42 protein-coding genes and 1 tRNA gene (2 of these 43 cut by a window edge) are annotated in these 57,671 nt (G+C 58.5%); 19 read left to right on the top strand and 24 right to left on the bottom strand.

Annotation, left to right across the window (positions count from 1 at the left end; all coding sequences use genetic code 11):
* Positions 1 to 551: the 3' end of a 6-bladed beta-propeller gene (locus tag H9S92_RS10210; protein WP_187466611.1), read on the top strand. It extends 649 nt beyond the left edge of the window; the window shows 551 of its 1,200 coding nt (coding positions 650-1,200); its start codon lies off the left edge, out of view; its stop codon occupies positions 549 to 551.
* Positions 552 to 1,260: 709 nt separating this feature from the next.
* Here the strand turns inward: H9S92_RS10210 and H9S92_RS10205 are convergent.
* Positions 1,261 to 1,333 (bottom strand) — tRNA-Gly (locus H9S92_RS10205).
* 177 nt (positions 1,334 to 1,510) lie between these two features.
* Between H9S92_RS10205 and H9S92_RS10200 the strand changes: the two genes are divergently transcribed.
* Entirely contained in the window at positions 1,511 to 2,905 is a 1,395-nt protein-coding gene (locus tag H9S92_RS10200) for a hypothetical protein (RefSeq protein ID WP_187466610.1), read from the top strand.
* A 49-nt stretch (positions 2,906 to 2,954) separates the two neighbouring features.
* Positions 2,955 to 4,370: an FAD-dependent oxidoreductase gene (locus H9S92_RS10195; protein ID WP_187466609.1), complete on the top strand. Its 1,416-nt coding sequence runs from the start codon at positions 2,955 to 2,957 to the stop codon at positions 4,368 to 4,370.
* A 22-nt stretch (positions 4,371 to 4,392) separates the two neighbouring features.
* Here the strand turns inward: H9S92_RS10195 and H9S92_RS10190 are convergent, their stop codons facing one another.
* The 5 genes from H9S92_RS10190 to H9S92_RS10170 all read right to left on the bottom strand — a co-directional run bounded on the left by H9S92_RS10190 (position 4,393) and on the right by H9S92_RS10170 (position 9,209).
* Positions 4,393 to 5,400, bottom strand: a complete 1,008-nt coding sequence (locus H9S92_RS10190; RefSeq protein ID WP_187466608.1) for a cytochrome-c peroxidase — start codon at positions 5,398 to 5,400, stop codon at positions 4,393 to 4,395.
* Positions 5,401 to 5,559: 159 nt separating this feature from the next.
* Positions 5,560 to 6,423 (bottom strand): MbnP family protein, encoded by an 864-nt coding sequence (locus tag H9S92_RS10185; protein ID WP_187466607.1) that lies wholly within the window; start codon positions 6,421 to 6,423, stop codon positions 5,560 to 5,562.
* A 78-nt stretch (positions 6,424 to 6,501) separates the two neighbouring features.
* Entirely contained in the window at positions 6,502 to 7,413 is a 912-nt protein-coding gene (locus H9S92_RS10180) for a transporter (protein WP_187466606.1), read from the bottom strand.
* Between the two features lie 331 nt (positions 7,414 to 7,744).
* A complete protein-coding gene (locus H9S92_RS10175; protein WP_187466605.1) occupies positions 7,745 to 8,134 on the bottom strand; it encodes a hypothetical protein in 390 nt (129 codons plus the stop codon).
* A 157-nt stretch (positions 8,135 to 8,291) separates the two neighbouring features.
* The gene (locus H9S92_RS10170) at positions 8,292 to 9,209 is read right to left on the bottom strand and encodes a carbohydrate kinase family protein (RefSeq protein WP_187466604.1); all 918 of its coding nucleotides are present in this window, start codon (positions 9,207 to 9,209) and stop codon (positions 8,292 to 8,294) included.
* 271 nt (positions 9,210 to 9,480) lie between these two features.
* Between H9S92_RS10170 and H9S92_RS10165 the strand changes: the two genes are divergently transcribed.
* From H9S92_RS10165 to H9S92_RS10155, 3 genes are all read left to right on the top strand, one after another.
* A complete protein-coding gene (locus H9S92_RS10165) occupies positions 9,481 to 11,130 on the top strand; it encodes a glycerol-3-phosphate dehydrogenase/oxidase (RefSeq protein ID WP_187466603.1) in 1,650 nt (549 codons plus the stop codon).
* Positions 11,131 to 11,769: 639 nt separating this feature from the next.
* Positions 11,770 to 12,282, top strand: coding sequence for a VOC family protein (locus H9S92_RS10160; RefSeq protein WP_187466602.1), 513 nt, complete (start codon positions 11,770 to 11,772; stop codon positions 12,280 to 12,282).
* A gap of 131 nt (positions 12,283 to 12,413) precedes the next feature.
* Positions 12,414 to 13,337: an MBL fold metallo-hydrolase gene (locus H9S92_RS10155; protein ID WP_187466601.1), complete on the top strand. Its 924-nt coding sequence runs from the start codon at positions 12,414 to 12,416 to the stop codon at positions 13,335 to 13,337.
* Positions 13,338 to 13,740: 403 nt separating this feature from the next.
* Here H9S92_RS10155 and H9S92_RS10150 read toward each other — a convergent pair whose 3' ends face one another.
* From H9S92_RS10150 to H9S92_RS10135, 4 genes are all read right to left on the bottom strand, one after another.
* Positions 13,741 to 14,445 carry an SDR family oxidoreductase gene (locus H9S92_RS10150; protein WP_187466600.1) on the bottom strand — a complete coding sequence of 235 codons (705 nt, stop codon included), beginning with the start codon at positions 14,443 to 14,445 and terminating at the stop codon, positions 13,741 to 13,743.
* A gap of 142 nt (positions 14,446 to 14,587) precedes the next feature.
* Entirely contained in the window at positions 14,588 to 15,670 is a 1,083-nt protein-coding gene (locus tag H9S92_RS10145) for an aromatic ring-hydroxylating oxygenase subunit alpha (RefSeq protein ID WP_187466599.1), read from the bottom strand.
* Between the two features lie 97 nt (positions 15,671 to 15,767).
* Complete coding sequence (locus tag H9S92_RS10140) at positions 15,768 to 16,487, bottom strand: hypothetical protein (RefSeq protein WP_187466598.1); 720 nt, start codon at positions 16,485 to 16,487, stop codon at positions 15,768 to 15,770.
* Between the two features lie 190 nt (positions 16,488 to 16,677).
* Positions 16,678 to 17,022: a hypothetical protein gene (locus H9S92_RS10135; protein ID WP_187466597.1), complete on the bottom strand. Its 345-nt coding sequence runs from the start codon at positions 17,020 to 17,022 to the stop codon at positions 16,678 to 16,680.
* A 651-nt stretch (positions 17,023 to 17,673) separates the two neighbouring features.
* On the opposite strand from H9S92_RS10135, the gene H9S92_RS10130 reads away from it, so the two are divergent.
* Both H9S92_RS10130 and H9S92_RS10125 read left to right on the top strand, forming a co-directional pair.
* Positions 17,674 to 21,672 carry a two-component regulator propeller domain-containing protein gene (locus H9S92_RS10130; protein ID WP_187466596.1) on the top strand — a complete coding sequence of 1,333 codons (3,999 nt, stop codon included), beginning with the start codon at positions 17,674 to 17,676 and terminating at the stop codon, positions 21,670 to 21,672.
* Positions 21,673 to 21,838: 166 nt separating this feature from the next.
* Positions 21,839 to 24,274, top strand: a complete 2,436-nt coding sequence (locus tag H9S92_RS10125; protein WP_187466595.1) for a glycoside hydrolase family 2 TIM barrel-domain containing protein — start codon at positions 21,839 to 21,841, stop codon at positions 24,272 to 24,274.
* Positions 24,275 to 24,307: 33 nt separating this feature from the next.
* Here H9S92_RS10125 and H9S92_RS10120 read toward each other — a convergent pair whose 3' ends face one another.
* The 14 genes from H9S92_RS10120 to H9S92_RS10055 form a co-directional block, all read right to left on the bottom strand.
* Positions 24,308 to 25,720, bottom strand: coding sequence for a T9SS type A sorting domain-containing protein (locus H9S92_RS10120; RefSeq protein ID WP_187466594.1), 1,413 nt, complete (start codon positions 25,718 to 25,720; stop codon positions 24,308 to 24,310).
* Between the two features lie 750 nt (positions 25,721 to 26,470).
* Positions 26,471 to 27,979: a cell division protein FtsZ gene (gene ftsZ, locus H9S92_RS10115; RefSeq protein WP_187466593.1), complete on the bottom strand. Its 1,509-nt coding sequence runs from the start codon at positions 27,977 to 27,979 to the stop codon at positions 26,471 to 26,473.
* 253 nt (positions 27,980 to 28,232) lie between these two features.
* Positions 28,233 to 29,603 carry a cell division protein FtsA gene (gene ftsA / locus H9S92_RS10110; protein WP_187466592.1) on the bottom strand — a complete coding sequence of 457 codons (1,371 nt, stop codon included), beginning with the start codon at positions 29,601 to 29,603 and terminating at the stop codon, positions 28,233 to 28,235.
* Between the two features lie 81 nt (positions 29,604 to 29,684).
* Positions 29,685 to 30,500 (bottom strand): cell division protein FtsQ/DivIB, encoded by an 816-nt coding sequence (locus H9S92_RS10105; protein WP_187466591.1) that lies wholly within the window; start codon positions 30,498 to 30,500, stop codon positions 29,685 to 29,687.
* Positions 30,493 to 31,875: a UDP-N-acetylmuramate--L-alanine ligase gene (gene murC, locus H9S92_RS10100; protein ID WP_187466590.1), complete on the bottom strand. Its 1,383-nt coding sequence runs from the start codon at positions 31,873 to 31,875 to the stop codon at positions 30,493 to 30,495. The genes H9S92_RS10105 and murC overlap by 8 nt, the downstream gene beginning before the upstream one ends.
* The gene (murG, locus tag H9S92_RS10095; RefSeq protein WP_187466589.1) at positions 31,875 to 33,005 is read right to left on the bottom strand and encodes an undecaprenyldiphospho-muramoylpentapeptide beta-N-acetylglucosaminyltransferase; all 1,131 of its coding nucleotides are present in this window, start codon (positions 33,003 to 33,005) and stop codon (positions 31,875 to 31,877) included. Before murG ends, murC begins: the two co-directional genes overlap by 1 nt.
* A complete protein-coding gene (locus H9S92_RS10090) occupies positions 32,995 to 34,155 on the bottom strand; it encodes an FtsW/RodA/SpoVE family cell cycle protein (RefSeq protein ID WP_187466588.1) in 1,161 nt (386 codons plus the stop codon). Before H9S92_RS10090 ends, murG begins: the two co-directional genes overlap by 11 nt.
* The gene (gene murD / locus H9S92_RS10085; protein WP_187466587.1) at positions 34,152 to 35,477 is read right to left on the bottom strand and encodes a UDP-N-acetylmuramoyl-L-alanine--D-glutamate ligase; all 1,326 of its coding nucleotides are present in this window, start codon (positions 35,475 to 35,477) and stop codon (positions 34,152 to 34,154) included. The genes H9S92_RS10090 and murD overlap by 4 nt, the downstream gene beginning before the upstream one ends.
* A gap of 64 nt (positions 35,478 to 35,541) precedes the next feature.
* Positions 35,542 to 36,798 (bottom strand): phospho-N-acetylmuramoyl-pentapeptide-transferase, encoded by a 1,257-nt coding sequence (gene mraY / locus H9S92_RS10080; protein ID WP_187466586.1) that lies wholly within the window; start codon positions 36,796 to 36,798, stop codon positions 35,542 to 35,544.
* Positions 36,788 to 38,308 carry a UDP-N-acetylmuramoyl-L-alanyl-D-glutamate--2,6-diaminopimelate ligase gene (locus H9S92_RS10075; RefSeq protein ID WP_187466585.1) on the bottom strand — a complete coding sequence of 507 codons (1,521 nt, stop codon included), beginning with the start codon at positions 38,306 to 38,308 and terminating at the stop codon, positions 36,788 to 36,790. The genes mraY and H9S92_RS10075 overlap by 11 nt, the downstream gene beginning before the upstream one ends.
* Before the next feature lie 41 nt (positions 38,309 to 38,349).
* On the bottom strand, positions 38,350 to 40,476 hold the full coding sequence (locus H9S92_RS10070; RefSeq protein WP_222936050.1) for a penicillin-binding transpeptidase domain-containing protein: 2,127 nt from the start codon (positions 40,474 to 40,476) through the stop codon (positions 38,350 to 38,352).
* 60 nt (positions 40,477 to 40,536) lie between these two features.
* The gene (locus H9S92_RS10065) at positions 40,537 to 40,848 is read right to left on the bottom strand and encodes an FtsL-like putative cell division protein (RefSeq protein WP_187466584.1); all 312 of its coding nucleotides are present in this window, start codon (positions 40,846 to 40,848) and stop codon (positions 40,537 to 40,539) included.
* 184 nt (positions 40,849 to 41,032) lie between these two features.
* A complete protein-coding gene (gene rsmH / locus H9S92_RS10060; protein WP_187466583.1) occupies positions 41,033 to 41,944 on the bottom strand; it encodes a 16S rRNA (cytosine(1402)-N(4))-methyltransferase RsmH in 912 nt (303 codons plus the stop codon).
* Positions 41,944 to 42,420 (bottom strand): division/cell wall cluster transcriptional repressor MraZ, encoded by a 477-nt coding sequence (locus H9S92_RS10055; RefSeq protein WP_187466582.1) that lies wholly within the window; start codon positions 42,418 to 42,420, stop codon positions 41,944 to 41,946. Before H9S92_RS10055 ends, rsmH begins: the two co-directional genes overlap by 1 nt.
* 665 nt (positions 42,421 to 43,085) lie before the next feature.
* Between H9S92_RS10055 and H9S92_RS10050 the strand changes: the two genes are divergently transcribed.
* The 11 genes from H9S92_RS10050 to H9S92_RS10000 all read left to right on the top strand — a co-directional run.
* Entirely contained in the window at positions 43,086 to 43,481 is a 396-nt protein-coding gene (locus H9S92_RS10050; RefSeq protein ID WP_187466581.1) for a cytochrome c maturation protein CcmE domain-containing protein, read from the top strand.
* A gap of 49 nt (positions 43,482 to 43,530) precedes the next feature.
* Positions 43,531 to 46,389: a cytochrome c biogenesis protein CcsA gene (gene ccsA, locus H9S92_RS10045; RefSeq protein WP_187466580.1), complete on the top strand. Its 2,859-nt coding sequence runs from the start codon at positions 43,531 to 43,533 to the stop codon at positions 46,387 to 46,389.
* Between the two features lie 465 nt (positions 46,390 to 46,854).
* Complete coding sequence (locus H9S92_RS10040) at positions 46,855 to 49,836, top strand: SusC/RagA family TonB-linked outer membrane protein (RefSeq protein WP_187466579.1); 2,982 nt, start codon at positions 46,855 to 46,857, stop codon at positions 49,834 to 49,836.
* Between the two features lie 53 nt (positions 49,837 to 49,889).
* Positions 49,890 to 51,317, top strand: coding sequence for a RagB/SusD family nutrient uptake outer membrane protein (locus H9S92_RS10035; protein WP_187466578.1), 1,428 nt, complete (start codon positions 49,890 to 49,892; stop codon positions 51,315 to 51,317).
* A 290-nt stretch (positions 51,318 to 51,607) separates the two neighbouring features.
* Complete coding sequence (locus H9S92_RS10030; protein ID WP_187466577.1) at positions 51,608 to 53,071, top strand: glycosyltransferase family protein; 1,464 nt, start codon at positions 51,608 to 51,610, stop codon at positions 53,069 to 53,071.
* Between the two features lie 310 nt (positions 53,072 to 53,381).
* Positions 53,382 to 53,648 (top strand): co-chaperone GroES, encoded by a 267-nt coding sequence (locus H9S92_RS10025; protein WP_187466576.1) that lies wholly within the window; start codon positions 53,382 to 53,384, stop codon positions 53,646 to 53,648.
* Between the two features lie 83 nt (positions 53,649 to 53,731).
* A complete protein-coding gene (groL, locus tag H9S92_RS10020) occupies positions 53,732 to 55,375 on the top strand; it encodes a chaperonin GroEL (RefSeq protein WP_187466575.1) in 1,644 nt (547 codons plus the stop codon).
* Positions 55,376 to 55,615: 240 nt separating this feature from the next.
* Positions 55,616 to 56,116: a GbsR/MarR family transcriptional regulator gene (locus tag H9S92_RS10015; protein ID WP_187466574.1), complete on the top strand. Its 501-nt coding sequence runs from the start codon at positions 55,616 to 55,618 to the stop codon at positions 56,114 to 56,116.
* A gap of 173 nt (positions 56,117 to 56,289) precedes the next feature.
* A complete protein-coding gene (locus tag H9S92_RS10010) occupies positions 56,290 to 56,844 on the top strand; it encodes a YceD family protein (protein WP_187466573.1) in 555 nt (184 codons plus the stop codon).
* Positions 56,845 to 56,865: 21 nt separating this feature from the next.
* On the top strand, positions 56,866 to 57,090 hold the full coding sequence (rpmF, locus tag H9S92_RS22520; protein WP_187466572.1) for a 50S ribosomal protein L32: 225 nt from the start codon (positions 56,866 to 56,868) through the stop codon (positions 57,088 to 57,090).
* A gap of 234 nt (positions 57,091 to 57,324) precedes the next feature.
* On the top strand, positions 57,325 to 57,671 hold the 5' portion of the coding sequence (locus H9S92_RS10000) for a Rid family detoxifying hydrolase (RefSeq protein ID WP_187466571.1). 40 nt of this gene lie beyond the right edge of the window; 347 of the gene's 387 nt are visible here — the first part of the coding sequence; the start codon lies at positions 57,325 to 57,327; its stop codon lies off the right edge, out of view.

Genomic DNA, 57,671 nt, shown 5'->3' with positions numbered 1-57,671 from the left:
GTACCAGTACGGGAAAAATCAGGTTTCAACAGAAATACTACCCCAATATCTACGAAATTGACGGTGATGCACTTTCTATTCCTTATGTCTTAGATTTTGGCAGCAAGGAAATTCCCGGCGAGTACTTTGATCGTCCCCATCAAGACGTGAGAGAATTCATAATGCCAATTCTCCAATCGGATTATTCGCACGGTGCCGGCAACTTTATGGAGTCTCCGGATAGAATCATCTTTGTGTATCTCCAAGGATCAGAGAAAGTATTGGCAATAGTAGACAAACGCGACGAGTACGCTAGCAAGCAACTGGTAAAACGCCTGCATTATAATAAAATGCTGGGCGGCACTGAAATCACGGATCACTTTGAAGCCGGACCACTTGGTGTCACCGAAGACGGTTTCTTTTACTGGAGAATCCTTACGCCCATCGTTGAAGAGGAACAAGTTCGCAATATTGTGCAGCAGCCAGCGCTCCAACTGGGGGAAGAAGAACAGGAAAAGATGTTGGCGCAATGGGATACGGAGTTTCGGTTTATGCTCATTTTTGGGAAATAGGTGCGTACCTTTTCTTTCGTTGGGTCACTGCTTTGCGAGTTGGTCGCTGTGGGCTTTGGTAGTTCAGTAGTTCAGTAGTTCAGTAGTTCAGTAGTTTATAGTGCTGGGTATTCTCCATTGCTCCTTCACTTTTCCCCGCACCTGCGGCCGCGCCCCAGGTATTGTCGCGGCTTCAGCCCGACCACCTACTGCCCAAAGGCCGCCCCAGGTATTGTCGCGGCTTCAGCCCGACCACCTACTGCCCAAAGGCCGCCCCAGGTATTGTCGCGGCTTCAGCCCGACCACTTACTGCCCAAAGGCCGCCCCAGGTATTGTCGCGGCTTCAGCCCGACCAGCTACCGACCAGAGGTCGCCTCAGGTATTGTCGCGGCTTCAGCCAGACCACCTACCGACCAGAGGTCAGCTCCACGAGCTAAAGTCCCTAGGTCGGGCTAAAGCCGCGACAATACCCTGCCAAAACTCCAAGCAACTCCATGCCTTACTCCATGCAACTCCATGGGCCCAAAAAAACCAACGGAGCACAACGCAGAAGGGCCGTCCCCTTTCGGAGACGGCCCTTTTCGCGATTAGAGCGGATTACAAGATGACTCCCGCTGGTCGTGATCGCTGCGCTCTGGGTTCGAACCAACGCGACCGGGGGGAAATCCTTCCTTTTGCACACAACGCAGAAGGGCCGTCCCCTTTCGGAGACGGCCCTTTTCGCGATTAGAGCGGATTACAAGATTCGAACCTGCGACCTCAACCTTGGCAAGGTTGCGCTCTACCAACTGAGCTAAATCCGCGTCTGCTGGCTGCTCAGCCAATTGCCTTATTGCTAAAGCGATGCAAATATAGGGTCATCCATCGCATCCTTGCAAGAAAAGTGCCCGGAAAAAGTAGAAAAATTTCTCCGCCGCCACCCAAAATCCTGGTTTTCAAATCGATGTGGTGCGAAAAAAATTTCACGCTACATTTGAGCGATGGACCAAACCTACCGCAATCTCGCCTACGCGCTGTTGCTCCTAGCGGGGCTGGCCCTTTGGCTGATCAACTGGTGGGCGGGCCGGCCGCTGTTCATCGATGAGGCCAATCTGGTGCGCAACCTCTACGATCGCTCCTTCGGCGAGCTCTTCACGCCCCTGGACCACGCCCAGTACGCGCCGCCGCTGTACCTCGTGCTGGCCAAAGCCTGCGGCGAGCTCTTCGGTTACGGCGAGCGGTCCCTCCGCCTGCCTGCTTTGCTGGGCGGGGTGCTGGGCATTGTGGGCTTGGTGCTGGGCAGCCGGACGCTGCGGCTGGGGGATTGGACGCTGCTCGTGTTGGCCCTGCTCTTCGTCAATCCCACCGTTTTGCGCTACGTGGGGGAGGTAAAACCCTACGCTCTGGACCTGGGCATTGCGGCGCTGTTGCTGGCCGGCGGATTGCGCTACCCACGGCCCCACTGGCTTTGGGTGGTGGCCGGGGCGGTGGCCGTGTGGTGGTCCTTGCCCGCCGCCTTCGTTTTGGCGGCCGTGGGGGGCACCCGCCTGTTCGCCAAGGAAGGCCGACTGGGCTGGCTGCTGGTTTCGGGCCTTTGGCTGCTGAGTTTTGTGGTCTTGTACCTGGTGCTGCTGCGCCCTTCCGTCAACGACGTCCAACTGGCCAACTACCACGAGCAATACTTTTTCCCACTGCCCGGCACGGCGGGTTTCGACTGGCTGCGAGCGCTCTGGCTGCTGGTGGAACTGCCCAAACTGGCCTTTGGCTTCACGGCCTGGAGCATTGGTGTGGGGACCGCGCTGGCGCTGGCGGGCCTGGCGTTACGCCCCACCGCAGCGGCGCTGTTGTTCTGGCCCGTGCTGCTGGTGCTGGCCGCCTCCACCCAGGGGCAGTACAGCCTTATTACCCGGCTGCTGCTCTTCACCCTGCCCGGCTGGTGGTGGCTGGCCGCCATCAGTAGCCAGCGGGTTTTTGCGGAGCAAAAGATCCCGAGTTTGGCGCGCTACGGACTGCTGTTGGGCTGGCTGATCGTCCTCGGAGGCTCCAATGTGTCGCGCCACTACACTTCGCCCCTTTCCTTCTCCGACGCCCGCTGGTTGGTCACGACCTTCGACCCCGGCTACCGCCCGCTGTTGCATTACAGTTCGGAACCCGCCTTTGATTATTACCGCCGCATCCACCCCGTTTCGGGGGCCCCGCAAAGCACAACGCCGACGGTACAGGACCTCCAGGACCAACCCCCGACCGGGAAATACGTGTTACTTTACGACGTGCTCACCAACGGGAACATCCGGGCCCGGATGGAACATGATCAGGTTTTGGGCGCTCAACGCAGGTGCAAAGTGAGGACAGAGGCAATGGCCAACGCCGCCCGCATCTACCTCGATTGCCCCTGAGCACCGCTTTTACCGACTAACCAAAATTAAGTCCACCTACAACATCATCATGCCAGACCAACTGAAACTCTACGGTGCCGACTGGTGCCCCGACTGCCGCCGCGCCAAAGCTTACCTGGACCAGCACGGCATCGACTACCAGTTCATCGACGTCGATCTCGATAAAAAAGCCACCGCCTTGGTCGAAAAGATCAACAGCGGCAAACGCATCATCCCCACCCTGACCCTCCACGGGAAATCCTACACCAACCCCGATAATGCGGCGTTGGACGAAATTCTGGGCATCAACCCCACCGGAGTTGTCGTCATGTACGGCGCCGACTGGTGCCCCGATTGCCGCCGCGCCAAACGCTACCTGCGGGATGCCCAGGTCCGCTTCCAGTACATCGAGGTGGACCAACACGAATGGGCCGCCGAGCTGGTCGAGAAAATCAACAAGGGCAAACGCATCATCCCCACCATCCTCATTGATGGCCAGCCCCACACCAATCCCGATAACGACACCCTCCGCCAGCTGCTCAAACTCGACGAGGAAAAACCCCAGAAAAGCTACGACGTCATCATCATCGGCGGTGGCGCAGCCGGACTCACCACGGCCATCTACGCCCAGCGCGACCGTTTCGATAGCCTGATCCTCGAAAAGAAAAACATCGGCGGTAACGCCTGGCTGACGGAAAAAATCGAGAACTACCCAGGCTTCACCAACATCTCCGGCCCCGACCTGATGGACAAAATGGAAGAACAAGCCAGAACCTACGGGGCGGAGATCATCACGGGCGTGGAAGTGACGGGCATCGAGCCCGGGGAACACTGCTTCACGGTGCGGACCAAAGGCGATGCCTACCAGGGCCGCAGCATCGTCATTGCCACAGGCTCCACTTACCGGATGCTCGGCATTCCCGGGGAACAGGAGCTGATCGGCTCCGGCGTCCACTTCTGCGCTACCTGCGACGGAGCTTTTTACCGCGACCGGGAAATCATCGTCATCGGCGGCGGCAACTCCGCCCTCGAGGAAGGTATTTTCCTGGCGGGCTTTACCAAAAAAGTCCACTTGGTCCACCGCTCCGAAGCCTTTTCGGCGGATTCGATCTACACCGAGAAGCTAGCGGGGATGCAGGACAAAATCGCGACTTACCTGGATACTACGCCCGTCCGTTTTGTTTCCGACAAGGCGGGCAAATTCAAGGGCCTGGAAGTGAAAGACAATGCTACGGGCAAAGAAAAACTGATCGAGGCCGACGGCGCCTTCGTTTTCATCGGGCTGCTCCCCAACACCCAGCCATTTAAAGACTTGCTGGATCTCAACGAGCGGGGCTTTATTGCTACACAGGGCCTGGCCCAGACTTCCATCCCCGGCATCTTCGCCGCTGGCGACGTCCGCGAGGGGGCCATCGCCCAGGTGGCTGCCGCTACGGGCGAAGGGGTATTGGCAAGCTACGGGGTTAAAGCTTATTTGAAGGGGTAGGCGTGGGGCGCTTTAAACGAAGCTAAAAGCGCGGGTCCTGCAAAAATGGCCAGTCCGTCAGGGTTTCCAGGAAGGCCAGCACATCGGCTACCTCCTGCGCACTAAGCGTAATACCGTTTTCCAGTGCGGGGTCAAGGGTTGGGGAGGTAATCACCCCCGTACGGTAATGCTCTAATACCTCGACCAAGGTGGAAAAGCGGCCGTCGTGCATGTAAGGAGCGGTGCGCCCGACGTTGCGCAGCGTGGGTACCCGGAATTTCCCCCGGTCTTCTTCCGTTTCGGTAATCAGGCTGCGGCCCAGGTCTTGTTCGCCTGCTCCGTCCAGCCCATTATTGCGGTAGGTGCCGTCCGTAAACAAGGGGCCGGCGTGACAACTGGCGCAGCGGAGTTTAAAAATCGCTTCTCCGCGCAGCTCCTCGGCCGTAAACGCCGCCCCGTTGCGGCCCAATACTACGTCGTCGTACTTACTGCGGTCCGAAACCAACAAGGCCTGGTATTGACTCAGTGCCTGCAACATCAGACCAGAAGTGATGGTGTCCTCTCCAAAAGCCCGCGCGAAGGCCGTACGATAGCTGGCGTCGGCCCGGAGTTTATGCACCACATTCTCCAGGCTTTCGTCCATCTCGAACGGAGCGGTGATGGCGTTAATCGTCACAAAATCCAGGTGCGCAATCCCGCCGTCCCACATAAACTCCGTTGTGAAGGCCAGGTTAAACAAACCCGGGGCGTTCCGCAGGCCCACCCGCTCCTCCACCCCGACGCTGAGCCGGTGCTGGGGGTCGGCAAAGGCTACGGCCTGTTGGTGACAGCTGGCGCAGCTTACCGAACCGTCCCGCGAAAGGCGCAAGTCTTCAAACAGGCGCTTGCCCAGACGGAACCCTTCTTCCGTTATCGGGTTGCGCGCAAAATCGTAGGTTGGGGGCGGGAAATGCGGGGGAGCGACGAAAGTGTACGACGCTGTACTTTCCACTGGCTCGGGCTGGCAGCCCTGGGCGAAGAGCAGGAGGAGGGGAAGAAAAAGATGGCGCATTTTGCTGGGTTTTCAATAGGTAGAAATAATCCCCGAAAACGGTTTCGTTTTCAGGGACCATTGATTGAAACCGCTTATTTCGTTCAGTAAAAAAGGAAATAAAATGGCATATTAAACACCCGCCAACGCATTGCCGCGCTGGCGGGTGTTTACACTTATTTACTGGTGAATATGATCGTAGCGGAAAGTCGCTGCGGCGTTTTTCGCCATCGGGGTGGCGTCTACCGGGCGGTGCATATTGACGTTACCATTGGCAAAATCAACGCTGGTTTCCGGTCCGTCAAACAAGGTCGCAACGTCCATTTCCAGGTGTACGCTGGGGCTCAGCCCTTCACCCACCCGGGCGTTGGTGTCAAAATCAAGCACGATCCGCTGGTTGTTGTAGCGGAAGGGCGTGTTGGGGATGTTTTTCCAGCCTCCGAGGTGAAAAACGATCCCATCTTCATTGGCCGGCACGATGGTATTACCGCTCGCTCCGCCGGGACTGACGGGGCTTTGGCCTTCTACCTTCAGGGCAACGTAGCCCGAGTTCCAGCTCCAGAACATCCCGCTCGTTGCCGGATCAAGCACACCGCCCGCAGCACCTTCGAGCACGCCCGTGCTGTCAACGCCGAGCAGGAAACTGATTTTGTTGTACTGCCCGGAAGGAACATCCTCAAGGTCAAACGTAAGGCTGCCGGGGTTGGCCGCGTCGATGAGGTAATAGCCTTGGGCATCCGTAGCGCTCACGCTCATGGGGTCTTCAAAACGTTCGCCGTTGGGGCCTTCCAGCACCACTTCGCTTACGTAGTAGCGCAAAAGGGTGATGTTGTAAGGTTGGTTTGCGGCGTTGGTGTAGGGGAAATCCGTGGAGCCCACTGCGCTTAGGTTGAATGCCCGTTGGTTGTCCTGCGGGCCCATTACGTGCTCGAATTCCACTTCAAAAGTACCCACGGTGGCGGGTTGCAGGTTATCGTCGTCTTCGCAGGCGGCGAAGGTAAACAGGGCCATGGCCAGCATGGCGTAAATGGGGAAAGTCTTCATGGTTAAAAAATATTAATGGTGAAAAAATGCAATAGCGTGCGCCGTTTTTTGGGCGCTGACGCAGGTGCAGAGATGGTTTTAAAAATTATAAAGGATTTGTATCTGCCGGCTGAAACCTAGTTCCGTCATCCCCTCCGCGTAGTCTTGTGCTAAGGGAAGGCTGGCCACCACTCCGATGGTAAAATCATCGTAGCGGACGTTCACGCCCGCCGCCGCCAGCAAGGCCTTGCCTCCGGTGGCGTGGACGGGCAGGGCATCAACGGTTTCGTTGGCCGCCGTCCGCTCGTAGTTCAATCCCACAAAAGGGATCAATTTCCAATGGGGGTCGTAACTGAATTGGCTGAAAACCTGCGCCGAAAGGCTGGTCTCCGCCCCGAAGCGGTAGTGGGCATCGCTCTTCGCGTAGCGGAGGTGCCGGCCGCTCAGGCTCAGGCCCACCCGCTGGTGGTTAAGCACCAAAGCCGATCGTAACCCGTAGCCAAGCGCTCCGCGGCCCAGATTAAAATTGTCGGGCAAATAGCGCTGGTCCAGCAAGTCCGCCTGGTATGCTCCCGTGGGCGCGCTCAGCACCAGCCCCGCCTCCCAGTACCAGGAGCCCCCTTGCTGGCCCAGCGGCCGGTTGTCCGCCAGGACGTAATTGACTCCAAAGCGCAGATCGCCCAAGCCTTCCAGGGTATCATCGCCGTCCGGACTAATCCGTACGTTATGGCGGTAGGGCATCACTGCATCCACCCGCCAGCCCGGCATTATTTCGTAGCGGAGTTGCAACTCCAGAAGATGAAAGACGTCTTCCGTACCCGTATACTCCCCACTCGTTAGCTTGCTCCGGAAGGGCAAGCCACCGTAACTGAGGCCCACAAAATTATTGCGGTACAGAGAAAGCAAGCCAAAGCCACCACCGCCAATTCCGCAGCCACAAGCATCGCAGGCTTTGGTCATTACCGGGCATAGCAAAACCAGCATTGCCAGTAGCAATTTACGCACATACATAATCCAGAAATTTAATGATGATCAAACGACGGAGCAATTCCGCCTAAGGCTACTGCCTCGCCGGCAGCGCGGATGCGGAAGACGCAAAACCCGGACCCAGTAATTTACAGTCTACGCATATTCCCACCTCTTACCCCACGCTACAAGGAAGCACGGCAGTAAGGCCAGCAGAAAAAATAGCAGTAAACCTAAACAAAGGATATGGCCTTCCGGGAACGGACGATAAAAACCTGCCAATTCCCCACCCAAAGGGCAGCGCAATGCCCACATACCAAGGAGGATGCAGCAGGAGTACGCGAATTATTTACGGGGAAGCAGGGCCGTTTTCGTATTAACCCATTATAGGCGGTTCGAAAACGGTGCCAACGTAGTGGCGGGCAATCAATGAAGGGACGAAAACCGGGTTATCCTGAGGAACCAGAACGGGATTCGGCACCGGATTTTCTCGTTGGGAGGAGGGCAACATGCAATAAAGCACCGTGGCCAGCGGAAGCACCGCTTGCAACTCGTCATCCCCCTGATCGCTCTCCATCCCCTGAAAAAGGGCGGGCAGCTGACAGGAGCCGAAACACATCGGAATATCCTCCAAGCCCTTATTGATGCAGAAGAGCTCGGTGAAACTTTCGTTGGCCCATTGCTGCCATTGGAGCAACAGCGGGTTCTTCGCCGCCTGAGCCAGGAGCAAGAACGAAAGCAAGCAACCAATGACCAATTGTTTCATTTCCCCGCAAAGATAATCCTTCCGGGTTGCGCCGCATAAACCCCTGCCGCAACTGCTACTGATTATGACGGCCAATTGACAGATTTATTTTTTGCCTTATTTCGCCGCCGCTATTGATCTAAATAATCGGGCCCTTTTTCTGCACCATCGATATTTTTCATTCCAACAACTCCTCCAACACGACATCCTCCAGCACGGCCCCGACGCGGGTGAGTTTTTTCTCGGCCATCCCCCGGCCTGCCAGGGCGCATTCGTACCAGGGGTATCCGGCGACGTGGGCGGCGAGAAATCCCGACCAAAAAGCGTCGCCCGCGCCCGTCGTATCCTTTACCTCCACCGGGCGGGCGGGAAGGTGAAACGCGGCATCCGGGGCCAGTACGTAGCAGCCGTCGGGTCCCAGCGTAAGGCAAACGACGGATGCTCCCAGGGCCTGGATGCGCGCAGCGGCGGCGTGGTACTCCCGTACCGGCTCTCCGAAGAGGCGTTCGTAATCTACTTCGCTGACTTTGACGAGGGCACCGTGGGCGGCCAGTGCGGTCAGGGTTTGCAGGCCAGCGGCGCGGTCGTCGCCCCAGATCTTATCGGCGTAGTTGAAGTCGACGCTAGGCTTGGCTCCGGCAGCGGCGGCAATGGCCATGGAGGCCAGGATGTTGCTGCGGGCGGGTTCCTTGCTCAGGGCAAAGGCGGTGGTGTGGATGACCTGGCAGCCTTGCACCAGTGCATCCGGCAGTTGTTCGGTGCCGATTTGGCGGTCGGCCAGGCGGTAGGGCTCGAAGTTGCTGACGGCCCGGCTTTTGGTGACCAGGATCAGGGTGGTCGGGTCGGCGTGGCGGGCGATGTGATCGACATCCACCCCCGCTTCCCGGACCGCCGTGAGGAGCAAGGTGCCCGCGTCGTCCTGGCCGACGGTAGCGACCAAAGCTACGCTGCGCCCCAGGCGGGCCAGGTTCATGGCCAGGTTGGCGGGGCTGCCGCCGGGGAGCCGCTGGTAGTGATCGGCCGACTGAAAATCATCGGCGTAGTTCGTGCTGATGAGGTCGATGAGGAGTTCGCCGATGGCAACGATTTCGGGCATGGAGAAAAGACTTTGCTGGGAGAAAAGATGGGCGGTAAAAATAAGGCCAGAGCGCATGGTTTTTTCGCTCGTCCGCCCCCAGCTTCAGACTTCCCTTGCTCCTCCCCCTTTGGGGGTTGGGGGGCGTCTGAACTCCCCCCTTCGGGGGGGCGGGGGGGAGCACCTGCGGCCGCGCCCCAAAGAAGATAAAGCCCCGCAAACGGGCAAACTCCCTGAAAAAGACAACCATTTGCGCTCGCCGCCAATTTACGTCTTGAGAACCATCCGCACTATGCAAGCTACGCCACAACGCACCGCCAAAATCGACCACCTGCGCCAACATACCTTTGACCTCGTCGTCATCGGCGGCGGCATCACTGGCGCGGGCGTGGCCCTGGACGCCGCCAGCCGGGGCCTGGACGTGGCCCTGATCGAACGCGACGATTTCGCCTCCGGGACCAGTTCCAAATCCACCAAACTCATCCACGGCGGCCTGCGCTACCTCAAAAATCTGGAGATCGGCCTGGTGCGGGAAGTCGGACAGGAACGGGCCGTGGTGCACGACTTGGCCCCCCACCTCGTCCGCCCCGAAAAGATGCTGCTGCCCCTCGTGGAAGGTGGCTCGCTGGGAAAATTTTCCACCAGCATGGCCCTGTGGGTTTACGATTTTTTGGCCGACGTGGAAGGCGACGATAAACGCGTGATGCTCTCGAAAGAGGAAACCAGCGCCCACGAACCGCTGCTGCGTACGGACATCCTCACCGGCGGCGGCTTCTACGCCGAGTACCGCACCGACGACGCCCGCCTGACGATCGAAAACATCAAGACGGCCGAAAAAGAAGGGGCGACGGCCCTGAATTACGTCGAAGCCAAAGATTTTACCTACGACGCCCAGGGCAAAATTTCCGGCGTGATTTGTCATGACCACTTCAGCGGCGGGGAACTGACGATTAAAACCAGGCACGTCATCAGCAGTACCGGCCCCTGGGTGGATGACCTCCGGAAGAAAGATAAAAGCATGACCAACCGCGGGGTGTTTCTCTCCAAGGGCGTTCACATCGTCGTATCCCGCGAGCGCCTGCCGCTGCAACACGCCGTGTATTTTGACGTGCCCGACGGGCGGATGCTGTTCGCCATTCCCCGCCTGCGCTGTACCTACATCGGCACGACGGATACGCCCTACAGCGGGGATCCGAAAGCCATCCCGATTAACCGGGAGGACGTCGATTATCTGCTCAAAGCCACCAATGAGATGTTCCCGACGGTGCAACTGACGGTGGACGACGTAGAATCGAGCTGGGCGGGCGTGCGGCCCCTGATTTTTGAAGAGGGTAAGTCGGCCGGTGAGATGTCGCGCAAAGACGAAATATTCGAATCGGCCTCGGGCTTGCTGTCCATCGCCGGGGGTAAATTAACGGGCTACCGTAAAATGGCCGAGCGGGTGGTGGACCGGCTGGGCAAGCAACTGCGTACGGCGGGCGAGGAGCTGCGCAAAACGCATACCAAAGACCTCGTGCTGACGGGCGGCCCCTTCGAGGATTTTGCCGCCGTGAAGGCCTACGAAAAGCACATCGAAAACTACCTGCTGGCCGCCAGCCTCACGCCCGATCGCGCAGCCTACCTGGTGAGCAACTACGGCAAACAATCCCCGGCCATCATCGACGCCGCCACCCAGCGCCAGGAAGGCACCGACGTGGCCCGCCTGGCCGCCGCCGAAGCCGCCTGGTGCATCGAACACGAACTGGCCCTTTACCCCATCGACTGGATCGAGCGCCGCAGCGGACGCCTCTATTTCGATATGCCCAGCATCGAACCCGTCCTGGAGGAAGTCCTGGACGTCTTCGCCGCCGCCTACCAGTACAGTGCCGCCGAGCGGGAACGGGAGAAGAAACGGGTGCTGGAGGCGATGGCTTGGGTGAGTGTATTTGAGGTCAATGAGTGACCGCCGTAGGCAGCAGCGCTAGCTAATGCGGTCAATGAGTGAATGCGTGAATGAGTGAATGAGTGAATGGGCTACCGCGAGCGACATGCTACCGCAAGCGACATGCTGCCGCACGGGATATGCTGCCGCGCGGGATATGCTACCGCACGAGATACGCTACCGCAAGCGACATGCTGCCGCACGGGATATGCTGCCGCGCGGGATATGCTACCGCACGAGATACGCTGCCGCACGAGACATGCTGCCGCACGAGACATGCTGCCGCACGGGATACGCTGCTGCACGGGATACTCTGCCGCACGGGATATGCTACCGCACGGGATACGCTACCGCACGGGATACGCTACCGCACGGGATACGCTACCGCACGGGATACGCTACCGCACGGGATATGCTATCGCATCTCCTGCGACCAGAGACTATTCACTAATTACCTCAACACCGCTGCCTTGGCGTTCGATAAATGAAAATTATTGCCGATTAATGCCGAGATAGCCAATGGTAGCCTATCTCGCTTATCCCGTGCGGCAGCTTATTCACTCATTCACGCATTCGCTCATTAACCCATTCATTGTCTCGCCTATCCCGTGCGGCAGCCCATTCACGCATTCGCTCATTCACGCATTCACTCATTACCCCATGCTCCCCCACCCCACCCCCTTCCTCACCGAACTACTCGCCAGCCTGGAGCCGACTCCGGGGGCGCTGGATCATTTGTTACTGGACCACATCTGCTACCGGGTGGAAAGCGTGGCGGACTACGAGCGCCTGCGGGATGCACTGTTAGTGGACAATATCCTGCTGGCCGAATCCATCATCCAGGGGCGGCGGATCAGTACTTTTCGGATGAGCGCCCCTTGGGTACACGGGCAGCGGCGGATTGAGTTGCTGGAACTCCCCGAGCCGAAACCCGGCAGTTTTTATCCCGAGGGCTATGACCACGTGGAGTTTGTCACCGACCGCCCGTTGGCTGCCTTTGCGGATTGGCTGGAGGAGCACCTGGGGATCGATGAAGCGCGGATCGACCGGAGTGGACTCAGCAAGGCCAGCAACGCCGACCTCCGCATCCACCTAGGTGGGGGGTGGAGCGTCAAGTTCCACGAACGGGCGCTGGATGCGGTCATTGCGGAAGAGCTGGGGCAGGAACCGTGAGACCCGGCGTCGGACTTGGCCCGGGGAATTGGTCCGACTGGTGTTTTTTTTATTTTGAGAAAATTCTGGCTGAGTAATATTAATCCAAACAAAAACCTGGCCTTGGGCCTTCTTGCATAAACGCTCCCTTGATGAACCGTCGTTACTTTTTGCTGGGCACGGGTGCTGTGCTGGCTGCGGCCCCTTTGGTTTCGCTTTTTAGCCGTGGATTTCGTCCGGATGCAGCCGCCGGGGACTTTCAGATGATCCGGGGCAACGTCGGCTACTACACCAACAGTGGGGGTACGATTGGCGTCTACCTCCCCGCTGGACGGCCCGAGGGCGGGGTGATCATTGATACCCAGTTTCCGGAATCGGCCCGGCATTTACTCGATTTGCTGCGGGAAAAGGGCGAGCTGGCGCAGTTCAGCCTCCTGGCCAATACCCACCACCACGGCGACCATACGGGCGGCAACGGCGTTTTTGCCCCCCTGGCCAAGCAGCACATCAGCCACGCCCGCGCCAAGCAGAACCTGGAAGACAACCTGGCGGCCAACGACAAAGCCGGCACCCTACCCCTGCCCGGTACAACCTTCACCACCAGCTGGTCTACCAACCTCCCCGACGGTAAGGAGAGCATCAGCCTGCGTCACTTCGGGGCCGGCCACACCGGAGGCGATGCCGTCGTACACTTCGAAAACGCCAACGTGGCACACCTCGGCGATTTGCTCTTCAACCGCCGCTTTCCCTACATCGACCCCAAAGCCGGCGGCAACCTCACCAACTGGGCCGAGGTGATGAAAAGCATCCGCCAATTCTACGATAAAAATACCATCTACATCTTCGGTCACGCCGCCGATGGCTACCCCGTCTTCGGCACCGCCTCCGACCTCAAAGCCTTCGAAAATTACCTGCGCTCCCTCCGCAAATACGTCACCAGGGAAAAGAAAAAAGGTACCACGCTGGAAGCCCTCAAAGCCAAAACCGTCACCATCCCCGGTGCCGAAACCTGGAATTTCGGAGAGCGCCTGCGGGATGTGAATCTGGAGGTGATGTGGGAGGAGGTCAATGAGTGAATGCGTGAATGCGTGAATGAGTGAATGGGCTGCCGCCAGCGACACGCTGCCGCACGGGATAGGCGAGATAAGGGGCCACATGACCAGAGCGCTATTTTTATTCTCTGGCACAAGTTCGCTGACCGCTGCCCCGGCAATAAATCAGGAGAAAATTATTGACGATAAGCTCCATATCGCTAAACAGCCTTTGGCGAGCCTATTGCGTGCGGTAGCGTGTCACCCGCGGTAGCATATCACTTGCGGTAGCGTGTCGCTCGCGGCAGCCATTCAATCCTTCACTCATTCACTCATTATTAGGTCGCTCGCGGTAGCGTGCCGCGCGCGGCAGCGTGTCGTGTGCGGCAGCGTGTCGCGTGCGGTAGCCCATTCACGCATTCACTCATTCACGCATTCGCTCATTAACCTACCAACTAACCCGCTCCCCATCCCGGAAAAAACCACCCGTAGGCCCTCCCTCCGGCAGCAGCGCTGCCCAGATAATGCTCGCTGCCCCTTCGGCCACGGAGCGCGGCGCGGCCTCGCCACCCATTTCGGTACGGACCCAGCCAGGGCAGACGCTATTGACCAGAATAGGGGTATCGGCGAGGTCAGCAGCGAGCTTCAGGGTGAGCATATTCAGGGCCGCCTTGGAAATGGAATACGCTGGCGTACCGGGCCAGGAATCGGCAAAGGAGCCGGAGCTGCTGGAGACGTTGACAATGCGCCCGCCGGCACTTTTTTGCAGCAGGGGGATTAGGGCTTTACTCAGTCGCCAGGGGCCAATGGTGTTGACGTGGATGGCCTCTTCGACGATGGCAAAATCGGCGTTCAGGGTATTTTGAAAAGTATCGTAGTGAATACCGGCGTTGTTGATCAGTACGTCCAGGTGGGGGTAATTGGCCGTCAGGTAGTCGGTCAGTTCGCCGATGCTTTGCCCGTCGGCAACGTCCAGCGGATGAAAATCCACGGAAAGCCCGGCGGCGCGGTATTCGTCGGCCACGGCCTGCCCGGCGGCGGAGCGGCTGGTGAGCACTACGTGGTAGCCCGCCTGGGCCAGTTGCCGGGCGGTTTCTTTGCCGAGGCCGCGGTTGGCTCCGGTTACCAAGGCAATTTTTTCGGGAGAAGACATCACGGGTAAGTTTGGTCAGGGGCATAACACCGCCGATGGAAAAATGGCTCATTCTTTTTACCACGGCTCTTCTAGGCCGAAACGGTGGGTGGTAGAGGGCGCGGCCGCAGGTGCAAGGGCCAGGTGAAGGAGCGAGGGAAGTCTACCCGCCCAACGCCCGCGCCAGCATCCGGTGCAGCGCATGCACCCCACTCTCCCGCTGCGGCGAAAAACGCCCACCGGGGTAAAAGCGCGACCCCAACCCGCGCTGCACCGCCTCCACCACAAACTCATCCTCCCGCTCCGTCTTTTCGGCGAGGTTGGCCCCGTTCATCAGCTCGAAGGTGGCGTGGTCCTGGATGTAGTAGATGAACTCCACTTTGGTAAAGGTCGGCGTTACGGGCCGGACGATGTTGAGCTGCACGCCCCAGGGATACACGTTGAGCATCAGGTTGGGGTAAACCCAGTAATAGTAGGCCGTCACCTGCCGGCCGAAGTCAGGGTGGCCCTGAGGCAAAGCAAAAGTGAAGTCTCCCCCACTGGCGTAGCCGATCTGCAACACTACCTCTTCGTAGCATTCCGTGGTGTAGCTGCCGTAGTCAAGCAAGGCCCCGAGGTCGTTGTGCACGAAGGGGACGTGAAAGCCCTCCAGGTAATTGTCCAGGTAAAGCGCCCAGTGCGCCTGCACGTTGTACACCTTGTTGTATTCCGGCCGGGGCGTGAAGGCGGCGAAGTCCAGAAAATACAACCGTTCCTCCAGGGTGGCGACGATCGACTTAAAATCGCTGCCCGGCGCAAGGGAAGTGAACAGAAACTGCCGCCAGCGGTCAAGGGGCAAACGGTGGAGGTCGTCGCAGGGACGGGGGAAATCTTCGGCTTCCCGAAATTCTGGCATGAACTCAAATTTACCGCCCAGATCGAAGCGCCGGCCGTGGTAGGGGCAAGTCAGCTTCCGCACCTGGGCCGGGTGCTGCGCCAGGATCATCCCCCGGTGGGTACAGACGTTGGTGAGGCACTCCACATCCTCCCCGCGCTTGGTGAGCAGCAGCGGCTCATCGAGGTATTTTTCCAGCAGCCACAGGGGGTGGATGTTCTCCGGCCCACTGAACAGGCGGCGCTCGTCTCCCAGGTACTGCCAGCTCCGAGCGAATACCTTTTCCCGACACGCTTCCCACACGGCGGGGTTGTGGTAGAAGTCGGCCGGAAGGGTACCGGCGTGGCGGAGGTCGGGGTGGATATGGTACATGGCGAGAAGGGAGGATTTGCAGCTGCCAAGATACCTACTCGCAAAAGAAAAATCTCCAGGACCCTACGCGCTTCACGTTGGCGAAGTCAGGTCCCGCCTAGCGCCTCTTTTTCCCCAACGGAAAGGCATAGCCCAGCGAAACTTGGTAAGCATCCCGCTTATTCAGGAATGAGCGCTGTTGCCCCCCTACATTTATCGGAGCCGTATTGGAATTGGACAAGGTTTTCACATAGCCCGAGCGGAGGCTGATCCGACCGTACTCCACCAGCCCGCCAACCGAGCCCATAAACGTGGGTGGGTGATCGGAGTCGTACATTGCATTGATGACCTCGGCAGTAGCGAGTAATCTACCATTAAAATGGATCGGCTCCGTCTTATCTTTGGTATTAATAGAAATACCAGGTCCTCCGTAAGCACTAATGGAAAGTTTTCCTAGTGAAAATAGTGAATAAGACACCAACATTGAGGCAGTAAATTCATCTCCGCCCACTACAATTACTTTCAGAACTGGCCCGAATATGGAAACATCTTCTACGTCTTGGACAAAATAACTATATCGGTAATCAGGCCTAAAATTCATATCGGCGATAACTGACATTCGGTTGTTAACCGGAAGCTCCAAGGTAGCGCCGTACTGCCAGTCTACAAAACTTTCGGGATCCCCTACTGACCAGACCGAGCCAATTTGAATAAAGTTAGTCTGGGTGAAAATATTGTATGATGGCCCGGCATAAAACCCCAGTTTCAGTGGCTGGCCCTGACTGAAGAGATATGCAGACACCATAAAAATTACCGCTGTTAAGCCGTAAACTTTCATAGACGTATTTCTTAAAGGGCTTATTTACAACTTAGAACTAAATTTAAACAACTTGGCCGAAGTATACATTATTTTAAAGATTACTAGCGCACTAAATCCTTACGCATTAATAAATTTGCCCCTCTACTGGAAATTTTTTAATTCCTAGGATGAGTACTTTAATTCGGCATTGTTGCATAAACAAATTCTGTTAAGTTATTTCAAATTTGAGGAAATTTTCTACCTTAGGAGGATCTGTCTCGAAATCCCATTCATCTACATCCCAGATGTCGGGAACCTTCACCTCCAATAAAGGATGGCTACTTGTCAAAGAATCAAGTTTTGAATTTGATTTGCTAAGTTTACCAGTTTCTGTTTCAAAAAAATTTCTGTACTGACGAATACTGGGATTTTCTTTTAATGTAAGTGGCTTTTGCAAAAGCACAGCAAGTAAAATAGAACTGGAATCATTTTGAAGTTTCAAGGATGATTTGATCAGTTCGGCGATTTCAGGTACGCTGAGAGAAGACGTAAAATCCTCTACGAATTCTTCCACAAGAGTACTTTTTGTTCACTTACTACATTGTTAACATTAGAATCTGCGTAGTTGTGGGATTCAGCCTCTTCAAAATTTTCTTTCTCACATGCGATTGTGAGAATGGAGAAAAAAATGAGAGAAATAAAGAAGAGGGGGGTAGGATTTTTAAGCATCAGGAATTATCTTTTGTGCAAGATAGGGGTTATACATCAAACATCCAAAAAGTTTCGTTTTTTTACATTTATTCTCGAAAGATTTACACTTTATCACCATGGTAGAGCATATTCATCGCTGCTCTCACAATTGTCATACCACATCCAACACGCGGCAAATAAACTGATGTTCTTAATGTTTTGTCAATCGTGAGGGGAAGCTTCTGGCCTAGCTTCTTAACTATCTTGCAAGTAAAACCAAGACCCACACTCTGCTACATCTGCTCCGCTCACTCTAGGGGTGAGGCAGATCTTAACTCCTTCTATCGGCAATCTAAGCGCTAAACATCCCTGAGCCGAAGCCCTTCCCTTGCACCTGCGGCCGCGCCCCAAAACACGGTGTCTGGAAAAACACTACCTTAGATCGGTAAGGGGCGCTGCCCGCACAAGCGTCCTTATCGGTAGGGCACCGGAATGGCCGAGCCACAATCCGGGAAGTTTGTCAGGTTTTTTGATCATGCCACAACGAATACGGTATTTTTTACTGGGCCTTTTGGCCCCATTTGCCCTGCTTACGGCGCAGCCGGAGGCCTCGTTCCGGCATCTGAGCAAGCAGCAGGGCCTCTCCCAAAACTCCGTCTTCGCCATTGCCCAGGACGGGATGGGCCTGATGTGGTTTGGCACCCGCAACGGACTGAACAAGTACGACGGCAACCGCATCACCACCTACCTGAACGAGCAAAACGCGGCCAACAGCCTGGTGTACAACGACATCCGGACCCTTTACCACGACGCCTCCGCCAACCAACTCTGGATCGGCACCGCCAGCGGGCTGAGCCGCTACCGGCCGGAAAGCGACGATTTCACCTCCTACGGTGCCGGGCGGGGCTTTCCTTCGGCGGGCTTCGTCCACGCCATTTACCAGGATGCGCAGGGCCGACTCTGGGTGGGCACCGAAGAAGGCCTTTTCGGCTACCGGGCGGATGCCGACTACTTCCAACTGGTAGGCCAGCCCGGCACGGCCGTCGGGCAAATCCAGGCCATCGTCGCTTCCCCCGCCGGGCAGCTTTACGTGGGGACCTCCCGCGGCCTGTACCAACTTTCTGCCGATGAAAAGCGGCTGGAACCCAGTGGTCCATCCGGCATCCTTAGCTCCCTCTTCATCCAGGCCCTCCACTGCACCGCCGAGGGGGAGGTATGGATCGGCACCCGCAACAACGGCATCTACCGCTGGCGCTACACCGATGGACAAGTGAAACAGTTGGTTCACGACCCCGCCGACCCCCACAGCCTGAGCAGCGATAACGTACGCGACATCGTCGTTGGCCACGACGGTCACCTCTGGGTGGGCACCTTCGCTGGGCTCAACCGCTACGCGCCGGGCAGGGAAAAATTCACCCGCTACGTCGAAGACCCCACCAGCGGTACCAGCCTGAGCAGCAACTCCATCCACGCGCTCTACATCGACCGGCGGGGCAGCCTGTGGGTGGGCACTTACTACGGCGGGGTAGACTTTCACGACGACCAGCGCCACCGCTTCCTAAACTTCCAACAACGGCACAACGGGTTGAGTAACGACGTCGTCAGCGCCTTCCTCGAAGACCCCGACGGCGGCATCTGGATCGGTACCGAAGGCGGCGGACTCAACTACTTCAATCGCCAGGACGGCCGCATCCAGAAGATCATCCCCAAAAACGGTGCCTTGGGCGATAACCTGAAAACCCTGTTGTTAGACGGCAACGCCATCTGGGTCGGGGCCTACCAGCACGGCCTGAGTCGCTTAGACCTTAATACCCTGGAGATTACGGCCAGCTACCGGCAAGGGAGCCGAGGCCTGACGAACGATAATGTCTACGACGTCGTCCGCCACCACGATACCATGTGGGTAGCCACCCACGGCGGCGGCATCGACCGGATCGGGCCGGGAGGCAAGGCCCTCCCCGCGATCCGCCACCGCGCCGACCGGGAAAGCTCGCTGGCGTCCGACAACTGCCGCGCGATGCTGCTCGACCGCCGGGGGCAGCTCTGGGTAGCCACCGACCGCGGGCTTGACCTCCTGAGCGATACGGGGACGGAAGCCTTCCGCCACTTCTTCCCCCAGCAGCGCATCTACTGCATCGCCGAGTCTTACGACGGACTCATCTGGGTAGGCACCTACTCCGAAGGGCTCTACGCCCTCAACAACGACGGCGAATTGCAGGCCCACTACAGCCGCGCCGAGGGCATCCCCGGCAACACCATCCTGGCCATCGTGGAAGACGACAGCGGCCAGCTCTGGTGCAGCACCAACCTCGGCCTGGCCCGCCTCAACCGCCAGGACAATACCTTCCAGACCTACGACCACCTGGACGGCCTGGAGAACCAGGAATTCAACTTCAACGCCGCAGGAAAAACGCGGCGGGGCGAGCTCCTCTTCGGGGGGCTGGAGGGCTTTACCCTCTTCCACCCCGATGCCATCCGGAGCAACCCCGAGCCGCCGGAGGTGGTCTTTACCGGCCTCAAGCAATTTGGCCAGCCCGTAATTCCCGGGGCAGACGACGGATTGCTGAGCGGCCCGCTCGACGGGGTAAGCACTCTGGTCTTCCCCTACAACGAGGCCAATTTCAGCATCGCTTTTGCCGCCCTGGATTACCTCAACCCCAGCAAGAACCTCTACGCCTACCGCCTGGAAGGGCTCGACCGGGAATGGGTACAGCAACGCGGCAATACCGAGGCGAGCTACACCATCCAAAGTCCGGGCGAGTACCGCTTTTACGTCAAGGCCGCCAACGGCGACGGCGTCTGGAACCACCAGGCGCGGGAGTTGCTCATCCGGGTGCTTCCCCCACCCTGGCGGACGGGCTGGGCCTACCTGGTATACGCCCTGTTGGCCGCGCTGCTGCTCTTCTCCGTCACGCGCTACTACCACCTGCGCAACCGCCTGAAACTGGAAAGGATGGCCAAGGCCCAGCAGGAAGAACTCCACCAAACCAAACTGCGCTTTTTTACCAACATTGCCCACGAGATCCGCACACCGCTGACCCTCATCGTCGGGCCCCTCGAAGACCTCACCAGTTCGGGCGAAGGCTCGGCCGAGACCCAGCGCCGCCTCCAATCCGTGGCCCGCAACACCCGGCACCTGCTCAAGCTCGTCAACCAGCTGCTGACCTTCCGCAAGCTCGATAGCGGCCACGATACCCTGGAGCTGCGCCGCCTGGACCTCATCGCCTCCGCCCGCGAGGTCTACGCCGCCTTTGCTGAGCAGGCCATCGCGGGCAACATCACCTACCGCTTCCTGGTGGCGGAGCCTACGCTGTTCGTGCCTTTTGACGCTGATAAACTGGAAAAAATCCTCTTCAATCTCCTGGCCAATGCCTTCAAAGCCGTCGGCGAAAATGGGCGCGTCGACCTGGAAATCCGCCGCAACGGCAGCGAAGCGGAGATTAAGGTGAGCGACGACGGCCCCGGCATTCCCCGGGAAATTCAGGAACAAATCTTCCTCCGCTTCTTTGAGCGGGAGACCAACGCCCGCCATACGGGTACGGGCATCGGGCTGGCCATTTGCCGGCAACTCGTGGAGCTCCACCAGGGCAACATCTGGGTGGATAGTGCGCCGGGCGCGGGCAGCACCTTTGCCTTCACCCTGCCTTTGCGCGGGGCCGCAGTGGGCACGGGAACTTCCTCCCCTCCAACACCAGCGCCGCTTCCCCCGTCCCCCGCAGCGCTTGCTCCGGCGGTCAATGGCCAGGAAAAATTGCGCATTCTGGTGGTGGAAGACAACCGTGAAGTCTTGGCTTACCTCGTCTCCGAACTCCGCGAAGAATACCGGGTGCTCACCGCACCCAATGGCCGGGCGGCGCTGGAGCTGGCCGTCAAAAACCCTCCCGACCTGGTGGTATCCGACGTAATGATGCCCGAAATGGACGGCCTGGAGCTTTGTACCGCACTGAAGAGCGACCCCCGGACGAGCCATCTGCCGGTCCTGCTGCTTACGGCCCGCTCGGCGGACGACTTCAAGCTCGAAGGATTGGCCAAGGGGGCCGACGATTATCTGACTAAGCCCTTCAGTCCGCGCGAGCTCAAACTGCGCATCCGCAATACCCTGGCCAGCGCGCGCACCTCCCGGGAGAAAATTACCCGGGCCCTCCGCCTGGAGCCGACGGTACTCAACATCGCCTCGGCCGACGAGGTGTTTTTGGAAAAGGCCCTCGCCGTGGCGGAGGCCAACATTGCCCGGCCGGGCTACAAAGTCGACCGCTTTGCGCGCGACCTGGCCGTCTCCCGCGCCCTGCTTTTTGCGCGGCTCAAGGAAATCAGCGGCCATACGCCAAATAATTTCATCAAACTGATTCGCATGAAGCGCGCCGCCCAGCTGCTGCGCGACGGCGATCTGAACGTCAATGAAGTGGCCACCCGCGTCGGGTTTAAAGACACGCGCTATTTCACCAAATGCTTTCGCAGCACCTTCGGCACCGCCCCCACGGACTACCGCGAGCAGGTAAAAGCGGGCGCGGACGCAGGTGCAGGGGACCGCTAAACGGGCGATGAGCGTCTTGGCAAGGTCGTTGCAATCCCCTGAAAAACAGGACCTTGAACAATAATCCTCCGAAAGAGCGACGATTTTCCGTAGCGGAGCGGATAGCTTGACCAGTGCCTGGCCTTTTTGGGGTGAGGCATCTTCGGTCAAGAGCATAAATCTCCTCATGCGCGTTGCAATCTTCCCCGTTCTTTCTCTGCTCCTTAGTGCCTTCCTTTGCACCTGCGTCAGCGCCCGATCTGCCCCCGAAACTGCCCCTCCGCAGGTTCGGGAGCAACGCAAAATCAACGACGGCTGGACTTACTTCGAGCACAGTACGCCCAACCTGGCGGCGCTGCCTGCGGTGGGAACGCCCGTCACGCTGCCCCACACCTGGAACCAGTGGGATGCGGTGGACAACACCCCCGGCTACCGCCGCGATGCCAGCTGGTACCTCCGCCCCCTGGCCATCAAGGCGGTGCCCGGCCAACGCTACGCCCTTTACTTTGAAGGGGCCAACACCAAGGCCGAGGTGTACCTGAACGGCCAGCGCATCGGCGGTCACGTGGGCGGCTACGTGGGTTTCACCATTGACCTGACGCCCCACCTGGCGGCCAGCGGAGCGAACCAACTGGCAGTGCGCGTAGACAATGGCTACGATCCCGACCTGATTCCTTCCCAGAAGTCCGACTTTTTCATCTATGGGGGATTAACGCGCGACGTCTGGCTGCAAACCACCCCGGCCGTACACCTGGAACGGCTGGAAATCTCGACCCCTGCCGTAAGCAACAGCAGTGCCACCACCCGCATCGTGGCCTACCTGGGCCAGGCCGCTGCGCCCGGTCAGCACCTCGCCGCAGAACTCTACGATCCCACCAGCAACGAACGCGTTGCCGGGGCGGAAATTCCCCTGCCTGCGGGAGCCAACCGTGCTGAAATCCAACTACCGCCCCTGGCCAACCCCCGGCTGTGGTCTCCCGCCACTCCCAACCGCTACGCCGTCCGCGTCCGGCTACTCAACGGCGAAGCTACCATGGACGAGCTCCGGGACTGGGTTGGTTACCGCTGGTTTTCTTTCGAACCCAACGGCCCCTTTTACCTGAATGGCGAGCGCCTGCTGCTGCGCGGCACCCACCGCCACGAGGAACACGCGGGCTACGGGGCGGCCATGCCCGATAGTTTGCACCTGGCCGACGTGCAGCAAATGAAAGACCTGGGCGTAAATTTCGTGCGGCTGGGCCATTACCCCCAGGATCCGGCCGTTTACCGCGCCTGCGATTCGCTGGGCCTCATCGTCTGGGACGAGCTCCCCTGGTGCCGCGGCGGCAAAGGAGGAAGTACCTGGGAGGCCAATACGAAGCAGCTGCTGGCCGAACAAATCCGCCAAAACTTCAATCACCCCAGCATCTTTTTCTGGTCCCTGGGCAATGAACTGTACTGGCTGCCCGACTTCCCCGGCGGCGACGACCCCGCCCAGCTCAATGCCTTCCTGGGCGAACTCAACGACCTGGCTCACGCCCTCGATCCCGGTCGGCTCACTGCCCTGCGTAAATACTACGAAGGCGCGGATATCCCGGACGTGTTCAGTCCCTCCATCTGGTCGGGTTGGTACGCCGGCGTTTACAAAAATTACGGCCCTACCCTGGAAAAGCAGCGCGATCTCTACCCCCGGTTCCTGCACATGGAGTATGGCGGCTCCAGCCACATTGGCCGCCACACCGAGACCCCCATTACGGGCGACGGAACGGTGAAGGCCGATGAATGGGCCGAAGACATCAACCAGGCCAACGTCGTCAACGTCGCCAAATCCGGCGATTGGTCGGAAAATTACGTGGTGGATCTCTTCGACTGGCACCTGAGCGTTTCGGAGACGACGGACTGGTTTGCGGGCAACGCCCAGTGGGCCTTCAAGGACTTCGGCACCCCGCTACGGCCCGAAAACGCCATCCCCTACCTCAACCAGAAGGGGCTGGTGGACCGGGCCGGCAAGCCCAAAGATGCCTACTACGTTTTTAAAAGCTACTGGTCGGGAGAACCCTTCACCTACCTCGAATCGCATACCTGGACGGAACGGAGCGGGCCGGTGGGCAAAACGCGGGAGCAGGCCGTATTCAGCAACTGCGCGGAGGTGGAGCTGTGGCTCAACGGAGTGTCCATGGGCCGCAAACAACGCCGGCGGGGAGTGTATCCTGCCCAGGGACTTACCTGGGAACTGAACTTCGCCGCAGGGGCTAATCAACTCATCAGCCTGGGCTACGAGGGGGGCCAACTGGTTGCGGCAGACACCCTGGCCCTGACCTATGCCTACGAGAAAGCGGGCAGCCCGGAGGAAATCGTCCTGACCCAGCGTACGCTGCCGAATGGCCACCTCCTCATTGAAGCGACGATGCAGGACGCCGCCGGACGCCGCGTGCTGGACTACGAAGACCACGTTTACTTCAGCCTCGACGGCAGCGGGAAATTGCTGGTAGACTACGGTACCCCCACCCGCAGTCAGGTCATTGAAATGGCCAACGGGCGGGCCGCCATTGAATTGGTACCGGGAACGGGCCGGGCGGTGATTGAGGTCCGCAACCAGGATTTTAAGGGGAGTTATCTGGTGGTGGAGATGGGGGTGCGGTAGGGGGCCCGCGCCAGGCGCTTCCCTATTGGCGTATCAAATACGCAGCAATTTCTGCCGTCCCACTACCCGGCCGTTGCGGGTAAGCAGCAGCAGGTATACCCCCGGCGGCACCGCAGCGAGGCGCACCTCCGTACCCTCCGTGGCCGTGCCCATGCCCATCGTTTGACCCATTGGAGAAATGATGCGGTACTCCGCTGGCGCCTCTAAACCAAGCAAACGAAAATGCGCGCCAGCCGGATTCGGGGCAATGGTAAAGGAAGCATCAGTCATGTAGTCGTTTACCGGGACGAGATCCCCCGGATTTTCCGCTAAATCAGAACAGTCTGCCGCAAAACAACCGTTGGCCCGCAGCCGGAAAAACCATTGCTGGTTGTCATTGTCGATATCGGAACCGTCACCCAATTTGACTCCTCCGATACCCACCAAATCACCGTTTTCCGCCACACTCATGCCGAAGATGCTGTTATTGCTGGCCGGACCGTACTCCGCAGTGTCAGGAAATTCCAGCAGGTGAACCTCCGTTCCGTCGGGCCAGCCGCCGGGCTTAAAAAGCACGCCCTTGCCACCATCCGAATAGTACGAAGTGGTGCCGTAAACGAAAGGCTCCCCGCCCGGTAAAAGCTCCATACCAAAGGGAGAAAAATTTAAATCGTACACTTCTGCCGGCCCATCGCGATCGGGATAAATCCGCAAGCGCCCGAACTCAGACTCGCAGAAATTACCAATACAACCCGTTGCAGAAAATTCGAGACCTTCCAGTACTGTTACTCCGCTTTCTCCAACGGGTAAAATGGCCAGATACCCTTGGTGAATGCCTCCCGACCGTACGGGATCTGCGATTTGCCGCTCCCAAACCACTTCGCCTAAGTCATCAATTTTCAGGGCCCTATACCCAATTCCAGCTTGGGCTTCCGGGTCGTATTCCCAGTAAACCAGGTAATACGCCCCGGAAGCATCAGTACTGGCGGCGTTGAAATAAACGTCGTTTTCAGTAGCAACTTCCATCGTGTAAACATCCGTAAAATCTGGCCGCAGTGCGCGTACCGTGATGATTCTTTTGCCTCCAGCGGTGGTTCCCTCTTCCGTCAGGTACAAAAGCGAGTCGCCCGCAGCACGAACGCTGGGGTAGGTACTTCCCGGAGCCAGGCTTCGGGTATTTAGCTGGTTTCCGGTTTGATCAAAGCGGACCAACGTTGGCATTTCCTCCGTGGCCACTGCTACGGCGAAACTATCAGAAAGAACGGTAAAATAAGCTCGGCTGATGCTGTTTACCTGGTTGTTCGGATTAAAAGAAAACTGGTTAAAATCCTCACCTTGGTCATTCACCAAAAGTAGTTCGTCGACGAATTCCAAAGGACTGACCAACAGCCCAGTGAAGCGGATTAAGTAATGTTCCCCCCAGATGGCCACGTCTTGCCGCTGATCTACCCCGTTTTTTCCCAACAAATGCGAGAAAACAGTTTGGGCTTGGGAGGTAAAGGTTAAGGATAGGAAAAGAAGTAATAGTAAGGGTCGCATAATTGTTGATTGGCGCTTAAAATAGGCAGTTTAGAGCGTGTCTAAAATTTTTAAGAACTGATAATCAATAACTTATGGTTCTGGCTAGACAAAAAATTGCGCCCATAGTGGACTACGTAAGCCATTTTTTGTGACGTCAGGTTTATAAGTGCTTGGTTATCAGGAAGTAAAAATTTAGACACGCTCTTAGCTTGATTGCTTACGGTCGTGACAATTCTTGGCCGCGCAGTACGAAATACTCCAGGGATTGGAATAAGCGGGACAAGACCCGGAGGGGGGTGCCAACGTAGCGAGAGGATTTATTTCCTCGTTTTCGTTATGAGCCCGTGGTATACTGCAGTATACGAAGTTGCCCTCTAAAATAAGTGCGGCCCCAAGTTCGCGCGGGGCAAAGCGCGCATTAGTCACCCGGACTGCTAAATATACCCTGCCACAGTAAAAAAGCGGGCACCGGGATTGACCCCCCGATGCCCGCACCAAAGCTAAAAAGGTGTGATTGCTGAGGCTGACGCTTACTCGAGCGCCAGACTCAGCACCAATGAAAATTTTGTCTGTTTCGGATGTCTGAAAAACCCATTTTACGGGGCACTCCACACCAAGGCCCGCCCATTCAGGACTGCCACTAGCGGGAGTGCGAGGGCGGAGTGGCGAAGCACCGTCCGCCCGAAATTGCTTGAATTAGTCTACATTATCGTGCAGGTAGCGGTTGCCCCGGCGCAGCGGCATTTCTTCGTCGTCGGTGATGCTCCAGCGGCTCATCTCCTGCTGGTCGCTGGGAGCAACGTTATCCAGCTGGATGTTTCGCCGCAGGTAGGCGGGTTGGCTTTCCAGTTCGTTGACGACTTTGGGGTTGCTCAACTTGGGCAGTTCGGTGCGGTTGCGCAAGGCGGCGCGACGTTCCTGATCGCGGGCCTCCAATTCGCGGCGCTGGGCTTCGCGGCGGGCTTCTTCTTCGTTCTGGAGGTAGCTGTTGGTGAAGCTGCGCTCCTCGCGGGCGCGGGGCGGCACTGGCGTGTTGCTGCGGGCGCGGAGGCGGATCTTGGCTTCGTCCAAATCCTCAAACTCGTACGTGAGCGAGCCTGCGTTGTTTTTGGTGTAGCCAACGGGGTCTTTCTCGCCGGTGATGTCTTCCAGAGAAACCCGGGGCTGGGATTGGGGCTGGTCTTTGCGGTCAGCTTCATCCAGGTGCACCACTTTGCGATCCGCGCCACTGGCGGTAAACACGTTCTTCTTCTCTCCGAAGCCAGTGGCAATCACCGTCACGCTCAGCTTGTCGCCCAGGCTCTCGTCGTAGCAGTTGCCCCAGATGAGGTCCGTGCCGTAACCGGCTTCTTCCTGAACGAATTCCGTGATCTCAAAAATCTCGTCCATGGTCACCTCGCGGGTACCGCTGGTGATGTTGAGCAGGATGTGGCGGGCTCCCTGGATGTCGTTGTCCTCCAACAGGGGGCTGTGCAGGGCCTGGTCTACGGCCTGCCGGGCGCGGTCGTCGCCTTCGGCCGTAGCGGTCCCCATGATGGCTACGCCGCTGTCGCGCATGACGGTGTTAACGTCTTCGAAGTCGACATTGACGTAACCCGGCACGGTGATGATTTCGGCAATGCCCCGGGCGGCGGTGGTCAGGATATTGTCCGCCTTAGCAAAAGCTTCGCTCAGGTTGAGGTTCCCGTGGATCTGCCGCAGCTTATCGTTGGAGACCACGATGAGGGTATCAACGTTTTCCTTCAGGTCATTGAGGCCGTCCATGCCGTTGGCGGCGCGCCGCCGGCCTTCAAAAGTGAAGGGCAGCGTTACGATGCCCACCGTCAGGATGCCCATTTCCCGGGCAGTTTTGGCAATGATCGGCGCCGCTCCCGTTCCCGTACCACCGCCCATGCCGGCGGTGACGAAGAGCATCCGGCAGTTGTTGTTCAGGTATTTGCGCACCTCTTCGATGCTTTCTTCGCAGGCCAGTTTGCCCACGTTCGGCTTCGAGCCCGCGCCCCGGCCTTCGGTCAGGTTGGGGCCAAGCTGCATTTTGGTGGGCACTTTGCTGAGCTCCATCGCCTGGTGGTCGGTATTGCAGATGGCAAAGTCCACCCCGATGATGCCCTGGGCGTACATGTGGTTCACGGCGTTCGAGCCGCCGCCACCCACGCCGATTACTTTGATGATGGGAGATTCTCCCTGTGGGAAGTCAATAGTCATGGTAATTTTTTTTGCGCCCGTCTTGCACCTCAGCGTTGGTTCACACCTCTGAAAACCATTTTGATCGGATGTTGAAATCGGGCTAAAACGGCCGAAGCCGCAGTTTTTTCTAATGGATTAATGGATGGCGGAGGGCTTTTCAGGGCGCGCCCGCAGGTGCTGTGGAAAGGGAAATGGAGCCGGGGAAGTCAGCAAGGAAGGTCTCCCCACCCTTGCCAGCCGCTCCCCGCGCTGGTGTTCCTTTTCCGCAGCCCTAGAAGTCGGAGTCGGGTTCAGCCTCAAACCACTCCTTGGTTTTGCGGAAGACGTTGTCGAACCAGCTTCCGCCGCTTTCTACGGTCTCTTCTTCTTCGGCGCGGGCCTTGGCTTCGGCGGCAGCCTTGGCTTCGGCGGCGGCTTTGGCCTCGGCGGCTTCTTTCTCCTTCTTGCTGGTGGCGCTGGGGATCACCTTGCCGGCGTCAATGTCGGCAAAACCCTGCAGCAACAAGCCCACACCCGTAGCGTAAATCGGGCTGGTGAGCCGCTCCTGGTAGCCATGGGCCAGGTGCTCAATGGGGGTTCCCACGCGGGCGCTCATGCCCGTGTGCAGTTCGGTCAGCTTCTCGATGTCGCGCAGCAAAGCACCACCGCCCGTCAAGACGATGCCACCGATGAGCTGCTGGGCATCAAAACCCGCCCGGCGTACCTCCCACATCACGTGGTCCAGAATTTCTTCGGCGCGGGCCTGGATGATGAGGGCGAGGTTTTTCTCGCTGATCTCCTTCGGCTCCCGTCCGCGCAGGCCGGGGATGACGATCAGGCGGTTCTCGAACACTTCGGTAGCCAGGGCCGAGCCGTAGCCCACCTTCAGCTTCTCCGCGTGCTCTTCCATTACGGTGCAGCCCGCCTTAATGTCTTTGGTAAAGACGTTGCCCCCGAAGGGAATAACGGCCGTGTGGCGGATGATGCCATCCTGGAAGATCGTTATGTCGGTAGTTCCACCACCGATATCGACCAGGGCAACACCCGCCTGCTTTTCGTCTTCGTAGAGTACCGCTGCGGCGCTGGCAATGGGCTCCAGCGTTACGCCCGCCATTTCCAGGCCGGCCCGCTCCACGCAGCGGTTGATGTTGTTGCTGGCCGTGATCTGGCCGGTGATGATGTGGAAGTTGGCCTCCAGGCGTGAGCCCGACATGCCAATGGGGTCCACGATCCCCTGCTCCATATCCACCGTGAATTCCTGGGGAATGACGTGGAGGATTTTGTCGCCCGGAGGCAACACGAGCTTGTACATGTCGCTGATCAGGCGGTCAATGTCCCGCTGGCTGATCTCCGATTGCGCACTGTCCCGGGTCAACATCCCGCGGTGCTGCAAGCTTTTGATGTGCTGGCCGGCGATGCCGACGTGCACGACGTCGAAGGTCACGCCACTGGCTTTTTCCGCTAGTGCGCGCGCTTCGCTGATGGCCCGGACGGTCTTCTCGATGTTCGAGACAACCCCGCGCATGACGCCCTCGGATTCTACCTTACCGGTGCCGAGGATTTCCAGCCTGCCGTGCGCATCCCGCCTCCCGACGAGGGCGCAGACTTTGGTGGTGCCGATGTCAAGGGCGGCAATAATTTGAGTTTGAGTGGTATCAGTCATAATAAACATCCGATTTAAAAAGGTTCACGTTGGCGTGGCAGGGTCATTGTCAGCGGCCAACTTCGGAAAATGGGTACGTATTTATCGTTTGCGGGCCACTACCTGGTCGGCGTAGCGCAAGTCAAAGCTTTTGTACTTGCTCCACCCCTCGTAGGGCAACCCTTCGCGGTAAAAGATTTTTAAGCGGCGCAGCCTGGCGGCCGTTCCTTCCCTATCGTAGTGGCCGAGGTGAATCACCTGGTCGCCAAGTTTCGGGGCCAGAATGAACTCGCCCTTGGTATTCACGTAAATCTGCTCAATGAGCGCGTCCAGAAAGTCATCCTGCCGCAGGAACCTGGCCAGCTCCACCAACTGGTACAGCTGGTGTTCGGGGTGCTCCATGAAGTCGTCTTGCCAAAGGACTACGTTGCCCGAAACTACCGGTACCCGGGCCGTGTGGGTGGTACTCACGGGCATGCGCACGCCGTCCAGGTCCAGGTAATAGTTCTGGCCATTTTCGGCAATCACCCGCAGGAGAGGCACCCGCTGGGTCACCACGATGTTGAGTTGGAGATTGTCGTCCACAAAAGCATCGGCATCGGCCACGAAAGCCTGGCCCTCCAGGATGGACTCCACGCGCTCCACGTCAATGTCGGCCAGGCTCAGTTCGTTCATCGGCTTGGTGAAGCTGCTGGCCAGTAAGTCGAGCAGCTCTTGTTCCGTCACCAGCGCTTCGCCGTCGGGCAGTGGCAGAATGACGGGAGCCACCGTGCCTACGTGGGAGGCCTCCCGGGAACTGATGGCCGAGATGGCCAGGATACCGACCACCACGGCCATGACGATCCAGCCGTAGGTCCGCACGTTCTGCATGGCCCTGACCACGTAGGGTTGTTCGGTAAAGCGACGACGGCTATCCATGGGTAGTGGGCTTAGTGTGTTGATGAACGATTTTGGGTACCAGCTTATCAATGTCTCCGGCGCCCAACAACAGCAGTACGCCGTCGCTTAGTTCCGCCGTAGCCTCCAGCATCTGCTCGTCGGAGAGCAGGCGGCGCTGTTCGTTGCGCATTTTTTCGTAGATCGTCCGGCTGGTAATGCCGGGGATGGGCTCTTCGCGGGCGGGGTAGATGGGGATGAGAATGACCTCATCGAGACGGTCCAATGCCTTGGCAAAACCCGCCGCAAAGTCTTGGGTACGGCTGAACAGGTGGGGCTGAAAAACGCCGCGGATGGTCTGGCCGGGGTACAACTCCCGGGCCGCCGCGATGGCTGCTTCCAGTTCCGTGGGGTGGTGGGCGTAGTCGTCAATGATGACCAGGTGCTCCGTTTTCAGCACCGTATCGAAGCGCCGGCCAATGCCCCGGAAAGAAGCCAAAGCCACCCGCAGGGATTCCTCATCGCCCCCCGCCAGCCGCGTCACCGCGCAGGCCGCTACGGCGTTCTCCACGTTGTGCCGTCCGGGCAAAGTCGTACGGATGTCCAAGACCAGGTGCCCGTCGGGCTCCCGGAGGTCGAAATGAAAAGCACCGTCCTTCACCTGCACGTTCTGGGCGCGGAAGTCTCCCGCCCCGATGCCGAAGGTGGTCAGCATCACCTGGGGGATGTCTTCGAAAAGTTCCCGCAGCTCGTGGCGCACCAGCAGGTGTCCGCCATCCTTCACCTGCCGGGCGTAGGCCCTGAAGCCGGTTTCCAGCATATTGTTGTGGTCGCCGTAGATGTCGAGGTGATCCGGGTCGGCGGAAAGAATCACGGCGATGGCCGGGTGGAGGTTGAGGAAACTGCGGTCGTATTCGTCCGCTTCCACTACTACGTATTCACTGTTGCCGTGGACATAATTGCCGGAGAAATCCCGGGGAATGCCGCCGAGAAAGGCGCTGGGATCCAGCCCCGCCGTCCGCATCAGGTGCGTAGTCAGGGTGGTCGTCGTCGTTTTTCCGTGGGTGCCGGCAATGCCAACGCACTCCATCCCCTGGCTGATGAGCCCCAGTACCTGGGCCCGCTTGAGGAGCTGGTACGCGCCCTCCTGCACCCGTACCAGCTCCGGGAAGTTGCGCGGGATGGCGGGGGTCCACACCACGAGCAGGTCGTCTGCTGGAGGTGGGACGAGATCCAGGCGCGCCTCGCCGTAGTGAATGGTGATGCCTTCCCGTTCGAGGGTTTGGGTCAGTACGGTCTCCGTCTTATCGTAGCCCGTTACGTGCACGCCGCGCAAGTGGAAGTAGCGGGCCACGGCACTCATCCCGATGCCTCCGATGCCAATGAAGTAGACTTGCTTTACGTCGGTCAGTTCCATCAGTGGGCCATTTTTGGGGTGGAAGAAATGAGTTGGAGGGCTTCTTCGGCAATGCGACTCACCGCACCGGGCCGGGCCATAGCGCGGGCGTTACGGCCCAGTTCGGCCAGCCGCGCAGGGTCGTCGAGCAAAGCAAAGACCGTGGGAATCAGGTCTGCGCTGACGGCAGCGTCGGGCACCAGCACGGCAGCGTCGCGGGCGGTCAGGGCCCGGGCATTCATCGTCTGGTGGTCTTCGGCCACCCAGGGGCTGGGCACCAGGATGGTCGGCTTGCCGAGGTACTGGATCTCGGCGATGGTCGTGGAGCCCGCCCGCCCGATTACGACGGTGGCCGACCGGTAGGCCCCTGCCATATCGTCAATGAAGGCGGAGATCGTCACATTGGGCAGCTGCGCGGTAGCACACTGCCGGAAGTCTTCGTAATAAACACTGCCACATTGCCACTTCCACTGCACCTGCGGCCGCGCCCCGATCAAATCCGCCGCACCGCGCATCGCCTCATTCAGGCTTTTGGCGCCCCCACTGCCGCCCATCAGGAGGACGGTGGGTGCTGCCTCTGCACCGGGCTGCGCCGCCAGTTCGAGCATGGCCTCCCGCACGGGGTTGCCCGTTTCCACCAGCTTGGCGGCGGGGAAAAATTGGTCCATACCAGGAAAGGCCACGCAGATTTTATCCACCTGCCGCCCCAGCCACTTATTCGCCAGGCCCGCAAAAGCATTGGGCTCCTGAATGAGCGTAGGGATGCCCAGTTTCGCCGCCGCGTACAAAACCGGCCCGCCCGCGTAGCCCCCCGTGCCAATCACCACGTGCGGCCGGAAGCGCTTAAGGATGCTCCGCGATGCCCAGAGGCTGCTGATGACCTTGAACGGGAAGCTCAGGTTGCCCAGCGTCAGTTTCCGCTGGAGGCCGGAAATCCAGAGGCCTTCAATAGTGTATCCCGCCTTCGGCACTTTTTCCATTTCCATTTTGCCCTTCGCCCCTACGAACAGGAACTCGGTGTCCGGGCGCAGCCGCCTGAGCTCGTCCGCAATGGCGATGGCAGGGAAGATGTGCCCCCCCGTGCCCCCACCGCTCACAATCACGCGCAGGGGCTCCGCCGCCCGAGAAGAAGTCGTTGGCTTAGGTTGCATCGGCGGTGATGGATTCGATGTGCTTCGAGACGGAAAGAATGATCCCGAACGAAACACAGGTGAACAATACGCTCGTCCCGCCCATGCTGATGAGGGGCAGCGTGAGGCCCGTGACGGGCACCAGGTCGAGGTTGACGGCAATGTTGAAAAAAGCCTGCAAGAGCAAAGCCAGGCCAATTCCAAAGGCCACCATCGCCCCAAAGGCTTTGGAACTTTTGGTCACCAGCCGCACGATGCGGAAAAAGAACAGGACGTAGAGCAGCAGAATCAGAATCCCCCCGATGGCCCCGTATTCTTCCACGATGATGGAATAGATGAAGTCAGCGTGCGCACTGGGCACGTAATTGCGTTGCGTACTGTTGCCCGGCCCGACGCCGAAAAGACCACCATTAGCCATCGCAATCTGGGCCTTGGTAATCTGGTAGCGCTCGTCGTTGGATGCCGTCTCTGGATTGAAAAAGGTATCCATCCGGTTTTGCCAGGTAGCGGCCCGGGGAATGAGGTGGGGATAGCGCGCACCCACCATCACCATCAGGCTGAAAACACAAATGCCCAGCAGAATCAACATCACCACGTACTGCATGGCCACGCGACCTACCACCATCATCAGGATACAGATCAGGAACAGCATCAGGGCCGAGGAAAGGTCGTTGATCGCAATCAACATACAAATACCAATCACCGGCGCAATGATGGGCAAGAAGGCCTCTTGAAAGTCTTTTATCACGTCTTGCTTCGAGCCGATGGAGCGGGCCACAAAGATGATCAGGGCCGTCTTGGCAAAGTCAGAACTCTGAAATGTCAGGCCAATGAAGGGCACCTGCAGCCAGCGCTGGGAGTTGTTGATCACCGGACCAAACCACATCGTCAAAATCAACAACACGAAAGAGACCACCAGCAAGCCGGGAGCCCAGCGGCTGAATTTGGTGTAGGCCAGCAGGTGGCAAATGTAAATGACGATCAAGCCCACCGTCAGAATCAGCCCGTGCTTGAGCAGGTAAAAGCCCACGGCCCCACCCCGCTCCACGTAGGCCAGGTTGGCCGAAGAACTGAAGACGGACATCATGGAAATGATGGACAACAGGACGATGATGGCCCAGATGACGCGGTCGCCCCGCAGCTCAGTCGCAATGCGTAAGGAGAGGTTCATGCGTGCAGGTTTTTAACGGCCGTGCGGAACTGGTCGCCACGGTCCACGTAATTTTTGAAGAGGTCGAAGCTCGCACAGCAGGGGCTCAGCAGCACCGTATGGCCCGGCAAAGCGTGGGCACCGGCGAAGACCACCGCCGCTGCGGCACCGCTGCATTCCAGGATCGTGGGAATGACCCCGCGGAAGGCCGCCAGCAGCTTGCTGTTGTCCAGACCCATACAGATCAGGGTGTGGATTTTGCCTTCCACCAGCGGCAGCAGAACGTCGTAATCGTTGCCCTTATCGGTGCCCCCGGCGATCCAGACGGTGGGGCCCGTCATCGCCTCGAGGGCGAAATAGGCGGCATCGACGTTGGTGGCTTTGCTGTCGTTGATCCAGGTACGGCCGTCGGTGGTGGGAATCACCTCCATCCGGTGGGGGGCGGGGATGAAGCTGTCGAGCGCCAGTTGGATGTCTGGCGCACTGACGCCCATGCGGAGGGCCATCCGGGCGGCAAACAGGGCGTTGAGGCCGTTGTGGCGACCGCGGAGCTGCCCCGTACCGAGGGTAAATTCGTGGCCATCCACCACAATGGAGGCCTCGCGCACGTCAGCCGCATCAATCGTGTGCACCTGGCTTTTCGGATTTCGGCGCCGGAGCGCAGGTGCAATGGTCGTTGAATCAGCAAGGACGTACAAGACGTCGTCAGGCCCCTGAGACATGGCGATACGCAGCTTGCTGTCCGCGTACTTTTCGAGCGTATACTCGTAGCGGTCCAGGTGATCGGGGGTAATGTTGAGGACGGCTCCTACGCCGGGGCGGAAAGCCTCGATGCCGTCGAGTTGAAAACTGCTGAGCTCCAGCACGTAGACCTCCGGCGTGGGATGGTCCAGCAGCAGGCGGGCGAAGCTGTCGCCGAGGTTGCCACCGGCGATGGATTTCACCCCCGCCGCCGCGAGCAGGTGGTGGGTCAGCATCGTCGTAGTCGTTTTGCCGTTGCTGCCGGTGATGCCGATGATTTTCGTCCCGGGCGGAGCGTAGCGGGCGGCAAACTCAATTTCGCTGATGACGGGGATGCCCTTGGCGCGCAGTTGCACGATGAGGGGTGCCGTATCGGGGATGCCGGGGCTTTTAACTACCTCGCTGGCTTCCAGGATGCGCGCTGCGGTGTGGCCGTTGGTTTCCACTTCAATGCCGGCGGCCCGGAGCTCCTCCAGGAAGCGGGGATTGCCCGGGCCAGCGTCGGAGACGAACACGGCAAAGCCCTCCCGTTGCGCGAGGCGGGCCGCACTTGCACCGGATTCACCGGCTCCCAGGATGACAATGGTTTTGCTTGTGTTCATATTGATTTACGTAGCTTGCCGGAAAGGCTGCGGAGATGCCCCGCCTTCTTCCATGCTGCCCCCGTCAGCGCAGTTTCAGCGTCAGGATTGTCGCCACTGCCAGCAGCAGGCTAACGATCCAGAAGCGGATCACGATTTTGGTTTCGGGCATGCCCTTTTTTTGGAAATGATGGTGTAGCGGAGACATGAGGAAAATCCTCCGTCCCTCGCCGTATTTTCTTTTAGTGTATTTGAAGTAGCTTACCTGCACGACCACCGAGAGGTTCTCCACCACGAAGATGATGCAGAGCATAGGCAGCAGCAGTTCCTTGCGCAGCAGGATGGCCAGGGCAGCGATGATGCCGCCCAGGGCCAGCGACCCGGTGTCCCCCATGAAGACCGTCGCCGGAAAGCTGTTGTACCACAGGAAGCCCAGGCAGGCTCCCAGCAGACAACCGCTGAAAACCACCAATTCTTCGGTCCCCGGCAGGTGCAAAATGCCGAGGTAATTGGCGGCAATGGCGTTACTGCTGACGTAGGCGAAGACCGCCAGCGTCCCGGCAATGGTAGCCGAAACGCCCGTGGCCAGGCCATCCAGGCCGTCCGTCAGGTTGGCGGCGTTGGAGATGGCCGTGACGATGAAGATGATGAAGGGGATGAACAGTATCCACACCAGCTGCTTGCCGATGCCGAAAAGGTTTTCGTAGGCCATGCGGCTGTCTTTCACGAAGGGGACGTTGGTTACCGTAGTGCGGTAATTGGCCCGGGAGACCGTCACGCCATTTTCCAGGGTCGTGGTGGCAATTGGCCCCACGCGGTCGGCGTCCGTCAGGCCAATGGAGGCTGCGTCGGCCACCTCAAAGCGGGCAACCACCTGTTCGCTGAAGAGCATGACCAGGGCGATGGTGAGGCCCAGGCCCACCTGGCCCAGAATTTTGAAGCGCCCCGCCAGGCCATCTTTGTTCTTGCGCTTGATCTTGAGGTAGTCGTCGACAAAGCCAATGAGCCCCATCCAGACGGTGGTCACGAGCATGGTCAGGAGATAGACATTATCGAGCCGCCCCATCAACAGGCAGGGCACGAGGATGGCCAGCAGAATGATGATGCCGCCCATGGTGGGGGTACCGGCCTTTTTGGCCTGTCCTTCCAAACCGAGGTCCCGGACGCTTTCGCCCATCTGGTGGCGCTGCAGTTTGCGGATGATGCCCGCCCCGAAGACCATGCTGATGAGCAAAGAGATGATGATGGCCGCCCCGGCGCGTACGCTGAGGAAGTCGAAAAGATCGGCTCCGGGAAAATCTCCGAGCCGGTCCTGGAACCACTCGATGAGGCTAACGAGCATGGCTGCGGAGTTGAAGTGCGTTGGCAATTTCCAGCTTATCGTCAAAGGGCAGGCGCTGGCCTTTGATTTCCTGGTAGGTTTCGTGTCCCTTGCCCGCTACGAGGAGGATATCTCCCGGGCGGGCCAGCTCAACGGCCGTGCGGATGGCGCTGCGGCGGTCGGTGATGCGCAAGGTTTTGGCCCGCAGCTGGGGGGTATCGAGGCCGGCTTCCATTTCGCTGAGGATGGCTTCGGGGTCTTCGCTGCGGGGGTTATCGCTGGTGAGGATGGCGCGGTCAGCCAGGCTGGCGGCCAGGCGGGCCATGCTGGGCCGCTTCGTCCGGTCGCGGTCTCCCCCGGCTCCCACCACGCAGAGCAGGGCACTGCCGGGCTGAAGAACCTCACGCAGGGTTTCCAGCACGTTTTGCAGGGCGTCGGGGGTGTGGGCGTAGTCGACGACGGCAGTGAGTTGTCCGGCGGGGTCAATGACGTAATCCAGGCGGCCGTTGGCGGCGGAGAGGCTGGAAAGGGCGACCAATACGTCCTGGCTCTCCTGCCCCAGTTCCGTAGCCACTCCATAGGCGGCCAGCAGGTTGTAAGCATTGAACCGCCCCAGCAGGCGGGTGAAGACTTCCGTGCCGTTCACCTCCAGCTGGAGGCCCTGTGGCGAGTTGCCAAGCACTTTGGCGCGGTAATCTACCACCTTGCGCAGGCTGTAGAATTTTTTGCTGGCCACGGTGTTTTGCAACATGACCGCACCGTTTTTATCGTCGGCGTTGCTTAGGGCAAAGGCCGTTTTGGGCAGTCCGTCGAAGAAGGCCTTTTTGGCGTCGCGGTAAGCGGCGAAGGTACCGTGGTAGTCGAGGTGATCGTGGGTAAGGTTGGTGAATACGCCACCGGCGAAGACCAGTCCTTCGATCCGGGACTGCGCAACGGCGTGGCTGCTGACCTCCATGAAGGCGTAGTCGCAGCCCGCAGCCACCATGTCCGCCAAATGGGCGTTGATGGCCAGGGCATCGGGCGTGGTGTGGGTGGCTGCAACGATGGCTGTACCGATGCGAACCTCGACGGTGGAGAGCAATCCGGCCTTGTAGCCCAGGCGGGTAAATAAGTCGTGCAGCAGGGTACTTACGGTCGTCTTTCCATTCGTTCCCGTTATACCAATCAGCCGGAGGACCTGGCTGGGGTTGCCGTAAAATTCGCTGGCCAGGATGCCCAGGGCCCGGGCAGAATCGGCAACGGAGAGGAAGACGGGGCCTTCGGCATTGCTCATCGTCCCTTGCCCCGCATCCCGAAATTCTCCGGGACTATCGCCTGCGAGCGCGCCCTCGTGCACAATGACGGCCGCACCCGCCGCGATGGCCTGGGCAATGTAGGCGTGACCATCCACCTGGGTGCCGCGAACGGCCACGAAGAGGCTGCCGGGCGTGACTTTCCGCGAATCAAAAACCACGCCGCTCACTCCACGACCAGCCAGCTCGCCAGTAATGGCAAGCGGACGGATACGATCGATGATTGGGGTGAGCAGCATGGTTCTAAATTGATTGCAAAAAACGTCTCGATGAAGAAAATTTAGTTGAGGATGAGGGTCACGTCGCGGCCCCGTTGGCCGCGGCCATCGGTCTGCCATTTCTGGTCGACCACCCGTCCAACCCCCTGGGGATGAACGATGTAGCCCTCGTTTTCCAGCACGTACACTGCGTCGCGCAGGCGCATGCCGCGTACGTTGGGGAATTTTTGGGTAGCCGGGTTCCAGGGTTTGATGTCCACCCGTTCGTCGCCCGCATCCACCACGGCCAGTTCGGTGGCGGGCAGGGAATCAACGTCAATGTGGACATTGACGAAGTCGAGCACCTTGGCAATTTCCCCGAGGTGACCAGCGTCGCGGTTGGGCAGCTGGCTGGCGTACAGCACCGGCCGGGGGCCCTGGTTGAGGGGTTCGTGCACCTCAATCATGCTGTTGTAGATGTTATCGGCAATTTCGCGGAAAACAGGTCCGGCCAGCTCGCTGCCGTAGTAACCACCCCGACTGGGATTGTAGATGACGACAATGACGCTGTACTTGGGATTATCGGCCGGGAAGTAGCCCGCAAAACTGGCCTGGTATTCCTTGCGGCGCCCCGGTTTGCCGTAGTTCTGCAAACTCGTCCCCGTTTTGCCGGCGAAGCGGTACTGGTCTGACTTCAGGCGGTAGGCGGTGCCACGGTCCACCACCCCTTCAAGCAGACTGCGGAGCTGTTCGATGGTCCCCTGGGAAGCGATCTTTTTGTCGATCACCGTTGGTTTGAAGGCTTTGATGACTTTCCCTTCGCGGCGGACTTCCTTGACCAGGTAAGGCTTCATCATGCGGCCGTTGTTGGCCACGGCATTGAAGAAGGTCAGGGTTTGCAGCGGCGTGAGTTTGCTTTCGTAGCCGAAGGCCAGCCAGGCGCGGGATACGCCCGACCAGGTGCCCGACCCGGTACTGTTGATGAAGGGCTGGGCTTCGCCTTCCAGTTCCAGGCCCGTCTTTTCTTCGAGGTGAAACGACTTCAGGCGGTCGGAAAATTCGTTGTCGGAGTAAAGGCTATCGGCCAGTTTGGCCATGGCGACGTTGGACGACTGTTCGAAGGCCTGGCGGACGGAAATGACGTTCCAGTGCTTACTCATGGGGTTAGAGTCTTCGATGGTGACGTCGTAGAATTCCTTGGTCCCGTTTTCGATGTCAATTTCGCTGTCGAGGGTTACTTTGTCGTCTTCCAGCAGGGCCATCATGGTGGCCAGCTTGAAGGTAGACCCCGGCTCGGTGGCCATGGCGATGGCGTAGTTGTACATCTCGAAGTAGTCGCTGCCGTCGGTATTGCGGCCCAGGTTGGCCATGGCGCGGATGGCGCCGGTCTCAACGTCCATAACCACCACCGATCCCCACTCGGGCAAGTGCTGGTGCATGGCTTTATCGAGGGCGTTTTCAGCGATGTCCTGGATATTGACGTCGAGGGTCGTGTACACATCGGCTCCCGAGGTGGGCTCCACGATGGCGAGGTTTTCCGTGGGGATCCAGCCGCCGCCGGGGATCTGGAACATCTCGGCCTGGCCGCTGGTGCCAGCCAGGTCGGTATTGAAGGCGTCTTCGATGCCCACCATTTGTTCGCCGTCCACCTTGCCGATGGTACGGCGGGCGAGCCAGCCGAAGGGGCGCTTGCGTTCGTCGCGCTTTTCGACGATGAGGCCGCCACCCAGTCGCCCTTCGTTGAAGATGGGGAAGCGCTGGACTTGCTGGAGTTTACTGTAGCTGACGCTTTCGGCGATCTTGTAATAATGCCGCGCCGGGCGGTTGATGCTGTCGCGCATGGCAATCAGGCTATCCCGCCAGGCACCCGGCGTATAGTCGCTGTTAACGTGGACGGAAAGCAGGTAGGCCAGGCTATCGATGTTGCTGTAGTAGGCCTTGGGCGATGCCACAAAGGGATCGAAGTGGAGGCTAAAATAGGGAACGGAGGTGGCCAGCAGGTTCTCGTCGTTGCTGTAAATGTTGCCGCGTTCCGCCTGGACAGTCCGGACCCGGAAGAGGCTCTCGCCCATCGCCAAAAATTCGGCACGCTTCAGGTAAGCGATATCGACCGTACGGTAGGCCAGCAGCACAGCCACGGGCATGACGATCACCGCCAGGATGGCGTAGATGCGTACGAGTGCTTCGTCTTTGAAGTTTATGGCGGCCATAGTGGTGGTGGAGGTGGTAGAGGGATGTTTTTCGTGGGCGGAAGTAGCGCCTGGGGGGCACTACTGGTTGGCCGGGACGAGGAGCTTTTTGGGTTTACCACGGTGCATGCGCAGGCCGTCCGCCCGGACGTTCTGCACTACTTCCGAGCGCAGGCCATTGTACATGTTATCGCTTTGCAAGGACATGTAAAGCCAGCGCTTTTGCTTGATGTCTTCTTCCAGTTGCTGGATGCGCCGGATGTTGTATTCCGCGTAATGGGCGTTACCAATATACAGCAGAGCCATCGCGCCCAGAAAGACGAGAAAGCCGAGGTTGTTCAGGATGAAGGCCGACGGATTAAAGCGCGGGCCGTAATTGCGTTTTGCTGCCATTTTTGTCACACCTTATGGAATGCTGCGGGGAGCTTGTGGTGGCGAGGCTTCCCCCTGGCCAGCCCCACCGGGTGGCGGGGGTAGGCTGCGGCGAGGCACCATCAAAAAATAACCCAGTCAGCAATCCAAGAAAATAAAAGAAGTGTTGAAGCCTCCACCAGCCCCCGGAAAGGGGCGGATGCATTCAGGCTTCCCCACTGCGCTCCCCTACCCGTAGTTTGGCACTGCGGGCGCGGGAGTTGCGCCGAATTTCTTCGGCCGAAGGCAACACGGGTTTCTTCGTCAGGATTTGGTAGGGACGGTCAATTTTCCCGTAGAAATCCTTGTGGACGTCGCCACCTGCGTTGCCGGTTTTGAGGAAGTTTTTGGTGATGCGGTCTTCGAGTGAATGATAAGCGATGACGACGAGACGACCTTGGTTTGGTATCAGTAAGTCGGTGGCCTGGGCCAGTAAATCGGAAAGTGCGCCGATCTCGTCGTTAACTTCTATCCTCAACGCCTGAAACACCTGGGCCAGGTAGCGGGGGCGGGTGCCCCTGACCAACGGATCGCAGACGTTCAGGAAGTCCTGAATCGAAGCGATGGGTTGGCGTTCGCGGGCCGCGACGATGGCCTGGGCCAGGGTGCGGGCGTTGCGAACTTCGCCGTATTCCCCGAAGACCTTCTGCAATTCGTCGGCTTCGTAGTGGTTGACTACGTCGGCGGCGCTGCGGTCAGCGGTTTTGCCCATGCGCATATCCAGCGGCGCGTCGAAGCGGTAGCTGAAGCCTCGCTCGGCCTGGTCGAACTGGTGGCTGGAAACCCCCAGGTCAGCCAGCAGGCCATCGATGCGATCGATGCCGTAGAGCCGCAGGTAATTGCGTAAGTGGCGGAAGTTGGCGGCTACGAAGGTGAAGCGTTCGTCGGCCAGGGCGTTGGCTTTGGCTTCCTCATCCTGGTCAAAACCGAACAGCTTCAGGTCCATGCCCTTTGCTTGTTCGAGGATGAGGCGGCTGTGGCCACCCCCACCGAAGGTTACATCAACGTAAACTCCTCCCGGGCGGAGATTCAAATAGTGCACGCATTCGTGCGCCAGTACGGGAACGTGGTAGTCCATCAGCTGTCTTCCTTGTCCCGTGGAGAATCACCGAACACTTCTTCAGCCAGCGCCCCGAGGTCATCGGGTTCGTTTTCCAGCTGGAGTGCGTATTCGGCTTCCGCCCAAATTTCAATTCTGTCGTTTCTGGCGCAGAGGATGAGGTTCTTGTCGGCTTTGGCCGCAGTGAGCAGTCGCTTGGGGAGCAACAGCCGATCGGCGGCGTCGGGGACAACTTCGCTGGCACCCGCGTAAAAAGCCCGCTTGAAGAGCAGGTTTTTTTGCTTGTACTCGCTCAGCTCATCCACTTCCTGTTTGATGTGGTCCCACACCGGCTTAGGGTAGAGGGTGAGACAGCCACCAATGCCCCGGTTGACTACGAACTTGAGGGTATCGCGGTCGCCCAGGTTTTTGAGCAGACCGCTCGGCATGCGGAAGCGTCCCTTACCATCAAGGGCCACCTCATACTCGCCAAGCAAATCGTACTTCAAGGCCATAAAGCGGTTCAGACGGAATACACTTATCCCATCGTGGCTGTAAAAGTACAGCCTATTCCCACATCTTCCCACTTCTGCCCACTTTTTTTCACATTTTTCTTCGCTCAAATGGCCAGAAAAAAGCAAATGGTGGTCAAAATGTAAACAAAAAACGAATAAACGTTATTTTCAACAGCTTAAAAGCGTCATACTGCGCTGTTCTTTTTCCTGATTGCGGGCCAGTTGCCCTCTTGGTGGATTTTTGTGCCGGACTATGTCCGGTGGTAAAAAGTGGGAACTTTGAACGCGTTTCGTGCCCAGGTGGGAATGTTCTGCCTGCTGGAAAGCAAAAACACTGACCCTTTTCCGTCGTCACGATCCCTAAAGTGCACAATTTAGGGCATTTTGTTGTAGCGAATACCACGTTGCTACAAATAATTTTCAAACTCGTGCGCGCGCTGACGGGATAAAAGGATGGAATGCAGCAGGAACCGCTCTCCGCTGCCGCCCTGGCAACGGAGATAAAACGTTTACCGTGGCCTGACCCTCGGCAGGAGTGGGCAGCAGTATCTTCGCGCCTGGAAAGTGAAGACGGCCGCCGTGGCCTTCCTCGCTCGTTCACTAATCTTTGCACCTGCGGCCGCGCCCCCTTAAAAAGGCCCGCCCCGCCCAACGCTGCTTACGATATGAAAAAGACCTATATCATTGCCCTCATCATGGCCGTAGTAGCCGCCGTACTGGTCCTCAACGCCGGCGGTGAAGTGGCTCCCTACGCCAGTTTCAATACCGCCAGCGAAAGCGGCGAATCGGTCAAGCTCGTCGGCACCCTGGTCAAGGATAAGCCCATGGTTTTTGACCCGCTCAAAGACCCCAATAAGTTCACCTTTTTCCTGGAAGATGCCGAGGGTACGGAGCGCGAGGTGGTCCTCCTGATGGGCAAACCCCAGGACTTTGAAATGTCGGAAAGCATCGTGCTCACCGGCCGCATGGAAGGCAATACCTTCATCGCCAAAGACGTGCAACTGAAGTGCCCCAGCAAGTACAAAGACGAAGAATCAATGATCAAAGACCTCGTCGGCTAAGCCGCCCCCCTTTATTCCTTTATTCTTTTCCCCCTTCCCCCTTTTCTCCTTGGAACCAATACAATACATCGGTGAACACCTCGGCCCCCGCTACGTCGGGCACTTTGCCGTTTTGCTCGCCTTTTTCGCGGGGCTGCTCAGTACGATCAGCTATTTTCTGGCTACGCAGTACCGCGAGGAAAAACTCCGGGGCGGCCGCTGGGCCCGCCTGGGGCAACTGAGCTTTTTGGCCCACGGCGCGGCGGTTTTTACCGTCATCGGGACGATCTTCTTCGCGATGCTCAACCAGTACTACGAGTACAATTACGTGAGCGCGCACGTGAGTGGCGACCTCCAGCAGCGCTACATTTTCAGCGCTTTTTGGGAGGGGCAGGAAGGAAGTTTTTTGTTGTGGATGTTCTGGCACGTCATCCTGGGCTACGTCCTGATGGTGACGGCCCGCAGCTGGGAGCGGCCGGTAATGGCGGTGCTCGGCTCGGTGCAGGTGGTCATTGCCAGCATGTTGCTGGGGGTGCACTTTGGTTTTGGGGATTGGGTGCTGAAGTTTGGCTCCAACCCCCTGCTGTTGCTGCGGGAGACGATCCAGGCCCCGATTTTTCAGCAGGCGGACTACGTTGAACTGCTGAAGGGCAGCGGCCTCAACCCCAGCCTCCAGAATTACTGGATGACGATTCACCCCCCTACCCTTTTCCTGGGTTTTGCCAGCACGGTGGTTCCCTTCGCCTTTGCGGTGGCGGGGCTGTGGACGGGCCGGCACCAGGATTGGCTCAAGCCCGCACTGCGGTGGAGCCTCTTCAGCGCTGGCATCCTAGGCATCGGCATCCTGATGGGGGCCGCCTGGGCCTACGAGGCGCTCAACTTCGGGGGCTACTGGGCCTGGGACCCGGTGGAGAACACCAGCCTCGTCCCCTGGCTCATGCTCGTGGCGGGCCTGCACACCAACCTGATCAGCCGGGCGACGGGCCAGGGCATCCGGGCCACTTACCTGTTCTACCTCTTCACCTTTGTCCTCATCATTTACAGCACTTTCCTGACGCGTTCGGGAATTTTGGGGGACACTTCGGTGCACGCCTTCACCGAAATGGGCCTGGAGGCCCAGTTGCTCTTTTTCCTCGGCTTTTACGCCGCGTTGAGCGTCGGCCTGCTCGTTTGGCGCTGGCGCTCCATCCCTGCGCCGGAGCAGGAAGAAAGTGTGAGCAGCCGGGAGTTCTGGATGTTCATCGGCAGTCTTACCCTGCTCATGTCGGCCGTCCTCATCACCGGTTCCACCAGCATTCCGGTCTACAACGCGATCCGGGAATACTTCAATCCGCTTTTTGACGGGGTAACGCTGACGGACCCCGAAGACCACCACAACCGTTTCCAGATCTGGATCGGCATTTTCATTGGCATTCTCTCCGGCATCGCCCACTTTTTGCGCTGGCGGGAGAAAGATTTTGCGAACAATTGGAAGCCCTTTGTTTACCATACTTTGGGCGCGGTCGCAGGTGCAGTGTGCCTTTCGCTGCTGACTTTGTTGTGGATCAAAGCCGGTCCCTGGCAGTTCAAGCTGATGCTTTTTGCCGGTTGGTTTGCCGTTTGGAGCAATGTGGACTACCTGATCCGCTTCTCCAGGCGGGACGCCAAAGTGTTTGCCAGTTCCCTGAGCCACATCGGCTTCGGCATCATGCTGGTGGGCATCCTGGCCAGCGGCGCCAATAAGCGGATCATCTCCCAAAACCAGTTTTTGATGGAGGGGCTCAGCGACGACGAGCAACTCGTGCGCACCACCGTCATCCTCATCAAAGACGAGCCCCTGGTGATGGAAAACTACGAACTCACGCTGCGGGGCGACACGATCGACGGCTACAACCGCACCTACACGGTAGACTACCGGCAGTTCGACGCCGAGCGCAACGTCGTCAATGAATTCGAGCTCCACCCCAACGTCATCTACGACAAAACTTACGAGAAGATCGCCATCACCAACCCCAGCACCAAGCGCTACTGGGATAAAGACATCTTCACCGTCATCATGAGCCTGCCCAAAGAAGAGCAGAGCATCACCGAAAAACAGGCCAAGGAGGATAGCCTCGCCTACCGCATCCACGCACTGCGGGTGGGCGAAAGCACGGCCTTTAAGGACACCGTCAAGATCCGCGACCCCGACACCTTCCAGATCCGCAACTTCGCCCTTGCGCTCGAGGAATTCTCCCGCGTACCCCGCCACCCCGACTACGTGGCCGAGCCCGACGACATTGGCGTGAGCGCCCGTGTCCGCATCAGCCGCGGCGGGGAGGGTACTCCCGAATACGATGCCCAGGTGGCCATCGTCCTGCGCGAAGGGCTGCTCTACCACTACCCCGCCCAGCTCAACGACATATCGACGCGGATCAAGATCGACGAAAGCGTGTTCAGCCAGCTCCTCACCCCCGAAGACGACCTGGATTACCAGGAGTTTGTGGTCAAGCCCGGCAGCGACTTCCGCATCGGTGATAAGACCATCACCTTCCGCAACTTCCAGCCCCAGCCCGACGTCGATCACTACGAACCCCAGCCCGACGACATTTCCGTCAGTGCCATCCTGGAAGTGGCCACCGACGACGGTGCCACGGGTACGCTTGAACCCGTTTTCATCATCCGCGACAAAACCCCCAGCCGCGTGCGCGATGAACACCGGGAACTGGGGCTTTTTGCCAACCTGGTCAACCTCAACCCGGAGACCAGCGAAGCGACCTTACTCGTGGCCCAGGCTCCACCCCGTAGCAGCCTGGCCGTCCCCATCGCGGTGGCGACCAATTCCAGCCGCTCCGACTGGCTGGCGTTGCAGGCCATTGAGTTTCCGGGCATTAACCTTTTTTGGTTGGGGTCCATCTCTATGCTGCTGGGCTTGTTGTTCAGTATGGTGCTGCGGTTGAGGGGGCGGTAGGGAGGCTTACATCAACCCTTGAAAGCATTCCTATTGTCATCCCAATGACACAATGCCGCCACGAGGCCGCAAGTGCAGGCAGCGAATGTTGAGAAAGTAGCGTTAATGTTACGGGAACGTTAAACAAATTGCCCTGACAACAATTAACCAGATACTTAATCGACCAACTCCTTCGCACGCCAAATCAAGTTTCGTCTTTCCAGCAAAAATTTGCGGGGAAGAAGTTGGTGCCAGGCTACATACACTCTTTGGACTTATCCACCATGCCAAAAATCCATTCTGACGCACGGTCGCTTTTCTGCTCCTCGACGTGCCAATGAGGACTGAACGCTTAGCCCGCGCGAAACACTGGTTTAGAGCATCAACTTTGATTGCCTGATCTCGTGTGCTGATCACCCCTATTCCCCATTGAGGGGAATAAAAATGAACTTACAACTTCTCAATCTTTAACCAAATATGCGTAAAATGAGACTATTATTACTAGTCCTGTTGCTTTGCGGCTTTACTGCCCTGCAGGCCCAGGCCATCACCGGTAAAATTACCGACCCAGGCGGAGAGCCCCTTATCGGTGCCTCCGTCCTTGCTAAAGGTTCTACTTCCGGTACCGTCACGGATCTGGACGGCAACTTTGCACTCACGCTTCCCGCCAACACCGAGTTTTTGGTGGTGACCTACACGGGTTTCACGACCCAGGAGGTTCCCGTCGTTGCGGGTCTGACCAACTACAGCATCACCCTGTCGGAAAGCTCTACGGTGCTGGAGCAGGTGGTAGTTACAGGTTACGGTTCTACGACGCGTCGGCGCCTTACCACGTCCATCGCCTCCGTTGGCACCGAAGCTTTTGACAACGTTCCGATCACCAGCTTCGAGAATGCCCTCCAGGGCCGTCTTCCCGGTGTGACGATCAACTCCAACTCGGGTACGCTGGGTGCCCAGACGTCCGTGCGGGTACGCGGTGTTGGCTCGATCAACAGCGACAACCAGCCGCTCTACGTCGTGGATGGTGTTATCATGGAGTCCACCATCGAAGGCCTTGCGCTGGGTGGTCCTGGTACCAATCCCTTGGTTAACATTAACCCCGCCGACATTGCGAGTGTCGACGTACTAAAAGACGCTGCTTCTGCGGCCATTTACGGTTCACGGGGCTCTAACGGTGTAATCATCATCACCACCAAATCCGGTGATTTCAACCAGAAAGCGAAGGTTTCCGTCAACTCTTACATTGGCTTTACCAACCCCACCAACCAATACGAATTGCTGACGGGGCCCCAGTACGCCGAGCTTTGGAACCGCGCCTTCCTGGCTGGTGGTGGCAGCCCCACTTCTACCGACCTCTACGCCAACCCCGCCGAGGAGCCCGATGCGCAATGGCTGGATTTGGTAACGCAGCAGGGCCAGCTCCAGGAAACCAGTGCCAGCGTCTCCGGTGGTACGAACACCATTTCCTACTTCCTCGGCGGAACGTACCGCGACGAAGATGGCTGGGTAACGACGACAAACCTGAAGCGCTACAGCCTCCGCCTGAACCTGGAAGCTAAGTTGGGTGATAAGTGGAGAGCAGGCCTCAACCTCAACCCCACCCGCACGGTCAACAACCGCCAGAATGAGGACAACAACGTTGCCTCACCTCAGACCTACGCGGCCCTGGCCTTCCCCAACCTCAACCCTTTCGACGAGAACGGCAACACCCGGGGTGGCATCATCCGTACCAGCACGGGCCGTGCCCAGTTTGCGGGTAACCCACTGATCAACCTCGAAGGTCAGAACATCAGCCTGACCACCAGCCAGGTACTCGCCAAAACTTTCCTGGAGTTTAACCCCATCAGCTCGCTGAAAATCCGCAGTGAATTCGGTACCCAGTACCTGAACCTGACGGACTTTCAGAAGTCCAGCTCCCTGACCACCGACGGCTTTGGTTCCGGAGGCACGGGGCAGGCGCAAAACCAGGAAGTGCTGAACTACACCTGGGACAATACGGCTACCTACCTCGTTGATTTTGGCCGCTCGACCCTCGACCTCTTGGCGGGCTTTTCCGTTCAAAACAACGTTACCAACACTCTCAACGTAAATGGTAATACTTTTGCCGATGACCGCCTGCTGACCCTCAACTCCGCCGCCGAAATCACCGGTGGTGGTGGTTTCAACACGGCTTACCGCTTCGTTGGTTACCTGGCCCGGGCCAGCTACTCTTTTGACGATAAACTCTTCTTCAACGTCAGCGCCCGTTACGACGGTAGCTCCCGCTTCGGCCGGGATAACCTCTACGGCCTTTTCCCTGCTGTTTCTGCCGCCTACGACATTGCTCGTGACCTCGATACGCCCTTCAGTCAGCTGAAAGTCCGCGCCAGCTACGGCTTGACGGGTAATGCCGGTATTGGCAACTTCGCCCCCGCTGGTCTGGTTGCCTTTGGTAACGATTACAATATGATCCCCGGTTTCCAGCTCAACCAGCTCGAGAACACTGAGCTGACCTGGGAAAGCGCCCGCACCTTTGATGTCGCGCTGGATTTCACGCTGGCCAATGGCTTCCTGGATGGCTCCGTTGGTTTTTACAACAAGGTTAGTTCAGACCTCCTCCTTGACGTACCCCAGCCACAGACGAATGGCATTTCAGTCATCACCTCTAATGCTGGCGAAATCCTGAACACGGGCATTGAGTTCAACCTGAACTTTAACCTGGTCAATAAGCCCGACTTCCAGTGGAATTTCAACCTCAACGGTGCTACTCTGCGAAATGAAGTGCGGGATCTGATCGACAACAATGGTGACGGAGAGCCCGATGACATCACCGTAACCCGCTCACTGGCCCGCGTAGGGGAAACTTTGGGATCCTTCTTCCTGATTCCTTACGCTGGCGTTGACCCTGCTAACGGGGATGCCCTTTTTATCAATGCACAAGGAGAAACGACTGCAGTTTACCCCGGTTTGGACGCTCGTGTGATTGCGGGTAATCCCATTCCCGACTTTTCCGGTGGTTTCGGCAGCAATGTGCGCTTTAAAGGATTTGACTTCAGCTTTTTCTTCCAGACCTCGTTGGGCCACCAGTTGTACCTCAATGAAGGCACTTTCGTGGAGAATAACCTCGCCGCAACCTGGAACCAGCGCACCACCCAGCTGGACGCCTGGACACCTACCAACACCATCACCAACGTACCCGAGGCGCGTCGTCGCGTCAACGGAAGCCAAGCCTCTACCCGTTACCTCTCCGATGCCGACTACCTCCGCCTGCGGAACGTCCAACTTGGCTACACCTTCAAGGACATTGGAAAAGCTGGTAACTCCGCCCGCCTTTACGTCAGTGGTGCCAACTTGTTGACGTTCACGGACTTCGCCGGACTTGACCCCGAAGCCAGTGGCCAAGACGTCCGTGGTTTCGCACAAGGAGACATCTTCTTCAGCCGGCCCCAGACCAAGACCGTCACCTTCGGTTTCAACCTCAACTTCTAATCCTAAACTTCCGTGCAACTATGCAACGTTTAAAAATAACCTTACTAGCGGCTATGACCCTGTTTCTGGGGGCCTCTTGTACCGACTTCCTCACGGATCTCAGCCCAGCCCAATCTCTGCCTTCCAGCGAAGCCTTCAATCGGGCTGCTGACCTGGAAACGGCCCTGATCGGTGGCTACAATGCGCTGCAGAGCTCCGACCTGGGAGCCACTGGCTTCGCCATCAACGCCAACGTACTTTCCGACAATGCTGAGTGGCGGGGATCTTTCCCCAGCTACATCGATATGTACAACCGCCAGCTCACCGCAGCCAATCCGGAAATAGGCGGTATGTGGGCCCAGGGATACATAGCCATCAACCACGCTAACCTCGTACTGCAAGGCCTTACCACCGTGGATGACCCCGCCCTGACCACTGCCCTGGCCAACCGCCTGCGCGGTGAAGCCCTCTTCCTCCGCGGCATGATCCACTTCGAAATGGTCCGTTACTATGGCCAGCCCTGGGGCGCTTCCAGCTCTACCGACCTCGGCATCCCCGTGGTCACCATGGCCGTAGATGAATCAACGGACATCACTTTCCCCGCTCGGAACACCGTAGCAGAAGTATACGCCCAAGCTATTGCCGACCTGACGGAAGCCGCCTCATTGCTCGCTCCTACGGGTGCCCGCGGCCGCGCCAACGGTACTGCCGCTACCGCCTATCTGGCTGAAATTGCCTTCCAGCAGCGCGACTACCCCCAAGCCGCCGCCCTCGCCCAAACGGTCATCGAGGCTGGTTACGACCTCACCGCTTCACCTGAAATCCCCTTCATCAACGAAGGCAGTTCAGAGGAAATCATGGCCGTCATCAATACCGTGCAGGACAACCCCGGCGTTAACGGCTCTCTGGCTACCTTCCACCACATCAACGGACGGGGCGGCGACGTAGTCGTCAACCCCGACCTGAAGGAAAATGGTTACCTGGCAGTCATCCCCGCCGAACAGCTCGCCGAAGCAGGTCCTGACACCTTGATTGACCTGCGTTCCGCCCTCCTGACCTCTTCCGATATCTTCAACGTGGAGAAGTACGAAGATTTCACCAACAATGCTGACGATCTCATGCTTGTCCGCAGCGCGACCTTCTACCTGATGCGCGCTGAGGCATTGGCCCGCATCAATGGCATCAACGCCGAAAGCCTGGAACTGCTCAACACCATCCGCAACCGGTCCATCCGCCGCGTAAACGCCGCAGGGGAACAAAGCGACGCCAGCGACATTGTCAGCTACGAAGCTTCCGATTTCGCCGACGCCGATGCCCTCATCGAAGCCATCATCCTCGAGCGCCGCGTAGAGCTGGCCTTCGAAGGCAACCGCCTCCACGACCTGCGCCGCCTTCAGCGCGAAGTCCGTGGCGTACCCTTCAATGCCGATATCCTCCTCTTCCCCATCCCCCAACGGGAAATTGATGCCAACGACATGTTGGTCCAGAACCCCGGTTACTAAGGGCGGGTGAACCCGAACGGCCAGCGGCTATCGCTGCGCCAACCCTGGCCCCCTTGCACTCCAGCAGTGCAAGGGGGCTTTTTACTTACCCCCACTTCCCGGCCAATGCCGTAAAACTGCGCTAAAAAAAGGGCAATTGTCCACGAAGACCGCGCGGGAGAACCGGACCTCCCGCAACAAAGCACGGCCGGGCACCGCCAAGCGCATCCTCTTTTTACCTTTGTAGTCAAGATTCTTCTCCGCCTACCCTGCTCCGCCGGGTGGGTTCACGCTTCCTGCCCTCCCCGCCCATGCCCAAAAAATACCTTTTGCTTGCCGCCTCGGTGCTGGCCGTTGCCTGCTGGAATTCCGTAGGTTTTCATCAGGGCGACGAGCATTTCCAGCTGCTCGAATTTGCCAATTACCGGCTGGGCAATACACCGGCCGAAAACCTGGCCTGGGAATATGCTGCTCAGATGCGCCCCGGCACCCAGCCTTTCCTGGTTTTCGTCGTCTTGCGTGCCCTGGGTGCCGTTGGCCTGGCGGATCCTTTTCTGGTGGCGCTGGTCTTGCGTTTGCTTTCGGCGGGCTTGTTTTTGTACCTCGCCGTGCGGGTATACCGGAACTACGCCCCTGCGTTTGCTGACGCCCGTTGGCTGCGCTGGCTGGCCCTGTTGCTGCTCTTCAGCTGGGTCAATGTATACAGTGGAATTCGTTTTGCGAGTGAAAACTGGAGCGGAATGGCCTTCGCTTTTGGATTTCTCCTGTATCCCCTGCCCATTCGGGGGGCCTATACACTGACGCCCCGGCCTGCGGAAGCAGCGGGCCTCTGGAAGGTATTTGCGGCGGGCCTCTTGTTCGGGTGCAGTTTTGTGCTGCGCTACCAGATGGCGCTGGCCTGCGTAGGCCTGGGGGCCTGGCTGATTTTCGTAGGCCGGGAGTCTCCCCGGCGGTTGCTTGCCACCGTTGCGGGTGGCTTGGTGGTGGTAGCGTTGGGTACCGTAGCCGATTACTGGCTGTACGGCGAATGGGTCAACGCTCCCTGGAATTACCTGCGCGTAAACCTGGTGGAAGGGAAAGCCGCCACCTTCGGCACCCAGCCCTGGTGGGGCTACTTTGAATCCATTTTCGAGCGTGGGGTGCCGCCCCTGAGCCTGGTGTACCTGGCCGCCATCGGCTGGTTTTGCTACCGCTACCGCCGCGACCCGCTCACCTGGGCATTCGTCGTTTTCTTCGTCGTGCACTGTTTGCTGGCGCGCAAAGACATCCGCTTTCTCTTCCCCATGCTGCCATTCCTGCCCGTGGCCATCGTGGCGCTGGCACGCGACCTCCACGCCCGCTGGGGGGAGGCTGCTTTCCAACGATCCTGGCGGCGGCATGCGACTACTTTTTTGTGGGTCCTCAATCTGCTTTTGCTGGCCTCCGTGGCCGTTCGGCCGATGATTGTGGAGGTCTTGGCCCAGCGCTACGTGTACTACCATTACAACGAACCGCTTACGCTGCTGGCGGATGGCAAGCACATTTACACGTATTCCAATCTGCTCATCGACTTTTACCGGCGTCCGCAGGGCGTGACCATTGTCAACCAGGACCGTGCGGAGTGGCCGGGCGAGTGCCCGACGGCCACCTGCCTCTATTCGGAGCAAACGCGCAGTCCCAACCCACCGCCCGGGGCCAAACTCGTTTTCAGTACCCGCCCCGCCTGGGCGGAGCCGTTCAATTTTGGCGGCTGGCTGGACGGTATGCGCTGGTGGTACGTCTACGAGCTGCCCTGATGCAGGGAACTGGTGGTGTAAGGGGCGCGGCCGCAGGTGCCGGGCAAGTCTTTGGGGAGCGGAGGACGGCCCCGGACCTGGCTCCTTCATCCCTTTCCTTGCACCTGCGGACGCGCCCAACATACAATGCTGCGCCACAAATTGACCGCCAAAAGCGGTAAGTCATCCACTTCATCTGCCACTTTGGCAAAGCACCCGACTTTGGCACGTCGTATGCAACCGGGCCATGGTGAGGGCGGCACACGGCCCCACTCACCGGGCTTTTGAGCCATCTTAACCGCAACATTTTAGTTAACTAAACCATCCATACATGAAGCCGATCAACGATCGCGTAGTGGTAAAACCCGCTCCCGCCGAAGAAAAAACCAGCGGAGGCATCATTATCCCCGATACCGTTAAGGAGAAGCCCCAGCGTGGCGAAGTAATAGCCGTAGGTCCGGGCAAAGACGGTAACCTGATGACCGTTGCCAAGGGCGATATCGTCCTCTACGGCAAGTACGCGGGTCAGGAAGTCACCCTCAACGGGCAGGATTACCTGATCATGCGCGAAGACGACATCCTCGTAATCGTCGACTAGGGCAGCCCGCCAAAATGGCGGCAGCCCTGCCTCAGGCTTAACGCCCTTTTATCCTCTTACCAACCAGTAAAAACAGTACAATTATGGCTAAGGAAATTAGCTTTGACAGAATTGCCCGCGAAAAACTCCGCACCGGCGTTGATGCACTCGCCAACGCAGTAAAGGTGACCCTCGGTCCTAAAGGACGCAACGTCGTCATCCAAAAATCTTTCGGTGCCCCCCAGATTACCAAAGACGGTGTGACGGTAGCCAAAGAAATCGAACTGGAAGACGCCGTGGCCAACATGGGTGCCCAGATGGTGAAAGAAGTTGCCTCGAAGACCGCCGATATTGCGGGTGACGGTACCACCACGGCCACCGTCCTCGCCCAGGCCATGATCCAGGCCGGCCTCAAGAACGTTACCGCCGGTGCCAACCCGATGGATCTCAAGCGTGGCATTGACCAGGCAACCAAGCTCGTCATCGAGAACCTCCGCAAGCAGAGCGAAGTGGTGGGCAACGACTACGACAAAATTCAGCAGGTAGCAGCCATCTCCGCCAACAACGACAACGAAATTGGTGCCCTCATCGCTGATGCCATGAAGCGCGTATCCAAAGACGGCGTCATCACCGTAGAGGAAGCCAAAGGCACCGACACCTACGTGGAGGAAGTGATGGGTATGCAGTTTGACCGCGGTTACCTGAGCCCTTACTTCGTCACCGATGCGGAAAACATGGTAACGGAGTACGACCACCCCTACGTCCTTATCTACGACAAGAAGATCAGCAACATGCAAGACATCCTGCCCGTACTGGAGCAGGTGGTGCAGAGTGGTCGTCCGCTCCTGATCATTGCCGAAGACCTCGAGTCTCAGGCCCTGGGTGTACTGGTGGTCAACCGCCTGCGTGCCCAGCTGAAAGTGGTAGCCGTCAAAGCCCCTGGCTTCGGTGACCGCCGCAAGGCCATGCTCGAAGACATTGCCATCCTCACCGGTGGTACGGTCATCAGCGAAGAGCAGGGTTACAAGCTCGACCAGACGACGCTCGACATGCTCGGTACTGCCGAGAAAATCACCGTAGACAAGGACAACACCACTATCGTCAACGGTGGCGGTGAGGAAACCCAGATCAAGAGCCGCATCGGCCAGATCAAGCAGCAGATCGAGGTTACGACCAGCGACTACGACCGCGAGAAGCTCCAGGAGCGCCTGGCGAAGCTGGCCGGCGGCGTCGCCGTCCTCTACGTAGGTGCCGCCACCGAAGTAGAAATGAAGGAGAAGAAAGACCGCGTGGACGACGCCCTGCACGCAACCCGTGCCGCCGTTGAGGAAGGCATTGTTGCGGGTGGCGGTGTTGCGCTGGTGCGCGCCATCGAAGCCCTCGAAGGCATCAAAGGCGACAACGAAGACCAGACCATCGGCATCCAGATCGTCCGCAAGGCGATGGAAGCCCCCTTACGCACCATTGCCGATAACGCAGGGGTGGAAGGCAGCGTAGTCTTGCAGGGCGTAATGAGCGGCAAAGGCAGCTACGGCTACAACGCCCGCACGAACGAATACGAAGACCTGAAGAAGGCTGGCGTAATCGACCCCACGAAAGTGACCCGCATCGCTCTGGAAAATGCCGCCTCCATTGCGGGGATGGTATTGACCACGGAGTGTGTGATCAACGACAAGCCCGAGCCCGAAGGCGCTGCCGGCGGCCACAGCCACGGCGGAATGCCCGGCGGTATGGGTGGCATGATGTAATCAGCCTCCGCGCAAACAAAACGAGTAAACCCGGTCCAGCCCACGGCTGGCCGGGTTTCTTTTTGGAACCGGCTTTGTCCTCGCCCGTACGAAAAGCTGTACCTTGGGAGCCCTCACCGGGGCAAAAAGCCGGCTACACCCCGGCGTGCCCCCCCAGGCGGAAAATCCATCCGGCAAAGCAAATGAACCAAGCACTCACTCCCACCTTTTCTCCCACGAACGAAAGTGTACCTTGAAGGCATGGAACTAGCAGAAGGTAAGGAAAAATTCATCGAAGCCTGGGGCGCCCTGGGCAGCAGTTGGGGCGTTACGCGTACCATGGCGCAGATCCATGCCTTGCTGCTGGTGTCCAATGAACCGAAGAGTTCGGACGAAGTGATGGAAGAACTCGTCATCAGCCGCGGCAACGTCAATACCAACATGCGTATGCTGGTAGACTGGGGCCTGGCCCACAAAAAACTCATTCCCGGCGAACGCAAAGAGTTCTTCGTGGCGGAAAAAGACATGTCGAAAGTCGTCAAGAGCATCGTCATTGCCCGCAAGAAGCGGGAGTTGGAGCCGATGCTACGGCTGCTCGACGAACTAACGGGCGTAGAAGGCAGGGACCCGGAAGCGGAAGAATTCCGCAGCGTCGTCAAAGACCTCAAGCTCTACAGCCATAAGGCCGACTCCGCCCTCGATGCCCTGGTTAAGGTAGACAGCAACTGGTTTTTTTCCACCTTTCTTTCCATGATCAAGTAGGCCGGCCCCGTTCTCTGCCTTACGGGTGCGGGATAAAGCACCGGGGGAAGAGGAAAAGTCAATCGAAGCAGCACAAATCCTTGGATAAACGCGGCGCGCGGATTATCTTTGCGCCCACTTTGAAACGTCCCTCCGGTGCCAACGGGCCCATTGCCGGATAAACACGTGAAATCATGTCAGCACAATCGCCATTCATCTTACCCCTTCGCGGGCTTGGTCCGGGGATGTACACGTATGAGCTCACGGTAGATGACGACTTTTTCGCCACCTTTGAAGCTTCCCCCATTCAGCGGGCCGCGGTACAGCTTACGCTCACCGTCGACCGCCGTACGCGGGATATGGTACTGGAATTTGACTTTTCCGGCACCGTAGCTACCGAATGTGACCGCTGTTTGGCGGCAGTAGATTTTCCGATTGATGGCCACGCCCGCTTAGTCGCAAAATTCACCACCGAAACCAAAGATGCAGGCGACGAAGAAGACCTCATTCTGCTTGATCCGGACACCAGCCTTTTCAACGTTGCGCCCTACGCCTACGAAATTGTGGTTCTGGCATTGCCCATGATTCGCACTTTTGATTGTCAGGCCGGGGAGCCGCCTTACCCCTGCGATGAAGAGATGCTCAACCGCATCGACGCCTGGGTGGATTATGCTCCGACGGACGAAGATCCGGGGGAGGATGATGACGAAAAACCCGGCCCCTGGGACGTACTCAAAGACATTAAATAAAAGCAAAAAAAGTTACCAGCCATGGCACATCCCAAGTCGCGGATCTCGAAGCAACGCAAGCGCAAGCGTCGCACCCACTACAAAGCAACGGCTCCTACCCTGACCGTTTGCCAAACGACCGGTGAACACCACGTTCCCCACCGCGCTTACTTTGATGCGGAAGGCAATATGTTCTACAACGGCAATATGCTGGTGAAAGCCCCCGAGCAGGCCGAAGTAGAAACCGAAGACGACGACAACGAGTAGTTTCGTCCTCTACCCCGCTTTACAGGCTAGTGCTTCTCAGTAGCCCATTGGTACACCCAGTGGGCTACTGCTGTTTGGTGCTGGTTAACGGACTTTTGCCGGGCGTCCGGGCCTCGGGGAGTAAAGTGGACGTCCGGCGGGCAAACCTTTGCGTGCCGCAGTTGGAACTTTCCTGCCCGCGCCATTACCTTCGGCATTTCCCCGGGGAGTTACCCACCCCGCCAAACCGAAGCCATGTCTCGCACCATTATCAACACTCCCCACGCGCCAGCCCCCGTTGGCCCTTACAACCAGGCAATTCTGCACAACGGCGTATTGTACGTCAGTGGGCAGATCGCCCTCGACCCCGCCACGGGCGAGCTCCGGACCGGCGACATCGAAACGGAAACGCGGCTGGTGCTGGATAATCTGGGGGCCATCCTCCAGGCGGCTGGTACCGACTACGCCAACGTTCTGAAGTGCAGCGTCTTCGTGAGCGACATCGAAAATTTCGGGCGCATCAACGCCGTGTACAGTACCTATTTTGCCGAGGATACCGCCCCCGCCCGTGAATTGGTGGAAGTCGCCAACCTGCCCAAGTA

The sequence above is a fragment of the Neolewinella lacunae genome, from assembly GCF_014349155.1.
Taxonomy (GTDB): Bacteria; Bacteroidota; Bacteroidia; order Chitinophagales; family Saprospiraceae; genus Neolewinella; species Neolewinella lacunae.
Note: the sequence above shows the minus strand (reverse complement) of the source record. Positions and strands in the feature narration are given on the sequence as shown.

Excerpts from the sequence above, each read along its gene's own strand:
- H9S92_RS10075 (WP_187466585.1), bottom strand. The coding sequence starts at position 38,308 with ATGCTGCTCACCCCAATCATCGATCGTATCCGTCCGCTTGCCATTACT.
- groL (WP_187466575.1), top strand. The coding sequence starts at position 53,732 with ATGGCTAAGGAAATTAGCTTTGACAGAATTGCCCGCGAAAAACTCCGC.
- H9S92_RS10015 (WP_187466574.1), top strand. The coding sequence starts at position 55,616 with ATGGAACTAGCAGAAGGTAAGGAAAAATTCATCGAAGCCTGGGGCGCC.
- rpmF (WP_187466572.1), top strand. The coding sequence starts at position 56,866 with ATGGCACATCCCAAGTCGCGGATCTCGAAGCAACGCAAGCGCAAGCGT.
- H9S92_RS10170 (WP_187466604.1), bottom strand. The coding sequence starts at position 9,209 with ATGCCCGAAATCGTTGCCATCGGCGAACTCCTCATCGACCTCATCAGC.
- H9S92_RS10030 (WP_187466577.1), top strand. The coding sequence starts at position 51,608 with ATGCCCAAAAAATACCTTTTGCTTGCCGCCTCGGTGCTGGCCGTTGCC.
- H9S92_RS10055 (WP_187466582.1), bottom strand. The coding sequence starts at position 42,420 with ATGGCCTTGAAGTACGATTTGCTTGGCGAGTATGAGGTGGCCCTTGAT.
- H9S92_RS10040 (WP_187466579.1), top strand. The coding sequence starts at position 46,855 with ATGAGACTATTATTACTAGTCCTGTTGCTTTGCGGCTTTACTGCCCTG.
- H9S92_RS10190 (WP_187466608.1), bottom strand. The coding sequence starts at position 5,400 with ATGCGCCATCTTTTTCTTCCCCTCCTCCTGCTCTTCGCCCAGGGCTGC.
- H9S92_RS10165 (WP_187466603.1), top strand. The coding sequence starts at position 9,481 with ATGCAAGCTACGCCACAACGCACCGCCAAAATCGACCACCTGCGCCAA.
- H9S92_RS10125 (WP_187466595.1), top strand. The coding sequence starts at position 21,839 with ATGCGCGTTGCAATCTTCCCCGTTCTTTCTCTGCTCCTTAGTGCCTTC.
- H9S92_RS10090 (WP_187466588.1), bottom strand. The coding sequence starts at position 34,155 with ATGAACCTCTCCTTACGCATTGCGACTGAGCTGCGGGGCGACCGCGTC.
- H9S92_RS10195 (WP_187466609.1), top strand. The coding sequence starts at position 2,955 with ATGCCAGACCAACTGAAACTCTACGGTGCCGACTGGTGCCCCGACTGC.
- H9S92_RS10175 (WP_187466605.1), bottom strand. The coding sequence starts at position 8,134 with ATGAAACAATTGGTCATTGGTTGCTTGCTTTCGTTCTTGCTCCTGGCT.
- H9S92_RS10145 (WP_187466599.1), bottom strand. The coding sequence starts at position 15,670 with ATGTACCATATCCACCCCGACCTCCGCCACGCCGGTACCCTTCCGGCC.
- H9S92_RS10035 (WP_187466578.1), top strand. The coding sequence starts at position 49,890 with ATGACCCTGTTTCTGGGGGCCTCTTGTACCGACTTCCTCACGGATCTC.
- H9S92_RS10155 (WP_187466601.1), top strand. The coding sequence starts at position 12,414 with ATGAACCGTCGTTACTTTTTGCTGGGCACGGGTGCTGTGCTGGCTGCG.
- H9S92_RS10185 (WP_187466607.1), bottom strand. The coding sequence starts at position 6,423 with ATGAAGACTTTCCCCATTTACGCCATGCTGGCCATGGCCCTGTTTACC.
- H9S92_RS10180 (WP_187466606.1), bottom strand. The coding sequence starts at position 7,413 with ATGTATGTGCGTAAATTGCTACTGGCAATGCTGGTTTTGCTATGCCCG.
- murD (WP_187466587.1), bottom strand. The coding sequence starts at position 35,477 with ATGAACACAAGCAAAACCATTGTCATCCTGGGAGCCGGTGAATCCGGT.
- ftsA (WP_187466592.1), bottom strand. The coding sequence starts at position 29,603 with ATGACTGATACCACTCAAACTCAAATTATTGCCGCCCTTGACATCGGC.
- murC (WP_187466590.1), bottom strand. The coding sequence starts at position 31,875 with ATGGAACTGACCGACGTAAAGCAAGTCTACTTCATTGGCATCGGAGGC.
- H9S92_RS10130 (WP_187466596.1), top strand. The coding sequence starts at position 17,674 with ATGCCACAACGAATACGGTATTTTTTACTGGGCCTTTTGGCCCCATTT.
- H9S92_RS10160 (WP_187466602.1), top strand. The coding sequence starts at position 11,770 with ATGCTCCCCCACCCCACCCCCTTCCTCACCGAACTACTCGCCAGCCTG.
- H9S92_RS10050 (WP_187466581.1), top strand. The coding sequence starts at position 43,086 with ATGAAAAAGACCTATATCATTGCCCTCATCATGGCCGTAGTAGCCGCC.
- H9S92_RS10200 (WP_187466610.1), top strand. The coding sequence starts at position 1,511 with ATGGACCAAACCTACCGCAATCTCGCCTACGCGCTGTTGCTCCTAGCG.
- mraY (WP_187466586.1), bottom strand. The coding sequence starts at position 36,798 with ATGCTCGTTAGCCTCATCGAGTGGTTCCAGGACCGGCTCGGAGATTTT.
- murG (WP_187466589.1), bottom strand. The coding sequence starts at position 33,005 with ATGCAACCTAAGCCAACGACTTCTTCTCGGGCGGCGGAGCCCCTGCGC.
- H9S92_RS10070 (WP_222936050.1), bottom strand. The coding sequence starts at position 40,476 with ATGGCCGCCATAAACTTCAAAGACGAAGCACTCGTACGCATCTACGCC.
- H9S92_RS10140 (WP_187466598.1), bottom strand. The coding sequence starts at position 16,487 with ATGAAAGTTTACGGCTTAACAGCGGTAATTTTTATGGTGTCTGCATAT.
- H9S92_RS10010 (WP_187466573.1), top strand. The coding sequence starts at position 56,290 with ATGTCAGCACAATCGCCATTCATCTTACCCCTTCGCGGGCTTGGTCCG.
- H9S92_RS10065 (WP_187466584.1), bottom strand. The coding sequence starts at position 40,848 with ATGGCAGCAAAACGCAATTACGGCCCGCGCTTTAATCCGTCGGCCTTC.
- H9S92_RS10105 (WP_187466591.1), bottom strand. The coding sequence starts at position 30,500 with ATGGATAGCCGTCGTCGCTTTACCGAACAACCCTACGTGGTCAGGGCC.
- ftsZ (WP_187466593.1), bottom strand. The coding sequence starts at position 27,979 with ATGACTATTGACTTCCCACAGGGAGAATCTCCCATCATCAAAGTAATC.
- H9S92_RS10150 (WP_187466600.1), bottom strand. The coding sequence starts at position 14,445 with ATGTCTTCTCCCGAAAAAATTGCCTTGGTAACCGGAGCCAACCGCGGC.
- rsmH (WP_187466583.1), bottom strand. The coding sequence starts at position 41,944 with ATGGACTACCACGTTCCCGTACTGGCGCACGAATGCGTGCACTATTTG.
- H9S92_RS10025 (WP_187466576.1), top strand. The coding sequence starts at position 53,382 with ATGAAGCCGATCAACGATCGCGTAGTGGTAAAACCCGCTCCCGCCGAA.